The 56,981-nt window shown below is 56.8% G+C and carries 56 protein-coding genes and 1 tRNA gene (1 of these 57 running past the window's edge); 20 read left to right on the top strand and 37 right to left on the bottom strand.

Translation table 11 applies throughout. The features are described 5' to 3' along the window. Positions 1-1,021, top strand: the 3' portion of a protein-coding gene (locus tag GSQ91_RS00280; RefSeq protein WP_158819253.1) for a citrate synthase. 146 nt of this gene lie to the left of the window's left edge; 1,021 of the gene's 1,167 nt are visible here — the last part of the coding sequence; its start codon lies off the left edge, out of view; the stop codon is at positions 1,019-1,021. Between the two features lie 715 nt (positions 1,022-1,736). Beyond that, positions 1,737-2,366 carry a hypothetical protein gene (locus GSQ91_RS00275; protein WP_158819252.1) on the top strand — a complete coding sequence of 210 codons (630 nt, stop codon included), beginning with the start codon at positions 1,737-1,739 and terminating at the stop codon, positions 2,364-2,366. 298 nt (positions 2,367-2,664) lie between these two features. Here GSQ91_RS00275 and GSQ91_RS00270 read toward each other — a convergent pair whose 3' ends face one another. After that, positions 2,665-3,261: a DinB family protein gene (locus tag GSQ91_RS00270; RefSeq protein WP_158819251.1), complete on the bottom strand. Its 597-nt coding sequence runs from the start codon at positions 3,259-3,261 to the stop codon at positions 2,665-2,667. Between the two features lie 123 nt (positions 3,262-3,384). Between GSQ91_RS00270 and GSQ91_RS00265 the strand changes: the two genes are divergently transcribed. Next, entirely contained in the window at positions 3,385-4,548 is a 1,164-nt protein-coding gene (locus GSQ91_RS00265; protein ID WP_158819250.1) for a cysteine desulfurase family protein, read from the top strand. A 204-nt stretch (positions 4,549-4,752) separates the two neighbouring features. Here the strand turns inward: GSQ91_RS00265 and GSQ91_RS00260 are convergent, their stop codons facing one another. Beyond that, positions 4,753-6,633, bottom strand: a complete 1,881-nt coding sequence (locus tag GSQ91_RS00260; protein ID WP_158819249.1) for an APC family permease — start codon at positions 6,631-6,633, stop codon at positions 4,753-4,755. A gap of 166 nt (positions 6,634-6,799) precedes the next feature. Between GSQ91_RS00260 and GSQ91_RS00255 the strand changes: the two genes are divergently transcribed. Next, complete coding sequence (locus tag GSQ91_RS00255) at positions 6,800-7,360, top strand: glutathione peroxidase (protein WP_158819248.1); 561 nt, start codon at positions 6,800-6,802, stop codon at positions 7,358-7,360. A 76-nt stretch (positions 7,361-7,436) separates the two neighbouring features. Next, positions 7,437-9,332, top strand: coding sequence for a M61 family peptidase (locus GSQ91_RS00250; protein WP_158819247.1), 1,896 nt, complete (start codon positions 7,437-7,439; stop codon positions 9,330-9,332). An 18-nt stretch (positions 9,333-9,350) separates the two neighbouring features. On the opposite strand, the gene cobA is transcribed toward GSQ91_RS00250, so the two are convergent. From cobA to GSQ91_RS00215, 7 genes are all read right to left on the bottom strand, one after another. Continuing rightward, the gene (cobA, locus tag GSQ91_RS00245) at positions 9,351-10,139 is read right to left on the bottom strand and encodes a uroporphyrinogen-III C-methyltransferase (protein WP_158819246.1); all 789 of its coding nucleotides are present in this window, start codon (positions 10,137-10,139) and stop codon (positions 9,351-9,353) included. Continuing rightward, complete coding sequence (locus GSQ91_RS00240; RefSeq protein ID WP_158819245.1) at positions 10,136-10,786, bottom strand: bifunctional precorrin-2 dehydrogenase/sirohydrochlorin ferrochelatase; 651 nt, start codon at positions 10,784-10,786, stop codon at positions 10,136-10,138. Before GSQ91_RS00240 ends, cobA begins: the two co-directional genes overlap by 4 nt. Positions 10,787-10,796: 10 nt before the next feature. Next, positions 10,797-12,524: a precorrin-3B synthase gene (cobG, locus tag GSQ91_RS00235; RefSeq protein WP_158819244.1), complete on the bottom strand. Its 1,728-nt coding sequence runs from the start codon at positions 12,522-12,524 to the stop codon at positions 10,797-10,799. A 212-nt stretch (positions 12,525-12,736) separates the two neighbouring features. Then, a complete protein-coding gene (locus GSQ91_RS00230) occupies positions 12,737-13,504 on the bottom strand; it encodes a phenylalanine 4-monooxygenase (RefSeq protein ID WP_158819243.1) in 768 nt (255 codons plus the stop codon). A gap of 90 nt (positions 13,505-13,594) precedes the next feature. Then, positions 13,595-14,857 carry an MFS transporter gene (locus GSQ91_RS00225; protein ID WP_158819242.1) on the bottom strand — a complete coding sequence of 421 codons (1,263 nt, stop codon included), beginning with the start codon at positions 14,855-14,857 and terminating at the stop codon, positions 13,595-13,597. Positions 14,858-15,162: 305 nt separating this feature from the next. Beyond that, entirely contained in the window at positions 15,163-16,830 is a 1,668-nt protein-coding gene (locus GSQ91_RS00220; RefSeq protein ID WP_158819241.1) for an FAD-dependent oxidoreductase, read from the bottom strand. A 160-nt stretch (positions 16,831-16,990) separates the two neighbouring features. Next, on the bottom strand, positions 16,991-19,078 hold the full coding sequence (locus tag GSQ91_RS00215) for a winged helix-turn-helix domain-containing protein (RefSeq protein WP_158819240.1): 2,088 nt from the start codon (positions 19,076-19,078) through the stop codon (positions 16,991-16,993). A 217-nt stretch (positions 19,079-19,295) separates the two neighbouring features. On the opposite strand from GSQ91_RS00215, the gene GSQ91_RS00210 reads away from it, so the two are divergent. Beyond that, on the top strand, positions 19,296-19,634 hold the full coding sequence (locus GSQ91_RS00210; protein ID WP_158819239.1) for a hypothetical protein: 339 nt from the start codon (positions 19,296-19,298) through the stop codon (positions 19,632-19,634). Positions 19,635-19,819: 185 nt separating this feature from the next. Here GSQ91_RS00210 and GSQ91_RS00205 read toward each other — a convergent pair. Both GSQ91_RS00205 and GSQ91_RS00200 read right to left on the bottom strand, forming a co-directional pair. Then, positions 19,820-19,911: transfer RNA gene (locus GSQ91_RS00205), tRNA-Ser, on the bottom strand. A gap of 310 nt (positions 19,912-20,221) precedes the next feature. Next, positions 20,222-20,404 carry a hypothetical protein gene (locus tag GSQ91_RS00200; protein WP_158819238.1) on the bottom strand — a complete coding sequence of 61 codons (183 nt, stop codon included), beginning with the start codon at positions 20,402-20,404 and terminating at the stop codon, positions 20,222-20,224. 165 nt (positions 20,405-20,569) lie between these two features. On the opposite strand from GSQ91_RS00200, the gene GSQ91_RS00195 reads away from it, so the two are divergent. Next, entirely contained in the window at positions 20,570-21,982 is a 1,413-nt protein-coding gene (locus GSQ91_RS00195; protein WP_158819237.1) for a hypothetical protein, read from the top strand. A 145-nt stretch (positions 21,983-22,127) separates the two neighbouring features. Here GSQ91_RS00195 and GSQ91_RS00190 read toward each other — a convergent pair whose 3' ends face one another. Continuing rightward, on the bottom strand, positions 22,128-22,499 hold the full coding sequence (locus GSQ91_RS00190; RefSeq protein ID WP_158819236.1) for a hypothetical protein: 372 nt from the start codon (positions 22,497-22,499) through the stop codon (positions 22,128-22,130). A gap of 109 nt (positions 22,500-22,608) precedes the next feature. After that, positions 22,609-23,127, bottom strand: coding sequence for a hypothetical protein (locus GSQ91_RS00185; protein ID WP_158819235.1), 519 nt, complete (start codon positions 23,125-23,127; stop codon positions 22,609-22,611). A 104-nt stretch (positions 23,128-23,231) separates the two neighbouring features. On the opposite strand from GSQ91_RS00185, the gene GSQ91_RS00180 reads away from it, so the two are divergent. Beyond that, positions 23,232-23,987, top strand: a complete 756-nt coding sequence (locus GSQ91_RS00180; protein ID WP_158819234.1) for a hypothetical protein — start codon at positions 23,232-23,234, stop codon at positions 23,985-23,987. Positions 23,988-24,060: 73 nt separating this feature from the next. On the opposite strand, the gene GSQ91_RS26030 is transcribed toward GSQ91_RS00180, so the two are convergent. After that, positions 24,061-24,186, bottom strand: coding sequence for a hypothetical protein (locus GSQ91_RS26030; protein WP_256370358.1), 126 nt, complete (start codon positions 24,184-24,186; stop codon positions 24,061-24,063). A 634-nt stretch (positions 24,187-24,820) separates the two neighbouring features. On the opposite strand from GSQ91_RS26030, the gene GSQ91_RS00175 reads away from it, so the two are divergent. Beyond that, complete coding sequence (locus GSQ91_RS00175; protein ID WP_158819233.1) at positions 24,821-25,654, top strand: hypothetical protein; 834 nt, start codon at positions 24,821-24,823, stop codon at positions 25,652-25,654. A 381-nt stretch (positions 25,655-26,035) separates the two neighbouring features. On the opposite strand, the gene recA is transcribed toward GSQ91_RS00175, so the two are convergent. Then, entirely contained in the window at positions 26,036-27,109 is a 1,074-nt protein-coding gene (gene recA, locus GSQ91_RS00170; protein WP_158819232.1) for a recombinase RecA, read from the bottom strand. A gap of 122 nt (positions 27,110-27,231) precedes the next feature. Between recA and GSQ91_RS00165 the strand changes: the two genes are divergently transcribed. Then, positions 27,232-27,918, top strand: a complete 687-nt coding sequence (locus GSQ91_RS00165) for a queuosine precursor transporter (RefSeq protein ID WP_158819231.1) — start codon at positions 27,232-27,234, stop codon at positions 27,916-27,918. 136 nt (positions 27,919-28,054) lie between these two features. On the opposite strand, the gene GSQ91_RS00160 is transcribed toward GSQ91_RS00165, so the two are convergent. After that, on the bottom strand, positions 28,055-28,444 hold the full coding sequence (locus tag GSQ91_RS00160; protein ID WP_158819230.1) for a GxxExxY protein: 390 nt from the start codon (positions 28,442-28,444) through the stop codon (positions 28,055-28,057). Positions 28,445-28,451: 7 nt separating this feature from the next. After that, a complete protein-coding gene (locus GSQ91_RS00155; RefSeq protein ID WP_158819229.1) occupies positions 28,452-30,029 on the bottom strand; it encodes an FAD-dependent thymidylate synthase in 1,578 nt (525 codons plus the stop codon). 81 nt (positions 30,030-30,110) lie between these two features. Here GSQ91_RS00155 and fabG point away from each other — a divergent pair, with 81 nt between their 5' ends. Both fabG and GSQ91_RS00145 read left to right on the top strand, forming a co-directional pair. Beyond that, positions 30,111-30,860, top strand: a complete 750-nt coding sequence (gene fabG, locus GSQ91_RS00150; RefSeq protein WP_371417052.1) for a 3-oxoacyl-ACP reductase FabG — start codon at positions 30,111-30,113, stop codon at positions 30,858-30,860. Between the two features lie 189 nt (positions 30,861-31,049). Next, on the top strand, positions 31,050-31,463 hold the full coding sequence (locus GSQ91_RS00145; RefSeq protein WP_158819227.1) for a helix-turn-helix domain-containing protein: 414 nt from the start codon (positions 31,050-31,052) through the stop codon (positions 31,461-31,463). Positions 31,464-31,577: 114 nt separating this feature from the next. Here GSQ91_RS00145 and GSQ91_RS00140 read toward each other — a convergent pair whose 3' ends face one another. From GSQ91_RS00140 to GSQ91_RS00115, 6 genes are all read right to left on the bottom strand, one after another. Then, entirely contained in the window at positions 31,578-32,420 is an 843-nt protein-coding gene (locus GSQ91_RS00140) for a rhomboid family intramembrane serine protease (RefSeq protein WP_254064292.1), read from the bottom strand. Between the two features lie 99 nt (positions 32,421-32,519). Next, a complete protein-coding gene (locus GSQ91_RS00135; RefSeq protein WP_158819226.1) occupies positions 32,520-33,029 on the bottom strand; it encodes a hypothetical protein in 510 nt (169 codons plus the stop codon). 92 nt (positions 33,030-33,121) lie between these two features. Then, complete coding sequence (locus GSQ91_RS00130) at positions 33,122-34,075, bottom strand: MBL fold metallo-hydrolase (RefSeq protein ID WP_158819225.1); 954 nt, start codon at positions 34,073-34,075, stop codon at positions 33,122-33,124. Positions 34,076-34,143: 68 nt separating this feature from the next. After that, positions 34,144-34,605, bottom strand: coding sequence for a GNAT family N-acetyltransferase (locus tag GSQ91_RS00125; protein ID WP_158819224.1), 462 nt, complete (start codon positions 34,603-34,605; stop codon positions 34,144-34,146). Positions 34,606-34,659: 54 nt separating this feature from the next. Then, positions 34,660-35,115, bottom strand: coding sequence for a MaoC family dehydratase (locus GSQ91_RS00120; protein WP_158819223.1), 456 nt, complete (start codon positions 35,113-35,115; stop codon positions 34,660-34,662). A gap of 63 nt (positions 35,116-35,178) precedes the next feature. Next, a complete protein-coding gene (locus GSQ91_RS00115) occupies positions 35,179-36,045 on the bottom strand; it encodes a 3-hydroxybutyryl-CoA dehydrogenase (RefSeq protein WP_158819222.1) in 867 nt (288 codons plus the stop codon). Between the two features lie 202 nt (positions 36,046-36,247). Between GSQ91_RS00115 and GSQ91_RS00110 the strand changes: the two genes are divergently transcribed. Further along, entirely contained in the window at positions 36,248-37,096 is an 849-nt protein-coding gene (locus GSQ91_RS00110) for a site-specific DNA-methyltransferase (RefSeq protein ID WP_158819221.1), read from the top strand. A gap of 19 nt (positions 37,097-37,115) precedes the next feature. Here the strand turns inward: GSQ91_RS00110 and GSQ91_RS00105 are convergent, their stop codons facing one another. The 5 genes from GSQ91_RS00105 to GSQ91_RS00085 form a co-directional block, all read right to left on the bottom strand. Then, on the bottom strand, positions 37,116-37,391 hold the full coding sequence (locus tag GSQ91_RS00105; RefSeq protein WP_216845007.1) for a type II toxin-antitoxin system VapB family antitoxin: 276 nt from the start codon (positions 37,389-37,391) through the stop codon (positions 37,116-37,118). A 260-nt stretch (positions 37,392-37,651) separates the two neighbouring features. Further along, positions 37,652-38,596 (bottom strand): metallophosphoesterase, encoded by a 945-nt coding sequence (locus tag GSQ91_RS00100; RefSeq protein ID WP_158819220.1) that lies wholly within the window; start codon positions 38,594-38,596, stop codon positions 37,652-37,654. A gap of 97 nt (positions 38,597-38,693) precedes the next feature. Further along, positions 38,694-39,029: a cupin domain-containing protein gene (locus GSQ91_RS00095; RefSeq protein ID WP_254064291.1), complete on the bottom strand. Its 336-nt coding sequence runs from the start codon at positions 39,027-39,029 to the stop codon at positions 38,694-38,696. Between the two features lie 56 nt (positions 39,030-39,085). After that, positions 39,086-41,068, bottom strand: coding sequence for an ATP-dependent DNA ligase (locus tag GSQ91_RS00090; RefSeq protein ID WP_158819218.1), 1,983 nt, complete (start codon positions 41,066-41,068; stop codon positions 39,086-39,088). A gap of 115 nt (positions 41,069-41,183) precedes the next feature. Then, positions 41,184-41,873, bottom strand: a complete 690-nt coding sequence (locus tag GSQ91_RS00085) for a TetR/AcrR family transcriptional regulator (protein WP_158819217.1) — start codon at positions 41,871-41,873, stop codon at positions 41,184-41,186. A 138-nt stretch (positions 41,874-42,011) separates the two neighbouring features. Here GSQ91_RS00085 and GSQ91_RS00080 point away from each other — a divergent pair, with 138 nt between their 5' ends. Further along, a complete protein-coding gene (locus tag GSQ91_RS00080) occupies positions 42,012-42,968 on the top strand; it encodes a hypothetical protein (protein ID WP_158819216.1) in 957 nt (318 codons plus the stop codon). Positions 42,969-43,071: 103 nt separating this feature from the next. Here the strand turns inward: GSQ91_RS00080 and GSQ91_RS00075 are convergent, their stop codons facing one another. After that, complete coding sequence (locus GSQ91_RS00075; protein ID WP_158819215.1) at positions 43,072-43,836, bottom strand: polysaccharide lyase family 7 protein; 765 nt, start codon at positions 43,834-43,836, stop codon at positions 43,072-43,074. Between the two features lie 418 nt (positions 43,837-44,254). Here GSQ91_RS00075 and GSQ91_RS00070 point away from each other — a divergent pair, with 418 nt between their 5' ends. From GSQ91_RS00070 to GSQ91_RS00060, 3 genes are all read left to right on the top strand, one after another. After that, the gene (locus tag GSQ91_RS00070; protein ID WP_158819214.1) at positions 44,255-45,055 is read left to right on the top strand and encodes an alpha/beta fold hydrolase; all 801 of its coding nucleotides are present in this window, start codon (positions 44,255-44,257) and stop codon (positions 45,053-45,055) included. 62 nt (positions 45,056-45,117) lie between these two features. Next, positions 45,118-45,408 carry a hypothetical protein gene (locus tag GSQ91_RS00065; RefSeq protein WP_158819213.1) on the top strand — a complete coding sequence of 97 codons (291 nt, stop codon included), beginning with the start codon at positions 45,118-45,120 and terminating at the stop codon, positions 45,406-45,408. A 15-nt stretch (positions 45,409-45,423) separates the two neighbouring features. Continuing rightward, on the top strand, positions 45,424-46,167 hold the full coding sequence (locus tag GSQ91_RS00060) for a CPBP family intramembrane glutamic endopeptidase (protein ID WP_158819212.1): 744 nt from the start codon (positions 45,424-45,426) through the stop codon (positions 46,165-46,167). On the opposite strand, the gene GSQ91_RS00055 is transcribed toward GSQ91_RS00060, so the two are convergent. Further along, positions 46,092-46,967: a CPBP family intramembrane glutamic endopeptidase gene (locus GSQ91_RS00055; protein WP_158819211.1), complete on the bottom strand. Its 876-nt coding sequence runs from the start codon at positions 46,965-46,967 to the stop codon at positions 46,092-46,094. The genes GSQ91_RS00060 and GSQ91_RS00055 overlap by 76 nt on opposite strands. A 125-nt stretch (positions 46,968-47,092) precedes the next feature. On the opposite strand from GSQ91_RS00055, the gene GSQ91_RS00050 reads away from it, so the two are divergent. Next, positions 47,093-48,997 (top strand): M61 family peptidase, encoded by a 1,905-nt coding sequence (locus tag GSQ91_RS00050; protein WP_158819210.1) that lies wholly within the window; start codon positions 47,093-47,095, stop codon positions 48,995-48,997. Between the two features lie 87 nt (positions 48,998-49,084). Here GSQ91_RS00050 and GSQ91_RS00045 read toward each other — a convergent pair whose 3' ends face one another. Beyond that, positions 49,085-49,627 carry a DUF1349 domain-containing protein gene (locus GSQ91_RS00045; protein ID WP_254064313.1) on the bottom strand — a complete coding sequence of 181 codons (543 nt, stop codon included), beginning with the start codon at positions 49,625-49,627 and terminating at the stop codon, positions 49,085-49,087. Positions 49,628-50,053: 426 nt separating this feature from the next. On the opposite strand from GSQ91_RS00045, the gene GSQ91_RS00040 reads away from it, so the two are divergent. Next, positions 50,054-50,701 (top strand): dihydrofolate reductase family protein, encoded by a 648-nt coding sequence (locus GSQ91_RS00040; protein ID WP_158819208.1) that lies wholly within the window; start codon positions 50,054-50,056, stop codon positions 50,699-50,701. A 108-nt stretch (positions 50,702-50,809) separates the two neighbouring features. On the opposite strand, the gene GSQ91_RS00035 is transcribed toward GSQ91_RS00040, so the two are convergent. After that, on the bottom strand, positions 50,810-51,697 hold the full coding sequence (locus tag GSQ91_RS00035; RefSeq protein ID WP_158819207.1) for an SDR family oxidoreductase: 888 nt from the start codon (positions 51,695-51,697) through the stop codon (positions 50,810-50,812). Between the two features lie 197 nt (positions 51,698-51,894). Between GSQ91_RS00035 and GSQ91_RS00030 the strand changes: the two genes are divergently transcribed. After that, positions 51,895-52,302: a helix-turn-helix domain-containing protein gene (locus tag GSQ91_RS00030; RefSeq protein WP_158819206.1), complete on the top strand. Its 408-nt coding sequence runs from the start codon at positions 51,895-51,897 to the stop codon at positions 52,300-52,302. Positions 52,303-52,490: 188 nt separating this feature from the next. On the opposite strand, the gene GSQ91_RS00025 is transcribed toward GSQ91_RS00030, so the two are convergent. From GSQ91_RS00025 to atpC (GSQ91_RS00005), 5 genes are all read right to left on the bottom strand, one after another. Then, positions 52,491-53,210: a TlpA disulfide reductase family protein gene (locus GSQ91_RS00025; protein ID WP_158819205.1), complete on the bottom strand. Its 720-nt coding sequence runs from the start codon at positions 53,208-53,210 to the stop codon at positions 52,491-52,493. A gap of 140 nt (positions 53,211-53,350) precedes the next feature. Next, the gene (locus GSQ91_RS00020; protein ID WP_158819204.1) at positions 53,351-54,019 is read right to left on the bottom strand and encodes an AraC family transcriptional regulator; all 669 of its coding nucleotides are present in this window, start codon (positions 54,017-54,019) and stop codon (positions 53,351-53,353) included. Between the two features lie 255 nt (positions 54,020-54,274). Further along, positions 54,275-54,712 (bottom strand): ATP synthase F1 subunit epsilon, encoded by a 438-nt coding sequence (gene atpC, locus GSQ91_RS00015; RefSeq protein ID WP_158819482.1) that lies wholly within the window; start codon positions 54,710-54,712, stop codon positions 54,275-54,277. Positions 54,713-54,796: 84 nt separating this feature from the next. Beyond that, a complete protein-coding gene (locus tag GSQ91_RS00010; RefSeq protein ID WP_158819203.1) occupies positions 54,797-56,005 on the bottom strand; it encodes a hypothetical protein in 1,209 nt (402 codons plus the stop codon). Positions 56,006-56,434: 429 nt separating this feature from the next. Further along, positions 56,435-56,866 (bottom strand): ATP synthase F1 subunit epsilon, encoded by a 432-nt coding sequence (gene atpC / locus GSQ91_RS00005; RefSeq protein ID WP_158819202.1) that lies wholly within the window; start codon positions 56,864-56,866, stop codon positions 56,435-56,437. Positions 56,867-56,981: the final 115 nt, after the last annotated feature.

Below are 56,981 nucleotides of genomic sequence, written 5' to 3'. Positions count from 1 at the left end.
CTATCTTCTGTGGAACGGCGCTCTCCCCACCGCAGCCGAACTCAACGACTTTTCCCATCAGCTCGCGGCGGCACGGCAGATCCCCGACGACGTGATCGCGTTTCTACGCAGCGTCCCAAAGACCGCCTCGCCCATGGAGGTTCTGCGCACCACAGTGTCGCTGCTCTCCATCTACGATGCCGATGAGAAATCCGTCCTGCACACTGCGAATGTCCGCAAGAGCTTTCGCCTGACCGCGCAGATCGCGATGATCGTGGCTATCTTCGATCGCATCCGCAAGGGCAAGGAGATCATCAAGCCGGACACCTCGCTCTCCCACGCTGCCAACTTCCTGTGGATGCTCACCGGTGAAAAGCCCTCCGAGACAGCCACCAAGGCGCTCGATGTTGCGCTGATTCTGCATGCCGACCACGAGCTCAACGCCAGCACCTTTGCCGCGCGCGTGATTGCAGCAACCTTGTCCGATCTGCATTCGGCCATCACCGGCGCTATCGGCGCCCTCAAGGGGCCGCTGCACGGCGGAGCCAACGAAGCCGTCATGCACCTGCTCTACGACATTGACAAGGCCGGCGAAGATCCCGTCGAGCACGTCCGCAAGATGCTCGAGAACAAGGAGAAGATCTCCGGCTTCGGGCACCGCGTCTACACAACCGAAGACCCGCGCGCCACGCATCTCCGCAAGATGTCGGAAGACCTCGGCAAAGATGCCAATCCCAAGTGGTATGAGATGTCCCGCCAGATTGAGCTCTTCGTAAAAGAGGAGAAGAAGCTCAACGCCAACGTCGATTTCTACTCCGCCAGCACCTATACGACGCTGGGCATCGACATCGATCTCTTCACGCCAATCTTCGCTATCAGCCGCATCTCGGGATGGTGTGCGCACGTGATCGAGCAGCACGACGACAACCGCCTGATCCGTCCGCGCGCCGACTACACCGGCCCCACGTGGCCCGCGCCCTATATCCCGATGGAGAAGCGCACCTCGCAGACTCAGCCGTGGCCGGCCAAGCCCAGCGCTTAAGGCCTGTTCAGGATCTTTTGAGTGGTAGTGCGAGGCGTCTTGTCGCGCGCCGGATCCATGCCCAGGAAACTGCGCGCGACAAGATGGCACGGATCTTCCAGGACGACTTCCTGCTCATAGACAAAAGAAGCCGCTGCTTGGCTTTGAAATCTACAAGTCGCCGTCGGTCTTCGTCGGTGAATCTGGGCAATCAAACAGATCGTCGATATCGCTGGCAGTGAGGATCGAGAGGCGGCGGTCTTACATTCCCACCCCCCTTCATCCACTATCATTGAACAGGTTTTGGCATCGATTCACGCGGCGGCATAAGTCCAGGTCACGGACCAGGTTGTGCAGCCGAAAGGATTTCACGTTGAGCAATAGATCGAATCTGATATATCTACTTCTTGTTCTTGCTTTTTTCTTACTCTTGATCCCAAATGGACTGGCAGCACAGAATGATCGCCCGGCTGTAGATGTGTCTGGTCAGTCTGACGGGAGGAACCGCATTGCGGCAATCGACAGGCTCCAGCTTGCGTTGATTCACGGAGATCTCCCGGCTTATTACAGTCCTCATGGGGCTTCAAGGGCACGCTCCCTTCAGGCCCTACTCTCAGGAGAACTCGCCTTTTATAGCAAGGTATTCGATTACACGTTTGCTCCTGTCACTCTGGCTGTGCTGAACGCGAGACAGTGGCCGACAGTTTCGGGCGATGAGCCATACGGTATGCCGTCGATGAGCGATTCGAAGCCTTGGGTATTCGTCATGCCGCTTGACTGGCACGAAGTAACAGCCCTTCCCATGCCGCAAGAGAGCAACGCAGATTCAGCCATCCAGCAACGTGTGCGGGAACGAGGTGTCTCGTGGAGAACGATTCAGTTTCAAGCTGGCGATGGAATCGGCGCTCACGAAGTCGGACACTCCATAATCAACCAAGTCGGAATCAACGCCCAAGTTAATTGGTTCAATGAGTTCCTGGCAAGCTATATCGGATACGCCTACTTGAAAGAACACCATCCGGATCAACTCCTCGGCAACGAGATATTCTGGAAATCAGGCCTCGCTGCGCCGCATCCCTTCACCTCTTTGCGAGATTTTGAGTCTCGGTACGCTGAGCTTTCATCGAGATACCCACAGAACTATGGCTGGTACGAATTCACGTTTGAAGAGCGCGTAATCGAAGTTTATCGAGAGCAAGGAATCGGCTTTCTCACAAAAGTACGACGAGACTTTCCTGGGGATGGTCCCAAGTTGAGCGGGGATCAGGTCCTCGACAAGCTTGAGACGATGCATCCGGGTTGGAAAGCATGGACTCGCCGTGTAGAAAAAGGAGAAGTATCACCCGCAGACGGAATTGTGGAATAGGAGTGCAAGTGCAAGCTTCTTCCGCGCGATCGGTTTTGACGACGATCTCGCAGCCGGCCTCCCCGTCACGCGACCAAAGTAGCCGGTTTAAGGTGATCACCGAGGGACGAACAAGATCGAACGGCTCACGGTTTACATCGCTTCAGGACATGTTCTTCCTCATGCAGAAAATGTCCTGCCAATCGCACCAACCCGCTAGTAACTACATCATGAACAGGCTCTCAGAACAGAGGATAGAGTGTAGAGAAAAGATCTGCCTTCTCTATCCTCTACACTCTATCCTCTTCACGCTGCTCTGCTACTTGCTTCCAGGCGGCACAATTCCGTTCATCCGCAGGTACTCCACCAGCTGTCCATAGTGGTCGTATCCGTGCGCGACTCCGAAGGCTGCTACCGTTGCGCGGGTCTGCAGTCCGTCCGCGCCTTTGATCGTCACAAACGCATTCTCCGGGGTGATCGTAGCAATCGCCTTGTGGGCGAAGACGAAGGATGCAGCCAGTGCGGCGACGATATCTTCCTTCTTGGTCATCGCATCCAGCGCCTTCCTGTCGACGTCCGGCTTGACGCCGCTCACCGCACCATAGAAGAAGTAGTTTGCTTCCGTCAGATGGATTGCCTGCTGGGCAAACGTCCGCACCGTATCGAACTTTGCTGTCTGTGTGGGAGCGAAGATCGCCGCACTCGGCGCGAAGCTGTACTTCTCCGCCGGCATTGCTTTGACTACGCCCATGACATCCTGTTCAAAGACATTCAGCATGTCGTCCAACGCCTTCGACGGCTCCGTCGTCGCCCCTACAGCGGACTTCGCAGCCGCTGTTCCCATGTTTGCCTGCGCCATTGCTGACAACGTACATATCCCTAAAACGATTCCTGCTACAACTATTCGCAATCGCATTCCGTCTCCTTCGCCGGCTCTATTGTCGTTTTTAGAGCGCCACCATCCTAACAAGGATGCCGCTCTAAGGTCTCCGCGCAGCGAAACTAACGATCGAGCGCGAGACCGCTCTAAAATCAATTCATGCCGCGCATCTACCTCGACGCCAACGCCACCACCCCGCTTCTGCCCGAGGTCATCGAGGCCATGCGTCCGTTCTGGTCGGAGAGCTTCGGCAATCCCAGTTCCGCGCACCAGTCCGGCCAGCGCACGCGCTCGGCGGTAGAGCATGCTCGCGCCTCCGTCGCCAGACTCCTGAATGCACCCCCTAAGGAACTCGTCTTCACCTCCGGCGGCACCGAGAGCGATAACCTCGCGCTCTCCGGCGTTCTGCAACCTTACCTCGACAGGAAAGAACCAGCGCACCTCATCACGACCAGCATCGAGCATCACGCTGTGCTCTACACTGCCGAGTCGCTCGAACGACGCGGCATCGAAGTGACCTATCTCGCCCCGACACGCGAGGGCGTCATCGACCCCGCAGAGCTAGAAGCCGCACTGAAGCCGCATACGAAACTGGTCTCGGTGATGCTTGCGAATAACGAGACTGGCGCGATCCAGTCGGTCGGCAAGCTTGCGCGTATTGCAAAGGCGCATGGTGCACTCGTGCATACCGATGCGGTCCAGGGCGCAGCCAAGCTCACGCTCGATCTCTCCGGCGAGTTCAAGAACGTGGACATGCTCTCGCTCTCCGGCCACAAGATGTATGCGCCGCAAGGTACCGGCGTTCTCTTCGTGCGCAAAGGGGTGCAACTTGCGCCACTCTTCCACGGTGGCCCGCACGAACGTCAGCGACGCGCCGGTACGGAGAACGTCCCCGGCATCGTCGGCCTTGGCCGCGCTGCCGAGTTGGCTCATGAGTGGTTGAACTCGCAACTCGATGCAAGCAGCCTCAAAGCTCTCCGCGACCGCCTGGAACAAGGCTTGATCGCAAGCATCCCTGATGTGGCCCTCAACGCAGGAGAAGCCCCGCGTGTTCCTAACACTACGAACTTGCGCATCACCGGCATCGATGCCGAAGCCCTGCTCATCGCGCTCGATATTCAGGGGGTTGCGGCGAGCTTTGGTGCGGCTTGCCAGTCCGGCGCGACAGAGCCCTCGCACGTGTTGCTGGCAATGGGCCTAAGCCCCGCAGAGGCGCGCTCCAGCCTGCGGCTCTCGCTCTCGCGCTTTACTACTGCTGAAGAGATTGACCGTGCGCTTGAGGTTATTCCTGCGGCGGTTGCACGGTTGCGGTCGCTAAGCTAAGGCATTTGCCTTTGGCTCGAGTAGCGGCAGTGAGAGAGCAGAGGAAAACGGTCGTTTGCTACCGCAAACGATACCCCTGACGCAGAGCGCGATGCGAATGTTTGTGTCTCGCTCTGCAGCGATACCCCACCCTTTCGCAAAAAGCGCGAAAGGATGGGGCACCCGGTTCCGTGGTTTCGATGACTTTTGTGCTTGTTCTGCGACCTACAGATACCAGGGAATATTCACCACCACGATGCGCTGGTTGCCCTTCAGCAGGAGCAGCAGCTTGAGCAGTTGAACGCGCTGATTGTGCAGCAGGTTCTCCCACCAGTGACGCACCACAAGCTCCGGCAGCAGCACTGCAATCTTGCGTCCGGGATTCTCATCTTCCAGTTTCAGTACATAGTCCATCAGCGGCGAGATGATCGTACGATAGCTGCTCTTCACGGTGACCAACTCCGGCTCGGCCATGTTGTGTTCGCGTACCGGCTTGATCACCATGGTGTCCCATACGCAGCCCAGAGCATCGGTATCGTCCGAGTCCACGTGAACCACCTTCACGATGGGGCTCATGAGCATGCCGAAGCGCATCGCCTTCTCGGTGATCTTGTCCCAGCGCGCCATCGGAATGACAACGATGGGCGGCTCCAGGCCGGTCAACCGCAGCGGTGTCGGGTCCTCTGTCTCGCCCTTCACGCGCACGTAGTGGCGCTTCACCATCAACATGAGAACGATCAGGAACGGTACCAGCAGCGCCGTCACCCAGGCACCGTACATGAACTTGGTCACCAGAATGATGAGCAGCGAAATCCCCGTCGCCACCGACCCCAGCCCGTTGACAAACATCTTCACGTGCCGGTGCGGCGCATCCGTTGTCTTGTGCCAGTGCTTTACCATGCCGGCCTGGCTTAACGTAAACGCCAGGAATGCGCCGATAGCGTAGAGCGGAATCAGCCTGTCCGTGACACCGTTGAACAGGATCAGAATCAGAGCCGTAAATCCGGTCAGGGCATAGATGCCATGTGAGAACAGCAGCCTGCGGCCTTTCAGCAGGAATACATGCGGCAGGTAATCTTTCCCCGCGATCGCTCGCGCCATGCGCGGAAAGTCGGCAAATGCCGTATTCGCACTGAACGAGAGCGCCGCTAGCACGCCACCCATCGTCAGGAAGTAGAACCACCCGCGCCCAAATACCGCTGCCACCTCGATCGAGAGCACGCTCTGGAAGTTACTAGCATCCGGATCCATCGCCGTCACACCGTACGCGCGCGCCACATAGGAGAGCCCAAACAGCAGTACGATCAGGATCGCGATGATTACGGTCAGCGTCCGGTTTGCATTGCCCGACCGCGGTTCCTTGAACGCCGTCACACCGTTCGACACAGCCTCAACACCGGTCATCGCCGCGCAGCCGTTGGAGAAGGCTTTCATGAGCAGCCACATCATCAACAGGGGTGTCAGGGTGTGCAGCGGATTGGCAACCGGCGGCGGCGGCGCACTCAGCGCATGTGGATGCCCGCCCGATGTCAGCGCGTGATATACACCCGCGCCGATGGTCGCAAGCAGCGTCCCCACAAACAGGAACGTCGGCGTCATAAAGACGGCGCCTGTCTCCTTAACGCCACGCATGTTGATGATTGCAATGATCGATAGGATCACTAGACAAAGCAATAATTGGTGCGGATGCAGCCGCGGAACAGCACTCACCAGCGCTGTAACACCGGCCGAGATACCCACAGCCGCAGTCAGAATGTAGTCGATCATCAGCGCCGCGGCCGCCAACAGTCCGGCATGATCGCCGAGGTTCTCGCTGGCAACGGTAAATGACCCGCCACCATTGGGATAGGCCTGAATTGTCTGCCGGTAACTAAAATAAAGAATCGTCAGCAGGGTGAGGATGCATCCAAAAATCGGCAGCAAGTAGTGATACACACCCCAGAAGCCCAGGGGGATCAGCAGGGTCATGGCAGCTTCCGGGCCATAGGCCGCGCTGGTAAGACCATCGAGCCCAAAGATCGGGACTCCCGCCGCTACGCCAATGTGCTCATCGTGTTCGGCACTGGTCGCTAACGGTTTTCCAAACAGGACATCAAAAATGCTCATGCCTCGCAAAACCTCGGGCGCCCGCAGGGCGCACCGATAAATATCCTACGTCATGCTGTCAATATTCCTGCAAACTTTTATGACTTCTATAGGTTTCCCGGAGTATTGGCTGACTTTGAAGCCCCTATTTGGGGGCAATGGGCACGTTCGGCGATAATTCTTGTACATGCCGACCCTTTACGATCTTCCGCTGACGACGCTCTCCGGCTCCCCCGCCACACTCGCCGATTACTCCGGCAAGGCCCTGCTCATCGTGAACGTAGCCTCGCGCTGCGGCCTCACGCCGCAGTACACCGATCTCGAAACGCTCTACCAGCAGTTCAAAGACAAGGGTCTTGTCGTGCTCGGCTTCCCTGCGAACGACTTTGCCGGCCAGGAACCAGGCTCCAATCAGGAGATCGCCAAGTTCTGCTCGACGGACTACCCTGTCACCTTCCCCATCTTCTCCAAGATCACCGTCACCGGCCCCGAGCAGCACCCGCTCTATCGCGAGTTGACCTCCGCCGCCCCTGAGCATGTCGTCAACGACGCCGGCTTCCGTGGCAATATCGCGGGCTATCTCAAATCCCAGGGACTGCCCGAACCAGCATCGCTGCCCGCAGTCCTTTGGAACTTCGAAAAGTTCGTCGTCGGCCGCGACGGCACGGTGCTCGCCCGCTTTGCTCCCGACATGCCGCCCAGCGATCCCCGTATTGTCAGCGCCATTGAAGAGGCCCTCGCCAACTAGGCGGAGATCTGCGTCCCAACTGGGTCAAATTACGTATTCTGTCTAACACCGGATCTTAGAGAGGATCACCCGCACGATGCTTAACAGGACCTTGCTCCTTGCGTCCGTCTTCGGCCTGGCGCTGCCCGCGTTCGCCCAGGCACCCATCCGCATCACCGCCGACCTAACGGAGGCGCCACGCAAGCTCTACCACGCAGAGATCGATCTGCCCGTAAAGCCCGGCCCCAATACCTTCACCACTCCCGAGTGGATCCCCGGCAACCATCGCCCCACCGGCCCGGTTGAGGACATTACCGGAGTCGTCTTCACGGCCAACGGGAAGACCCTTCCCTGGCGTCGAGACGACGTTGACCTCTACGAGTTCCACGTCGACGTCCCGAAGGATGTGACCACGCTGCATGCACACCTGGATTGCATCGTCACCTCGCGCGCCGATGACAAGATCGCCGTGCTCGAGTGGGAGAAACTCCTGCTCTATCCCGCGCATATCCCGGTAGCGAAGATCGCTATCCAGCCCAGCGTAGTCGTCCCTGCCGGCTGGGGCATCGGCACCGCTCTGCAGCCCACCGGAAGCTATGATCCCAACGCCAAAACCGGTGGAACCACAGAGTTCCAAGCAACTACGGTAGAACAACTTGAAGATTCGCCTGTAATCGCCGGGGAATACTTCCACGAGTTCGCACTCGCTCCCGAGGTTACGCCGAAGCACTACATCGACGTCGTGTCCGATGAGCCCAACGACTCAAACCTGCGTCCCGAACTCCTCAACGAGATATCCAATTTGGTTCGTGAGGCTGGGGCTGCCTACAACTCTCGCCACTACAACGTCTACCACTTCCTGCTGACGCTCTCCGACATCACTGGCGGAGAAGGGCTCGAGCATGGCCAGTCGTCGGATAACGGCGTAGGGGAGATGGGCTTTGCCAGCCAGCAGCGCCAGCTGGCTGAATCCGATCTGCTGTCGCACGAGTTCACGCACAGCTGGAACGGCAAATATCGCCGCCCGGACAAACTCTACCAGCGGGACTTCGCCACCATGCAGCAGGGCGAGTTGCTCTGGGTCTATGAGGGCATGACGCAGTATCTCGGCAATGTGCTCGCGACGCGTTCCGGCCTCAAGTCTCAGGCGGCCTATCGCGACATGCTCGCCGCCTCCGCCGCACAACTGGATTACCGGTCGGGCCGCGAGTGGCGTCCCACCGACGACACCGCCGTCGCCGCCAGCATCCTGCGCAGCGACGGCCCTGCGTGGTCCAACTGGCGCCGTGGCCAGGACTACTACCAGGAAGGCGAACTGCTGTGGCTCGACGCCGACACCAAGATCCGCGAGCTGACCAACGACCAGAAGTCCCTCACCGACTTCCTGCACATCTTCCTCGGCAAAGGTGGCAACACCGGCCCACTGATCGTGCCCTACAATCGCGTTGAGCTTATCGCCGACCTCAATGAGGTAGTGAAGTACGACTGGGCTGGCTTCCTGCATGAGCGCGTCGACCTTATCAACCCGCATGCGGACCTCGATGGAATCACACGGGGCGGTTACAAGCTGGTCTACCAGGACCACCCGTCAGAGTCGTATGTGGCCATGATGGCCTCGCGGCGTGGCTCGGGCGGCCCCAACCTTTGGTATTCGCTTGGCGTTACGCTTAGCAGCGACGGGATCATCTACGACGTGCGCTGGGGCAGCCCTGCGGACAAGGCCAAACTCGCTCCTGGGCAGAAGCTGGTCGCTGTCAATGGACGCGTTCTAAGCGCGGACGTGCTGCATGAAGTGCTGGCCAACGCCAAGTCGAACACGGAACCGATTCACTTTCTCATGCAATCCGAAAGCTATATCAAACAGGTTGACGTGGACTACCACGATGGCGAACGGTATCCGGTAATGGTGCGTGCCGATGACGCGAAGGACTACCTCGACGAGATCACCGCACCGCTCACCAAACCGCCTGCTCCTGCTGAGGCCGCCAAGTAAGAAAACAGAGAGGAGAGATCAGAGAACAGAGATCAGCCGATGAAGCTGTTCTTGGTTCTCTGATTTCTCCTCTTTCCGTTCCAGCAACGACTCCATCGCGCGGCCGATCAGCAGCAGCAGAGGAGCGGGTCCGCAGGGTAGCTCCCCAAACTCCGACAGCCTGCATGCAGCATGGCTCTGCTGCGAAGTCGCCGCCTGCGAGATGGCACAACAAGGCATGTCCGATGCAACGCCCGCTGAGGCAAGTTCGCCTGCGATGCGAGCTGTATCGCGGCCGGGCATGTAGATGACGAGCGTTGCGTCTTCCGGCACCTGTCCGGCCCAGATCGGCGTGGCGTCTGTCTTATCCGCTGCATGGTGTCCTGTGCAGAAGATCAGCTTGGACGCGCTCTTGCGATCGGTGAGCGGAAGCGACAGGGCCGCACCTGCGGCAAAGGCTGCAGTGACGCCCGGCACAACTTCAAAGGGAATCTGCGCGGAGCGCAACGCGGCAATCTCTTCTCCGGCACGGCCAAAGACCAGCGGATCGCCGCTCTTGAGCCGCACGACGGACTGTCCCACGCGCGCAGAGTCGATCATCAGCGCATGGATTCCAGCCTGCGTAATGCGTGGGCGTCCGCAACGCTTGCCAACGCTTGTAATCAGCGCGTGCCGATGCACAAGGGCCAGCACTTCATCCGGCACAAGATCGTCGTGGAAGACCACATCGGCAGACTCGAGCAGACGCAATGCGCGTAGCGTCAGCAGCTCCGGATCGCCCGGCCCAGCACCGACAAGATAGACAGTTCCCTGCACCGCTTTGGTCATCGCGTAGGCTCCTCTACGGGAAGGAAGCCGTGCTCGCGTGCGTGCTGCCGTGCTCGCATGCGGGATGGGCATTCGTCGTACCCGCAGGCCTCGCGCTGCGCGAGCTCATGCAGTAGCAGCTTGCGCGGCTCGCCGATGGGTTCGACTGCCGTAACCTCGCGACGCAGGCGGCCAAGCTCCTGCAGCCACTCGCCCGTGTCCAGCGGCAACTGTGCGTTGATCTCCTTACGCAGCCGCTGCGCGAGCGCGGGGCTTTCACCTGCTGTCGAGATGGCAATCTGCAACTCGCCGCGCCGAACGACCGAGGGGAAATAAAAATCGCAGAACGGCGGATCGTCGACCGCATTGCAAAGAATATCGGCGGCGTTGGCCTCGGCAAAGACGGCACGATTGACCGCAGGCGTCGCCGTAGCAGCAACAACGAGGAACGATCCCGCCAGATCTCCCGGCGCATACTCGCGTTGGGTCCAGACGATCTCTCCCGACTCAGCCCACTGCTGAACGCGCGGCAACGCCTCGGGGGCTATCACCGTGACGTGCGCCTCAGACTGCAGCAGGCTCTCAATCTTTGACTCTGCGATAGACCCTGCGCCGATAACGACGCAGGGTCTTGCAGTGAGCTTCAGAAAGATGGGAAAGAGACTCATCGTTGTGTCCTTAGCCTACGCTGGCCGGAACACGGCCTGGCGCAGGATCACGCTCCACAGCAGCAACGACCGCGCCATTCAACGACGCGCGTAGATCTTCATCGCTGGTGCGGCGGAAGTAGCTGCGCAGATTCTCACCCTCCGTGCGCGTAGAGAGATATCCGCGCAGCAGACGCTCGATGGCCTCGGGGCAATCTTCAGCCGCAGCGCGATAGCCGATCTGGCGTGCGATCCCCGCATGCTCACCCACAGCACCGCCGACGCAGAAGTAGAAGGCATCGACCAGCTTGCCATCCTTCTTGATCTTCTTGCCCTCCAGGCCGAGATCTGCGATCCAGCTCTGGCCACAGCTATTCGTGCAGCCGGTGACGTGCAACCGCAACTGTTGATCGAACTCGGGCAGGCGCTCTTCCATCTCGCCGACAAGCCACTTCGCAAAGCCCTTGGTCTCGGAGATCGCCAGCTTGCAGAACTCGGTGCCCGTGCAGGCAACCGCTCCGCGATAGAAGACCGTCGGCGCAACCTGCAGGCCAAGCGCCGTGATCTCCGTCACCAGCTCCTGGGTCTTCGCGTTCGGAATGTTGACCAGCACGATGTTCTGGCCAATCGTGGCGCGCAGATGACCGTCGCCATAGGTCTCGCTTAGTGACGCGAGGGCATGCAGCTGTTCCGGGGTCAAACGTCCATTCAGAACGGTTGCGCCAACGTAGCTCAGCCCCTCCTGCCTCTGACGATACACACCGACGTGATCGCGATAGAGGTCATCGGCGATGGGGCCTTCGTCGGCTGGATCGAACTTGAAGCCGAGCTTCTCCTCGACGGCAGCAAGCATCGTCTCCGCGGTCCAGCCATGCTTCATGAAGAGGTACTTGATGCGAGCGCGGGTGCGGTTCTCGCGCAACGCTTCCTGCTCGCGGAAGATCTCGCAGACGGCCTTGACGGCGTCATAGGCCTTGTCCTGCGGGATAAACGCATTCAGGCGCACAGCGAGGTGCGGCTCGGTGGAAAGGCCGCCGCCAACGCGCAGGCTGTAGCCGATCTCTTCCTTGCCGTCTTTCACACGTTTCAAGGCAGTGAGGGCTACGTCGTTGATCTCCGGGTAGCTGCACCAGATGGGGCACCCGGTGACAGAGATCTTGAACTTGCGGGGCAGGTTGTAGAACTCGGGATTCGCCGTCAGCTTCTGCGCGATCTCAACCGCTAGCGGAGAGGCGTCAAGCAGCTCATGACCATCGAGACCGGCGAGCGGGCAGCCTGTGACATTACGCACAACATCACCGCAAGCGCCCTTGGGTGAAAGTCCAATCTTGGTAAGCGCGTCTACGACCTCGGGCAGGGACTCAATCGTGAGCCAGTGCAATTGAATGTTCTGGCGCGTCGTAATGTCGGCGATGCCGCGAGCATACTTCGCGGTGATGTCGGCGATGACATGGAGCTGATGCGCCGTCAGCAGGCCATTCGGAAGGCCGATGCGCATCATGAAGTACTCGCTCGCCTTACCTTCGCCGGCAGCGCCACCGGTTACGCCAAGGCCATCGCCCTGCGTGTAGACGCCCCACCACTTGAAGTAGATCCCAGTCCACTCCGGCAGCACGCTGGCGCGGCCTTCGCGGGCAAACTGCCGCACCTCATCCCAGGCATCCCAGGGGTTCTTCTCGCGCTTCAGGCGTTCGACCTTCTGCGCTTTGGTCTCTTTAGCCGCGGCTACGGGGGTCGCGGTGGGTGCGGCGTCGCTCAAGTTGGTTCTCCAGTTCAGGAATCAAAGCAAAAGGCCCACGAATTGTTTCGTGGGCACTTGGAAATCGTCAGTCTGCGCTCCTCATCGAGCAGCCGTGATCGACGCCCCGGTGCCGGGGCAAAGACAACAGGCAGCGATGCGTGGAAAGCTCACTCCACAAGCGTATCGGGAATGGCCGATGGAAGCAACTTTTGGCAACCAGGTAAAGCCCTCTACCCCAGCCGTGACTCCGCTTCCTTGGTCGCCTCGTATATCTGGTCGAACGACTCAATCGCGTACAACACCTTCTGCATGTTGCCGCTGTCGACCTTCTCCTCCAGCACCTGGTCGAGATTGAAATCACGAATCTCCAGACCTGCGCCACGCTCGATGACATGCGTGCATTCGCCATGCGACGAGATCAGACCACTGCCATAGACCTTGATCTCGCCGCGCTCGCGAATGACGCCGAATTCCACGGTGTACCAGAAGAGCCGCCCCAGACGCTCCAGGACGTCCGGGCTCTTCGACGCCGCACAGATCTTGCCGTAGTGCTCCAGAAAGTCCCCAAAGACAGGGTGTGCATGCATCGGCACGTGGCCGAAGACGTCGTGAAAGATGTCGGGCTCCGGGGTGTACTCCATCGACTCGCGGCTGCGGATCCAGGTGGTCGTCGGAAACATGCGCGCGGCGAGCATCTCGAAGAAGGCATCGGCGGGCAGAAATCCGCTGACCGGAGTAGACTGCCAGCCCGTACGCGGTTGCAGGCGCTTGCTCACCGCAGTGAGATCGGGCAGTTGGTCCGCCTGCAAGCCAATCTGATGGAAGCCCTCGAGGTACTCCGCGCAGGCATGCTGTTCCAGCTGCGGCATGCGGCGCAACACGAGTTCGCGCCAGATGCCATGCTGCTCCGGCGTATAGGCAGCCCAATCCTGCTGGATGAGAAACGGTTCAGCAACCCGAAGCTTTTTGGGAAGACTGGGGATGACGGCAACAGACATGGAACGCTCCCGCGAGATTCAGTCAACTCAGCCGCCCTTAAAGGTGCGCCTGCGCCGACTTAGGCTCGACCCACTATAAGAGCAGATGCATTAGACAGAAGACAAGTCAGCGCCTTTGGCCTCTCGGCCCAGTCCCGTCGTTAAAGCGACAGTCAGGGCAACAAATAGCACGGTCAGAGCCATAATCGGGGTCAGCCGGCCACCGAAAAAACGGGCGGCGAACAGGGCCTGAAAATGGCTGTTCTGGGAAGAAAGAAGATTGCCCAGCTGGTATGCCAAGCCTGGAAAGAGCGCTCGCACCTGCGCCGGAGCAAGCTCATTCAGATGAACGGGGATGACACCCCAGGCTCCCTGCACCATGAACTGCATCGCAAAGCCGCCCAGGGCCAGCATCACCGCCGTGTGGCTCCAGGCCCAGAGCGGAATCACAGGGATGGCGAGCAGCGCCGCGATGATGATGGTGCGACGGCGGCCAAAGCGTTCAGAGAGCGTGCCACAGCAGATGCCTCCCAGCAACGCACCTATGTTGCCGACGATTGCCACGACAGAGGTCGTCTGCGGCGTCAGATGATGATCGTGCTTCAGGAACGTCGGATACAGGTCCTGCGTGCCGTGGCTGAAGGACAAAAGAAACGTCATTAGCAGGGTCAGGAAGAGAAACAACGGCAGATGCGCCACGATCTGACGGAAGGTTGAGCCGAGTGAGTGCGGAGTGGCGCCGAGAGACTTTCGGCGGCTCGCTTCCCAGGCCGGCGACTCTTCCACCCCCGAGCGGATGTAGAAGACCAGCAACGAAGGCAGTGCGCCCAACAGGAACAGCACGCGCCAGTTGGAGAGGTATCCGTGTCCATGCAGATGCGGAAAGACCAAACCATAGACGGCCGCAGCCAGCAGGTTCCCGGTCACATAGCCTTCCTGCAGAATTCCGGAGAAGAAGCCACGATTGTTATTGGGAAGTGTCTCCAGGGCAAGCGCCGCGCCGACGCCCCACTCGCCTCCCATGGCAATTCCGAACAGTGCCCGCGTGATGAGAAAGATGTGGAACGTAGGCGCGAACGCTGAAGCCACTTCAAAGACCGAGAAGCAGATGATGTTGAGCATCAGCGTGGGACGGCGGCCAAACCGTTCCGCCAGCAGGCCGAAGAGCAGCGCACCGACTGGACGCATGCAGAGCGTCCACGTAAGGCTGTAAGCCACCGTCTCAAGATTGACGTGGTACGCCGAGGCGACCGAATCGAGACAGTACGTAAGGATAAAGAAGTCGAAGGCGTCGAGCGTCCAGCCAAGAAAGCACGCCGTAAACGCTCGGCGCTGCATAGAAGTGAGTGAGCGGAATGGCTGCAGCAGCGGCATCGTGCATCCTCAAGAACTTGTATAACAACTTACGATAGTTCCTGCCGTTGCTTCTTAGACCTATCGAAAATTCACATTTATCTCTTGTTTTTCGTTGTCGCGGTTGCTTTTGTTTTTCGGAGTAGCAGCGGCCTTTAGGCCGCGGGAAAAGACTCGGCAAGAAAGGGCTTTAGCCTTGGGCCTCTTGCTTGTGCCAACAAAGAGCCCAGGGCTAAAGCCCAAGAAATATTTACCCTGTTCCCGCGGCCTAAAGGCCGCTGCTACTCCGAAAAGCAACAGACAGAACGCAGTTCGTAAACAGGTTCTTAGACCTGTGCCATCTCTTTCTGTTGCAGAGCCAGATACTGGTGGACGAACGCAATCGCCATACTTCCCTCACCCACACCGCTCGATACGCGCTTGATGGAGTCATGCCTCACGTCGCCAGCACAGAAAAAGCCTGGGAGATTGGTCTCCAGCAGGAATGGCGCGCGCTTGCCGTTCCAATTCGGCAGATCCATCAGATCCCGGCCGGTGCAGATGAACCCGCGCTCGTCGCGCTGCAGATTCCTGGGCAGCCAGTCGGTGTTGGCATCGGCTCCTATCATGACAAAGAGCGCGTCCGCACGGCGTGCTTGAGGTTCGGCCCCACGGGTGCTGGTGCAGATCGTCTCCAGATGATCTTCGCCGCCAACGGACATGACTTGCGTGAACGGCTCCACGGTAATGTTCTTCTTGCTCGCAAGCTGTTCGATGAGGTACTGCGACATGCTGAGTTCGAGCCCAGCTCCGCGTACCAGGATTGTTACCGAGTTGGCATAGTTGGAGAAGAACATCGCCGCCTGTCCTGCGGAGTTGCCACCACCAACAATGAAGATGTCTTTGCCGATCACAGTCGGTGACTCGGTGCGCGCCGCACCGTAGAGCACGCCGCGGCCCAGCAGGCGGTCGATACCCTCTGCCTCCAACCTGCGCCAGTCAACGCCGGTCGCCAGGATCACGGTCTTCGTCATCACGCGGTCGCCGCCATCCATCTCCACACAATAGCCACCCGTCATCGGCTCGACGTTCTGCACATCACGAGTCAGCACCATCTCCGCGCCAAAGCGTCCTGCCTGCCGCAGCGCACGCTCGCTCAAGTCATCACCCGAGATGCCGTTCGGAAATCCGAGATAGTTCTCGATACGCGAGGAGGTACCAGCCTGTCCGCCTGCGGCATTGCGTTCGATGAGCAGAACACACAAGCCTTCAGAGGCGCCGTACACCGCAGCCGCCAGACCAGCCGGACCGCCGCCAACCACAACGACTTCGTAGTCCTCTCGCGTAGGTCTCGTGCGGATACCCAGGGCATCCGCTACCTTGCGCACCGTTGGCGACTGGCCTACGCAGAACGCCTTATCGATCACCACCGCCGGGCCGTTCAGATCTGCCGGTATGCACACAGGAACCCGCTCAGGCTCGCTTTCGCGGTCTACCCACTCATACGGAATGCGGTTCATCGAAAGAAACGTACGAATGTCGCGGCAGTCGGTATCGAACTGCGAACCCACGATGAACACGCGTGAGGAGGGCGTATCCTTGACCCACTGTTGCACATTGGCCAGACGCTGATTCATGGTCTGGAGAATGATGGCGCTGCATGCCGCCGAATCGCGAATCAACTCCTGCAACTGTTGGCGGTCAAATCGCGCAATACGACACCAGGACTTTGCCTGGACGGACACAAAGGCGGGAGCGCCCATCAGAATCGGAACCTCTCCGAAGAACTCTCCAGCCTGATATTTATGAAATTCGCGCGACTGTCCCAGAACGTCCTTCACCAGAACAAGTTCACCCTCGAGAAGGACATAGAAATAGGGTACGTCTCCTTCGCGAATGAGCCATTCTCCAGACTTCAGGTGCACATCGGCAGCTTTATTGGCGAACCTCTGCCGCTCAGCCTCGTCCAAACACGCAAAGATTGGGATTTGGTTCAACTCATCGGGCGTAATCATGTCCCTATTCTCCCACCATCTCTGTCGCTACGTCTTGCACACCCGCAGCAACTACGGAACAACGGACGCGCCGCTTGTAGCGGCATCCTGTCTTGTCAGACAACTATCGCAAGCAAGCGAAGAATCGCAGCTACAAATATTCCAGATGATTTAACTGTATTTATTTCAGCCCATTGACCAGGTAAAGATCGGAGAGCAGCCGCGAGTATCCGTAGATGTAGCTCCGGCCATCCGCACTTAGATAAAGATGAGAGAAATCGCAAACTCCCACCTCATCCTTCGTCATCTCCCGAAACAACTGCCGTTGTCCGTTCTCAACATTCAACCGATAAAGCTTCATCGGTAATTGATTAGGTTGATAGACATAGAGGAAGTGAGGATCAGAGGTCCAGGCATAGCTTTCTCCTGCTAACAGGCCCGGAATAGGACGAGAGGCTCCGCCATCGATTGGATACAGCGCAGCCTCGTTCCCATCAGGATCACTGCCAACAATGAGTTTGCCGTCAGCGGAAACGGTACAGGAACTGATGCCTTCCGGCGTGAGCGGACGGTCTTTGTCATCCCCGATATTCTGAAGAAAGCATCGAGCTTCGTGGTCAGCCTGGTTTCCAGAGAATACGATTTGCTTGCCGTCAGGCATCCAGTGAACGGAATGTCCGTATTGCTGAATATCGCCGCGTTCGATTCTCTGGGCAGTTCCCGGTCCAGTCGGCAAGAGCATCAGTTGGGTATAGGAAACAATCGATACCGCCCATTTTCCGTCGGGCGATAGATCGCCAGCCATACCCTCCCCAAGGGCGATGGGGGCCGATCCCTTAAGATCGCGCGTAGCGACGGTATAGGTCGATCCGGTCTGCTGTCCCTGCTCGTCAAATAAGAGAAGATTGCCGTCAGCCGAGAGCGCCACCGGAATCGACCAATCCAGCCAGGAGAGATCTCGCTCCCGGGTGGCCCCCGGAGCCAGTCCCATAATGCCGGAGCGCTGTTCATCATGGGTAAGGAGAACCCTGCCGTCAGGAGCGATGTCCTGTAAGGTGACCCCACCCAGTGCGTGAAAGGCCTGGCGCAGCTTTCCGGAGAGACTGACAGCATAAACACGGCGCTGCAGTCCGGACTGAGTCGCCGTGAACCAGACTTCCTTCCCATCTGGCGCCCACGCCAATCCTTCCTCACTCTCCCATCCTGTAGAAAGCACCTTCCTGTTCCCTGCCAGGTCAACCATCGAAACGACGCCCTCATCGTCGTGATAGCGCGGATGGTCGAGAAACGCAATCTGATCGCCTTTGGGAGAAACCCGCACATGGGTTATCCAGCCAACGGTCTCATAGAGCACATGTCCCACAGGAAATTCGAGGCGCTGTTTGCCGGCCATATTGCGGACAATGGCGATCGATTTTCCATCTGGAGCCCAGTCGGCCCATTCAACATTCTCCGCAATCTGACGAGGCGCTCCACCGGCAAGGGGCATCTGGCCGAGCGTGCCACGAACGGCCCATAAAAAGCGAGGTTTAGCCGACTGAAGGACTGCCATCTGTCCAGACGAAGAGACCGCCAACAGATCCGTGGCAGAAAAGCCAAGGCTGCGAACTCCGTTTGAGTTCAGGTCGGTCGAATACATCTCGATGGGCGCGCCATCCCAGGAGGCCGAGTAAATCACGCTGTGCCCATCAGGGGCGAACCTTGCGGCGTAGACAGTACCGTGCCGAGATGTCAGGCGTTGAAAATCAGGCGGTTGGGATCGACCTCCCCCGCTTCCAAGCAAGACACCGACGCCAACCAGGCTGCCCACAACAATAACGGCAAGAAGTACCAGGAGCACCTTGTTTGGTCTGAAGGGAGTGCCAGCCGCTGAGACATCGGTCTTCGCGAGTAACGGGTCTTCAGGGGAATCCTCGACCTCCGCGATAAAGCGGTATCCGCGGCGAGGAACTGTCTCAATAAACGAGGGATTCTCGGCCGAGTCTCCCAGAGCCGTGCGAAGTTTTGCGACCGCAACATTCACTGCATGATCGAAGTCGCCGAAGTTTTCCTCCGGCCAGATTTGAGACTGCAGCTCTTCACGGGTGACTAGCGTACCGGGGCGCTGCAGCAGAACCTGCAACACCCTGAAGGGCTGATCCTGAAGCTTGACTCGGCTTCCTGACTTCCATAGCTGCCCCGTTTGGAGCTCAGCCTCGAACTCTCCAAATCGAATCGTCTTCGCGCCGTGAAGTCCGGTTGATTCCTCGGTTCTGGGAAAGTCAAGCATCTCTTTATAATCCAGTCTCTGTTGATGCCACAGATGCCACAAGCATTCTTACGTTTCAACTATTTTACCCGGAGATGAACCTCTCCTGACCTCTCCCGCACCTCTCCTGCAAGATAAGTCACTGTTGATGAGGAAGATAGACCCGGTGAATTGAGGTGTTCAGCAGCCTCGTCGAGGATGGCGTTAGCAGTGAAATCTTGCAGTACTGGGAGTTGTTATGAAGATTCGTAATGTTCTGGCAGTGTCTATCGCCCTCGTAAGCCTTACGTCGTCGTCCAAAGTCTATGCTGCGCCGGCAGGTGTTAATGTGCCGGTTCACGCGATCTTCGCAAAGGCCCAAACGGTCAAGTTCAGCGTCCGCAACGATTCGAAGGCGGCCATAGAGTTGAAGGTGGGTGAGCAGGTAATGACACTCGCTCCAGGGAAGTCGCTTGAATTGAAGGTTGCTATCGGAACAACCGTCCTCGCCAACACGTCAGTCGGAAACTACCACGCCGGCGATGTGCTGGCACAGGCCTCGAAAGAGATGGACGACACCGTTCTCGCGCTCCGGTAACCCACCTCCATACTGCGAGCCGGCTGTCAGCCTTCCGGGCTGTGGCCAGCTCGCATCTTCACAAAAATAAAAGCCCGCGATTGCGGGCTTTTGTTTTGTCTTTGTGAAGATATGGATATCGCGATAACAAATTAACTGCGAATGGGTACCCGAACCCCAGAGGCAAAACACGATATAGAAATTTATGGCGGAGAGTGAGGGATTCGAACCCCCGATAGCCTTGCGACTATGTCTGATTTCGAGTCAGGTGCATTCAACCGGGCTCTGCCAACTCTCCGCATGGTGCTCGAGCAACTCATCCACAATGCGGATGTCTATCGGGCTTTCCCTAGTCTACCGGCGAAGGTGTGTCTATTGCAATGCCACGTATAGCCTTTGATCTTGGCATCAATGAGAACAGAGTTGATCCAACCTCTAGCGCTCACCTCATTACGTGCACTCGGGAAGACCCGCCCCCCTCTGATTCTCCCTTGAGCATCGCACGTGGTTTATCGAACCGGATTGTCACGGGTAGTTCTTCTGGAAACGTCCAGTCGATCATCACGACCGAGAGCACTAGCGTTACATCGGGGCCCTACGACTCTGGGCTATGAGGATTTCGTTGGTTTGTATGCCAAGCTCGATCCTGCATATGTGCAGTCGGCATCCTTCGTCATGAACTCAACAACTCGTGGCATCATCTTGCGTGGGGCGAGTTTTGGATTCTGTTCGATCTCTGCTAATTTTGCCTCGCCTGCTGCTAGGTCAGACAGAAGCGACAGTTTAGCCATTTCGTTCACCTCCTCCAAATCCTCAGTTTCAAGGTGAGCAAACCTATCGCCTAGACACGACAAAAGCCCCACCCTCAAAAACATCCAGGGTGGGGCTTTTGTCGTTTAACGATATAGTCATCCCGTATACCCAACCGATCACAATGAGTTGAGAAGGCGGTCTCTATGAATCAATGGGATCAAAGAATCAAAGAACATCAAATCTGGGCCGAATTGCAGGCTCTTGGTCCGCTCGTTGACCGTGCACTTGGCATTGAGGACTCGCTAGAAGAATCCCGACCTGGTATCGAACGTCTACGAACGATGCTCTCATACTGTGGGAAGCGGCTCGCGGCTGCCGACCCCAGCATTACGACTCCAGCACCCCTTGATGAGATGGCGACAGCGCTGTTGGCAGTGCGTAACGAAATAGAAGCCTACATTTCTGACAAAGTTGGCGGTCACATAATCAATGCAAACGCAACTGCCGACAGAGTTCTCGCTGCAAGCAATCAACTTCCTGGGGCTTACAGTCCGGAGGAGCTTGGAGCACTCATCTCGATATCGACGGAGCAACGGGCATTAGCAGAAGAAAGTCTTTCTGCCGCGCGTACAGCCAACAACAAGCTCCATTCAGAGATAACAGGGTTGCAATCGCGCTTGAACGAGCTTGCTACTTTGATTGACGCCGAAAAGCAAAAACTTGTACAAGTGACAACTGATTATCAAGGTCAGTTTTCAGCTTCTCAGGATACGCGAAGCAAAGAGTTTACGGATACGTTGCGTACTGGCCAGCAGGATCTAACGAAGCTGGTAGCCGATTATCAGGGGCAATTTTCGACAGGTCAAGATGCTCGAAGTAAGGAATTTGCAGAGGCACAAGGTGTACGTCAAACAAAGTATGGTGAGGTCATTGCTGCTTATGAGAAGAGTCTTTCAGCACAAGACACAGAATTCACCAAGCAACGTAACGAAACGGTTCAGGCGAATACTGAGAGTCTCAAGCTCCTGAATGCGTCATTCGGAGAAGAGGCCGAGAGCATTCTGAAGAGCATCAGAGAGAAAGAAGAGAACGTAGAAAAGCTCGTGGGAGTTATCGGCAACTTAGGCGTGACCTCTGGCTATCTTCTTACTGCCAACCGGGCTCAAAAAGGGATGTGGATCTGGCAGGGACTTACTGTGCTGTCACTGAGTACGCTTACCGTGCTCGCATATAGAACGCTTCCGCTCCTTGAAGATGCTTCTGGCCACTTCAACTGGGGCGGGTTCGCGGGTAGAGTTTTGCTCTTGGTTTCACTGGGAGTCATCGCTGGATACAGTGGCAGTCAAGCGGACAAATTGTTCTTAAACGAAAAGCGCAACCGCAAGCTCGCTCTCGAACTAGAAGCTATTGGACCGTACCTAGCCCCGCTCCCAATTGAAGATCAAAACAAATTTAGAATCAATATTGGTGATCGCTCTTTCGGGCAAGAAATCGAAGCAACCTTGCAAGCGCATCACAAAAGCCCGGCTTCGATCCTAGATCTCTTATTAAAATCAAAGCAAGGCAAGGAACTCCTCGAGTTGATTGTTGAACTGGCAAAGAAAACGAAAGGTTGAGTGATTTGATTGCTGCTCCCCCCTTCCTCTTGTTAGTTTGCTTGGAGGTGAGCAAGACTACCACCTGAACTCGACAAAAAGCCCCACACCTGCGCATACTCTGCACGGTGTGGGACTTCTTTCTCGCTAAGCTGCCTTCAGTCCTCTAAGATTGATCTTTCTCTGGGAAGTCCTTTTCATCTTGAATCCGGTTGATCTCGTCGATTTCAAATCTCAGGCTGTGAACAATGTCAGTAAGCAGCAGCAAGCGCGCCTGCTGGCTCGTGGTGAGGTTGTCTGTCCCCATTAGCTCCCGCTCTGCCTGTAGCTGTCCAAACTCGATTGCCCCCGCGCGGAGCTGAACGCGTAGAGCCTGAATTGTTGGATCGTCATCAACGCAGGAGCAGCCGTATTTGGGACAGTATTCGCAGATGAATTCCCCGCACTCGCGGCACTGGCTAAGGTCTTCAGCGGGGAAAACCTGTGGGCAGATGGAGCAGGAGATAGACGGTTCAGAGGAAAGGGCATCTTGAGTCATCGGTATTGCCTCTCAGCTCAGGTTGTGATGCTTGTCTGAATTGACAGTAGAGGGCGACGTTCCCAAAGGCTAGAGAGTGTTTTTAATACTTGTGGATAACCAAACGAGGCTAGCGCTTTCTTGAAAGATTCTCAAAGCTTACTGAAACCTGATTCGCGTCCATGAGACGAAACGTACTCCGCAGTGATTCCCCGGCTATCGACTCATATTCGACGATGAAGCCCTTCTTGGAGCGCATATTATCCGTGAAGAGTCTACCTTCTTGTGTCGTCGTATCGCAGATAACAGACTCCGTACCCTGCATAATTGAAAGCCTCTGCTTGGGGATGGGATCGTCAAATAGATAATGCTTGACATTGATTGCCGGGCCAAAGCCCTGATTCTCAAGTTGCCATTCATCACAAGTGAGGTATAGTCCCTGTTTCAGCGTAACTAGATTCAGGGCAAGGAAGGGCAGCACATTGTCTTTTGCTTGGAAAGCTGTCGCATTCGCGATTGTTCGCGTATCCCAGGCATACTTGCAGAGGACCGCAAGCCCCGCCACTCCGACGAATGACGCTACCAGAGCGGCAATCGCCTGAATCCCTGCGGAGTTGTTCGTTGCCCACTGAAGAACATGATTAGTCATTTGTGCGTAGATTATCAGTAGTCCTGCACTTGAAGCGGGAGGACTCAGGTTTGGCGAAGACCCCGGATCTACGTCGAATAGACGGGAAGGAATTGCTGCTTGTCATGAAGACCTATTTTGATGGGAGTTGGGGAAACGACGACAACGGAGATAACTGGATAACGCTGGCTGGGATTGCAGGGACTGACGAGGTTTGGGCATCATTCGATCAAGAGTGGAAGACTATGCTGGCAAACCGCTATCCTGTTGCCCCCTACATACACATGATCGAGTTGCTAGGAAACGATGATCCGTTTGAATCTGAAGCGGGGTGGGATTTCGACAAGAAGCAGTGTTTGATACAAGATGCCATCGTTCTTTTGAGTCAGGTGAACAAAGAAGAATTTAGGATGGCGCGGTGTTCAATCAACGAGTCCGCAAGACATCGCTTGTCGTTAAAGGGAATTGCCGTCGTACCAGACCCTTTGAAGGAGTGTGCCGGTGGTTGCCTTACGTTAACCGCTGGAGTCTACTCGGAAAATGTCCCCGAGACGCACAAAGAACCACTGTACGTTTTTTATGACAGAGGTGAGAGGTTCCTGAGCAAGTTTAAACAGGGCTGGCTAGAGAAACGAACTCGTCCTGGCAAGACCAAGAACCCCAACAACTGGTGGGACCAATTTGCAGATGTTCAGGACTTGGAATTGCCATTCCACTCCCCCTTACAAGTAGCTGACATGATTGCTTGGTCCCACACGCGCAAACTTTCTGAAAAGGAACGACCCTTTTCGTACTTGAAAGAGTGGCTTCTAAAGGTTATTCCGTCTTCTACTATCGACATAGACGAAAAATTCATGCGGGCTAACGCACACAGTTTGTAAGCCTCGTGATGGCAGGTAGGGGGAAGCGTGTAGGAAGCCGCTCACGCTGCAAATGCTGATAGCTGCCCGTCTTTCACTTCAGCTTGATGTACTGCTCGCCTGTGACATCTAGCAGGAGTTCTCCTGCACCAGCCTCCAGCGACTTCTCAAACAGGGCCTTCTTTGGACCTCCAAGCGCCGTATGCGTCCTTGCGATCATTGTCCGGATCATGTCAGCCGTCTGGAATCTCCGCTGTCGTCCTATGGGCATCTTCGACTGCGGGTCAAGGAAATCGCAGTACCAGACGCAACGGTCGTATCTGAATCTCAAGAGGACCTGGCGCGAGCTTAGGCGGTAGTCACACAGACGCGGTCCACCTTTCCAGAAACCAATGTCCATCGTTCGTAGGCAGTTCGCACACATGCGGCCTTCTTCACGCATCTCAGCCGTTGCTCGGCGCTCACAGCCCATGCTTAGTCCTTATTCTGGAGTTTGACTGGCACCTTCCTAAAGACGCGATGGAAGATTTCGTGTGCGAGTTCTACCGACTCATCAATTACTGCGATGGTTGGCACCACCCGGACGCTCACCTGTCTTTCCCTAGCGAGTCGTATGCCTGCAATGAGACAGGCCCCGAGATAGACCATCGCTCGATTAACACGGGGCACGTGTGCATCAGGATTGAACATGGTACGATTTCAGTCGAATATAAAGCGAATACGAGCAGATCAGATTTCTGCTTTACGTAAGGCAAAGAGAAGCGGACAATCCGAAAATGCGAAACTTTGCGCCCAGGTTGGCTTCGGTCTGGAACCATAGTGCCTTCGTGGCCTGGGCATTGGTGCTCGTGGCTATGGGCCTGTCGCTGTGGTTTATACTGCATCCCCAATCTCCTGGCGTGTGCATTGGCCTGCTCGCCCTAGTGGCGGGGATTATGAGTGTGCGCCCCGACCACATGCATATCTATGAAAAGGTGGCATGGATCGTTTTACTCATTTCGTTTACTGTTCTGGAGGTTCGTGCAATTGGCAGAAGCGACAAAGACAATCAGGAAGCACGTCAACGACAAAATGAACAATTTCAAAGGATTGCAAACGGCTTGTCTGACTCGATCCGAACGGGAAATGAGCAGTTCAAGGCGACAACGAGCGGCATAAGCACGACCCTAGAAGCAGCTAACAAGACGATAGAGCAGACCCGGCCCTATGCTGCGATACGATTTGATCGATTTGAATTTGCGGGTGCGGCTCCACAAGAAATTAAAGCGGATACGCCTTATGCCTTTAACTATTACTTCGTCAACATGGGCGCAGCTACGGCAACAAACATTTCGGTAATGGCTAAAATCTATCCGGGAAAGCCTGATGATAAAGACGATCAAATAAGAATCGTTCGACGATTTGAAAATGATTGGAGTGGAGGTGGAAAGTTGGCGTCTGGTTCTGTCCTTGTTCCCTCCTATCCTTCCTGGAACACTATCCATGGAACCTTTTCCCAAGAGGAATGGAACGAAAGATCAACAATTTATTTCTTGCTCAGGTTTGAGTATTCGGACCTGAACGGAACATGGCGAACTGACTCTTGTAGTTCGTTCCAAAAAGTTCTTCTTGAGCCTATTGCAGTGAACATACTTCATCCATGCAAGGTTTTTCAGAGATTTCACTATCAAATCAAACCACCTGCGTGAGGGTTCTTATACCGCGTGGTTGATGCTTAATTGAGTTTCATCAAGGTGTTGCGAAACAGAAACGACGCTCCCCACAACTCTATTTTTTGTGTCATTTGTTGTGCCAGTTGCTAAGGGAATTCATGACAAGCTAGTGCGTGTCTATGCGACCTGGACCAAAATGCAAACTATTGATTTATAGGGTCTTATCGTGCCAATGCAACTGATTGTAGAAGGCTACGAAATGGCTAAAAACACATTTCGAGTCAGGTGCATTCAACCGGGCGCTCCCAACTCTCCGCATGGTGCTCGAACAACTCATCCACACCGCTTCAGACCGCAATTTAAAAGCAAAAGCCACGACGATCTTCTGTCATGGCTTTTGCTCGGTTGCAGGCAAACTTATCCGCGGCGTGGCTTTACGACCTCAACCGCCTGAGCAGCTCCATTGGCCGGAGCTTCAGGGACCTCAACGTCATCCGACGCCTTGATGCCAAGCTTCTTGCGCAGTTCGCTGTCGATGCGCCCGAAGACTTCCCTGTTTTCCTTCAAGAATCCACGCACATTCTCGCGGCCCTGTCCGATGCGCTCGCCCTGGTAGCTGTACCACGCGCCCGACTTGTCGACGATGTTGTGCAATACCGCAAGGTCCAGTGAATCGCCTTCGCGCGAGATGCCTTCCCCGAAGAGAATGTCGAACTCAGCGTCGCGGAACGGTGCCGCCACTTTGTTCTTCACGATCTTGACCTTCGTGCGGTTGCCGACAACGACGTCGCCTTCCTTTACCGCGCCGATGCGGCGGATGTCGATACGCACCGAGGAGTAGAACTTCAGAGCGCGTCCGCCGGTCGTGGTCTCGGGATTGCCGAACATGACGCCAATCTTCTCGCGGACCTGGTTGATGAAGATCAGGCTCGTGCGCGACTTGGACACCGTCCCGGTCAGCTTACGCAGCGCCTGCGACATCAGCCTGGCCTGCAAGCCCATGTGCGAGTCGCCCATCTCTCCATCGAGTTCGGCCTTCGGAACCAGAGCGGCCACGGAGTCCACCACCAGCACGTCGATCGCACCCGACCGGACCAGCGCTTCGACGATCTCCAACGCCTGTTCGCCATAATCCGGCTGGCTCACCAGCAGGTTATCGGTATCGACCCCCAGCTTCTTCGCATAGGCCGGATCGAGTGCGTGTTCCGCGTCGACGAACGCCGCCAGGCCGCCGTTCTTCTGCGCCTCGGCGATGATCTGCAGCGTAATGGTGGTCTTACCCGAACTCTCCGGTCCAAAGATCTCGATCACGCGCCCACGAGGCACGCCACCCACGCCCAATGCCGCGTCAAAAGAGATCGAACCCGTGGAGATCACCGAAATTGGCCCAATGGCCTCTTTCGCGCCGAGCCGCATCACCGACCCTTTGCCAAATTGCTTTTCAAGCTGAGAAAGTGCGGTTTCTATGGCTTTGCTGCGATCATCTGCCACGATGTGTGTCTCCTTAATGGGGTAGAGCGAAGGTGAAATGTCAAAGCCGAGTCTAGCATCAAACCCCAGGCCATGGCAAAAGAAAAGCGAAAGTCGCCGACAACCTGCGATACTCTCAATCCATGCACCGCTTTCGCTACCTCGACGCGCTGACAACCGCCTTCGTCGTAATCCTTCTGGTGTCGAACCTGCTCGCCCAGAAGGTCATTCGCATCGGACCGTTCTCCACCAGCGGTGCCATGGTGCTCTTCCCCATCACGTACATCTTCGGGGATGTTTTTACCGAGATCTATGGCTACACCGCCTCCCGGAGGGCTATCTGGCTGGGGTTCTTCGGCACGGCGCTGCTCTATGCCGTCTCGGCCCTGGTCATTGCCCTGCCCGCCGATCCGGAGTGGCATAATCAGGCGGCGTTCATCACGGTCTTCGGCTTCCTGCCGCGCATTCTTATTGCCAGCCTTATCGCCTTCTGGGCAGGCGAGTTTGCGAACTCGTACACGATGGCCAAGTTGAAACTCATCACCAAAGGGCGCATGCTTTGGACGCGGACGGTGGGGTCGACCGTAGTCGGCCAGGCTGTGGATACGACGCTGGTCATCGTGATCACCTTCGCCGGTACGTTCTCCCCACACAAGCTGCTGGTGATTATCGTGACGGGGTATCTGCTGAAGGTTGCCTATGAAGTGCTGGCGACGCCGATGACCTATCTCGTGATCGGCTGGCTCAAGCGTGCCGAGCACGTGGACACCTTCGACACCCACACCAACTTCAATCCCTTTCGACTTGGCGGACAGCCGGAAAAGCCTTGACGCAACGGGCGCGGCGGTTCGCAACGGCACGCGACGGCATTTGTGTTTAGGGGAAGTGTTTTCCATAAGCACTACAACCGTCGCGTATCGTTGCGAACCGTCGCGCCCGTTGCGTCAGAGCTTTTTCTAACTTGATCTAAAACCCATTCACACGCCGATAAATCCCATCCTTCAAGCGCTCTACATTGAAGTTCAATAACAATCCGAGCCGTCGATTCGATAGCTTGAGATAAGACACCAATTGCGACAGATGCACAGGGGCGATAGCCTCCAGCGACTTGACCTCAATCACTAACTCGTTCCCCACTAAAATATCGATTCTGTATCCAACATCAGAGAGCTTTACATCTTCATACACAATCGGTACAGGCACTTCTGTCTTCACATCCAGTCCCATGCGATGCAATTCAAATACCAGGCACGCGGTATAGGCACTCTCCAAAAGTCCAGGACCAAAGGTAGAGTGAATACGATATGCGGCATCCAGCGTTCGTTCCGCAAGGGCATTAAGTTCTTCTCGGGTCAAAAAACGATCACCTCTTCAGCAGGTCCATCGGAACATTCACATCCTCAATCCGGAACAGCCCCGCTAAAGCCGGATGCCTTACAGCAATCGATCGATACATCTCCCACGCCACACGCCGGTAGCTGAAGTGCCCAGCAATCCCCGAGCGCAACTCCGCAATATAGAGCGCTTCGGCGAAGTCCATCTTGAACAGGCTGCGGCAGCGAATGCCCAGCGGCAGCAGGTACTGCGCGCTCTGGTGCGCCTCGGGTTCGTCGCTGTCGCGAACCGTGCGATACGCTGCCAGCGCAGCGTCCATGGCCTCACGGTACTGCTCTTCCAGGCCAGCCTCCGCAAGTGTCGGCTGTCCGGGGCAGACAGGCTCATCGTAGCCGTGAACGTCCGAGAACTCCTGGATCAACTGCACGCAGCGACGGTGGCGATGCATATCGCGGAAGCCGCCAATATCCATGAGGATGTCGAAGCGAAACCCATGTCCCGCGTTGAAGGCCCGTACCAGTTCGTCGTGACGTCCGCGATGCACCGCACCCAGCTTCAGCAGTTCATTGCGCCGTGTCTCGCTCAGCGCAGCCACCGCTCCGCGCAACTGGCGGTACGAGTAATGACAGTGCGGGTAGACCAGCGAGGTCGCGATCTCTACCTCCAGATCCTCGTCGTCGTCCAGCAGGTCGACGATCGGCGCAGGATAGATCGGCGCATCGCCCATCAACTCTCGTGCGGCCTGGGCCAGCTCTGTGCGGCTCTTGCACTGGTACTCGTTCTTCTCCGCGTACTTCACCAGCGTAGGCGCGGTGCGTACTGGGGGCATCAGGTCGTTGAGGATCTCGGACGTCGCATTGGCATCGACCGTTCCCTCACCCGCAAGCTGTTCCAGCTTGTCGCGCTGCACATTCCATGCCGGCTCGCTGGCTGCGGTTCGCAACTTGCCTCCCAGATCGCGAATCTCCGCGAACTGGCTCGAGAGCAGACGCGAGACCTGCGTCTCCAATGTACGAGCATTCACAATCTGGCCGAGCGAGGTATTCGTCGCCAGCGGCAGCAGATAGCGCGCCGCGTCGAAGGCACGAGCCTTCAGCGTGCGCTCGTAGCTGTCGGACTTCATCGACTCCGGCTGCGGGATCGCATGCTTGAGCGCGGAGAGCATCCCTGCACTCAGCGAGTCGTAGGACTTGAAGAGATCGCCAATCGCGTGGGTGTACAGCTTGCGCTGCTTCGTCCCTAGGTGCGGCGTAAACCATCCGCTGCGGCGGAAGTCCTGGTAGCGCGTGGAGCGCTCCTGCCCGTCCCAGCGCGTCTCGTCCACCAGACAGATCGCCGCCAGCAGCGAAAGCTTCTCCACCGCGAACGGAATGTGCGCGAGATCGGCAATAGAGCGATGGCCATACTGGAAGTAGAACGTGTTGAGAAACTGCTCAGCACGCTGCGAGCTGATCTCTGCCAGCGATTCGCGCATGGTCAGGGCCGAGCGCGAGTACTTGGCCATCGCATAGGCAAGGACCTCCGGCTCCGCGCCGTGGATGGCGTAGACTTCGGTGGTATTTTCGGGATGTTGGGGTTCGGGGTGCGGTGTGGGACGATCTGACATGACTCGCACAAGAATATCGTGCCTGCGATGCTTTAATAGTGGAGAACTCTAACTGATTTACCGACAACAGAAATGAGGAGCATTGTGAGCGGATTGACAGGAAGAATTGCGTTGGTAACCGGCGCGTCGCAGGGTATCGGACGGGCATGCGCCCTTGAACTCGCCAAAGCCGGAGCAACCGTCGCCCTGGCGGCGCGGAGTGCGGAAAAGCTCGAATCCGTCGCCGCCGAGATCGCAGCAGCCGGCGGCCATGCCAAGACCTTTGCCCTCGACGTGTCGAACGAAGAGTCGATCAAGGCCTGCGCCAAAGCCGTCATCGCCGAGTTCGGGAAGGTCGAGATTCTCGTCAACAACGCCGGCATCACCAAGGATGGCCTCACGCTGCGCATGAAGCGCCAGGACTGGGACGATGTAATTAACACGAACCTCACCGGAGCGTTTCTGCTGACCCAGGCTTGCTCCTCCTCCATGCTCAAGGCACGCTGGGGACGCATTATCAACATCACCTCCATCGTGGGAGAGGTCGGGCAAGCCGGACAGGTCAACTATGCGGCCTCCAAGGCTGGAATGATCGGCATGACCAAGGCACTGGCCCGCGAGCTCGCAAGCCGCGGCATCACCGTCAACGCCGTCGCTCCGGGCTACATCGAGACAGCCATGACAGCCATCCTGCCCGATGAGCATAAGGCAGCCATGATCACGCAGATTCCACTGGGACGCGTCGGCACCGAGCACGAAGCCGCCGCTGCTGTCGCCTTCCTGGCCTCTGAAGGTGCCGGGTACATCACAGGGCACACGCTCGACGTCAACGGCGGAATGTACATGGGGTAAAGCAGAAGAGTGTAGAGGATAGACCGTAGAAAGGAGCCTTTTGGCTCTCCCGTCTATCCTCTACACTCCATCCTCTACACTCTGTCTCACCAGTGCCGCCGGATGCACGAATCTTTCATGGTTCGTAAACATAACGATTCTTGAACTTAGTTCTTGCTACCTTCGTTCGAGATCGTTACTTTACGGCTAATGGAACATATGCAAACAGCCTTGCCATCGGCGATGGCAGCGTCACCAGGACCAGCGCCAATCAATATTGGGACGACGATTCGCGACTTTCGTCTGCAGCGGGGGATGTCCCAGGGGGACATCGAAAAGCGCACCGGTCTGCTGCGTTGCTACCTCTCACGCGTCGAGAATGGCCACACGGTGCCTTCGCTGGAGACCTTGCAGAAGATCGCCTCAGCGCTCGACCTGCCGCTGAGTCAGTTCTTCGCCGAGGATTCCGTCAAGGAAGTTCCGGGCATGAGCCTCAATGAGGACGAGATTCGATTCCTCACCCAGGTTCAGCGCTACTCCGCTCACCTGGGCGAAACCGACCGCCGCCTGCTGCTGGCCATGGTGCGAAAGTTCGCAGCAACCGCAACGCTCTCGATCAGTTAATTTCGGACAAGAAAAAGCCCCCGGCCACCCGGGGGCTTTTTCCTTTGGCGGAAGTATAGCGCTCACCGCCCTGAGCGTGCCTGTGGAGATATTGCCCCGTATGTGGATTTCCGGTCAGAATGACTGCGCCAGACCATAGCCAAACAGACAGAGCAGCAGCGCCGCAACAGCAAACACCAACCCCTGCCGGGCGCGATAACTCGACTTCCCTGAGGTCATACGCGGAAATAGCGGGAAACCCAGCGCCAGACCGCTCAGAAAGCCTCCGAGATGTGCCGTATTGTCGATGCGCGGCAGCGAGTCGGGAGCTAGATGCACCTTCGCCAGCTGGGCGGGCGAAAACGCCGGCAGAAACTGCGGCAGAATACCAATCGCGAGATTGAGGGCGGCGAACCAGATCACCGAGCGGCGCAGGCTGCGCAGCTCCCTCCACGGCGCGGCAAGTTTGCGGTTGGAGAGCAGCACAATCAGGATTCCCGCTACGCCAAAGACTGCCCCCGAAGCGCCTGCGACCAGGGTGTCCTGCCGGCTGACGACACTCCAGGTGAGCGAGAGCATCATGCCTGCCGTGCCTGTCAGTAGATACACCGCGACCAAGCCAGGACGGCCCAGCAGGGGCTCTCCGAAGAGACCCAGGTTCCACAGGCACCACATATTCAGGGCAAGATGCAGGATCGTGACATGGACGAACGTAGCGGTAATCAGACGCCACCACTCGTTCTGCTGGAGAATGAGCGCTGAATCGCTGCCGCCAAAGTGGAGCAGCGTACTCACGTCGAACGGCGCTGTAAGGATTCCCCAGCCTGCGTGCTCCCGGATCAATGGAACCGCGGGGCTATACCGGAACATGACCGCGAAGACCAGAAGGTTGATGCCAATCAACAGATACGTCGCCGGATAGCCGAGCAGCGAGGGAGGTTTGTCGTTATCGCTAGCCGCTGACTTCCTTGATTCCAAGGGAGCCAGCTCCACTGGCAGGAGATGCTCCGTGGAGGAAGAGACGATGGAAGATGAGGTAGGGTCGCTCAAAATGGGATGCCGGGCTTGCAGCGTGGCTCAGGCAGCCTGCTTGCGCAGACGATCGCGCTCTTCCGGCGAAATACGCTCACGGAACATCGTGGATAGCATGCCTGGAATCGGCGTCGCGATGGCCACCAGAACCCAGAGCAGCAGCGAAACGAAGACGCCCGTGCAGGCAACGGTCTCCAGGCTAATGGCAATGCTGTCGGGAATGCGCGCCAGAACCGCTCTGCCCTCACCGTGCAAATGCACGTGGACATTGCCGCTGATGTGGCTGTAAGCCTCAATCTTATGCATGACCAACGCTGCTAGAAGGAACGCCACAAAGGAGAGGGTGGTTGCCGCCAGAAGCAGGATATCCACAGTCCGGTGGAGACGCTGGCGGCGGCGGCAGTACGTGCAGCCACGAAGGTGCGCCTCATAGTCGCCGCGAAGGTCCTTGGGAATGCCCGAGATGTCATAGCGCCAGCCGGAAAGAATGGCTCCGATGACCTGATCGTTGCAGGCCTCGTGGCGATGGGCGCGATGATATGTTTCGTTCGGCATTCTTGCGGTCCTTTCAGTTTAGATGAATTCGACCGATAGCAGGAAGCACCTTTTCTTCGGCACCGGGAATCCGTCCAGATCAACGGCCAAAGCTAAAGGCAGATAGGGTCGAGTGGCGCATCCTGCGCGGCCAGCACCACGCGGTTGCCGAGCAGCGTCATCCGGTTGCTGATCGCCTGTTCGGCAGCCAGTCGGGCCAACTCCGGTAGATTATTGCTCTCGGAAAGATGGCCGAGAACGATGGTATGCGCGCTGCCATCGTAGTCGCGCAGCAGAAACTCGGCTGCGGCATGATTCGAAAGATGGCCGACCCGCGAAAGCACGCGCTGCTTCACCGACCACGGATAGGGGCCGTCCTTGAGCATCTCAAGATCGTGGTTCGATTCCAGCAGCAGTACATCGACATTCCGCAGGGCCAGCTTCACGTTCGGAGGGATGTACCCAAGATCGGTGGCGATAGCCATGCGGATGGACTCCTGCCGCGCATGGAAGACGAAGCCACAGGGATCGGCTGCATCATGAGGAATCGTAAAGGGGTTAACGTCAATATCGCCGATGCAGAAGTTCTGTCCGGCACGGAAGTATTCCACAGCCGGAAGGAACGCCGGATCGGCCTTCGCTGCGGGACGCACCTCTTCTGCTGGAGACAGCTCATCCACCGGTAGCTTTTCTTCCACCAAAGTGTCGGTTTCAACCTGAGCAGCCACGAGAGCAGCGCGAGCCTCTTTCTCCTGCTGCATCTTGTCCATCCATTTGGCATAGGACATGGTCTTTCGAGGCGTAAGCATCCGCACCCACGCGCGATGCGTCTGCTCCGTAAAGAAGACCGGAATACGCAGCTTCCGAGCCAGCACGGCAAGACCCGCTATATGGTCGACGTGTTCATGGGTAATCAGGATGGCATTCAGCTCTGCGGCATCTTCTCCGGCAAGAGCCATGCGGCGCAGTATCTCGCGGCACGACAGCCCCGCATCCACCAGGATGCGCGTCGAACCTGAGGCAACCACAGTAGAGTTGCCTTTCGAGCCCGAAGCTAACACCGTCATCCGCACAACGTACAGAATACGCCCGCTTTCAGTGCAAATCGGGAACCAAACTGGCTACGTGGCGCATGTCAGAGCATCTTGCGATAGACGACAAAACCGGAGTGTTCCGCCATCTTGTCGTAGAGTTGCATAGCGGTCCGATTCGTCTCCTGGGTATGCCAGTAAACACGAGGCGCACCCGCAAGCCTCGCTTGCTCATAGACTTCGCTGATCAAGGCTCTGCCGACGCCTTTTCCCCGTGCCGCCTCACTGGTAAACAGGTCCTGCATGTAGCAGGTTGGCGCAATCGATATGGTGTTGCGATGAAAGAGGTAATGCGCCAGGCCAAGCAATTGGCCCTCGCGCTCGGCGACCAGGCCATGCACCGGCTCATAGGCATCGAAGAAACGGGCCCAGGTCATGAGAGTAACGTCAGGCGAAAGCGCGGTTTCGCCCGACCGTCCGTAGAAAGCGTTATAGCCCTCCCACAACGGCAACCATTGATCGTAATCCTGCCGGCTTACAGCGCGGACGGAGACATCACGAATCATCCTTGATCTTCCTTCACCGGCAAAGGCGCCTTCAAACGGAGGCACTGGCCGTAGTTACGGCTTAGTCCGCAGCGGCGCCAGAAAGTTCACCACCGAACGCATAATGACCTCGTCGCGTTGATTGAAGACCACCGTCCGCGAGCGCACCACACCGAACGCGGGCCGCGAGGCTGAGTGCCGCACGCTGAGGATCTCCGCCTCCGTGCGCAACGAGTCTCCGGGACGCACCGGCTGCGTCCAGCGAATCTCCTCGACACCCGCGCCGATCATTCCGCCCGCAATATGAATGGACTCCACGCGCAGCCGCATTACGATGGCCGCCGTCAACCAACCCGACGCCGCCAGCCCTTTGAAAAACGAACTCTCGCCCGCCGCTTCATCGAGATGAAACGGCTGCGGATCGTAGCGTTCGGCGAACTCTTTGATCTCTTCCGCGGTGACCTTATAGCTGCGGCTGGAGTTGAACTTCAGCCCTGGATGCAAATCTTCAAAATACAATTCGTTCGGCAAAGCGCTTCTCCCTGCAACCGTCTGCTCATGAGATGTAATTAAGTGTAGTTCAGGTTCGTTCGATCAAACTTTCGCGGGATAGGTATAGAACCCCCGCCCCGATTTGCGGCCGAGCCACCCGGCATCGACCATGCGGATGAGCAGCGGACAGGGGCGATACTTGGGATCGCCCAACCCCTCCTCCAGGACCCGCATAATATCCAGGCAGACGTCGAGCCCGATGAAGTCGGCCAGAGTAAGCGGGCCCATCGGATGCGCCATACCCAGCCGGAAGATCTCGTCGACTGCCTCGGCCGTCGCCACGCCTTCCATGACCGCAAAGATCGCCTCATTGATCAACGGCATCAGTACGCGGTTGGAGACGAACCCGGCTGCATCGTTCACCTCAACCGGCGACTTCCCTGCCGCCAGCGACAATAATCGCACCGTCTCGTACGTCGCATCGGAGGTCTGCAGGCCGCGAATCACCTCGACAAGCGACATCACCGGCACTGGATTGAAGAAGTGCATACCGATCACGCGATCAGGTCGCGTCGTGCCTCCAGCCAGCTTGGTAATGGAGATAGACGAAGTATTTGTCGCAAGAATAGCTTGGGGGGCGAGCAAGGCATCGAGTTCATGAAAGATCTGCTGCTTGATCACAAGACGCTCGGTCGCAGCCTCCACCACAAGCGTGCAGTCGCGCAGATCGTTGAGGATAAGGGTTGGCCGTAGCCGCGCATAGATCGCAGGCACTTCCGCCGGATCGATCTTGCCCTTGGCGGCCTCGCGGTCGAGATTGGTGCGAACCATCGCCAGGCCACGATCGAGCGCCTGCTGGTTTACCTCATAGAGCGAAACCTCAAAGCCAGACCGCGCAAAGACATGCGCGATGCCGTTGCCCATCGTGCCAGCCCCAACGACTCCCAGGCGATGTTGTGTTGTATCCATACACTCGTTCCCCACAAAGATGAGAGTGTAGCAGGATGAGCACTGCACATGCCGTTGCTGTTGTCTCTCGTCGTCATCCTGAGCCGTAGGCGAAGGACCCCCGCATTGGTGCCGCCAATGCGGGGGTCCTTCAGCTTCGCTTCAGGATGACGACGAAAAACATATGCTGGCGAATAGATAATAGACTCACTCAGAGGCCCCATTGAATCGCATCCTCCACAGCGAAAACCTAGCAGCACTGCGTTCCCTTCCGGACGCCAGTGTGCAGCTGATCTACGTCGATCCGCCCTTCAATACCGGGACGACCCAGCAGCGCACCCGCATGAAGACCGTCCGCGACGATACCGGCGACCGTACCGGCTTTGGCGGCAATCGCTATCGCACCGAAAAACTCGCGGCTACCCCCATCTACACCGACCGCTTCGACGACTACATCGGCTTCCTGCGCCCGCGCATGATCGAAGCGCACCGCGTCCTGTCGCCTACGGGTTCTCTCTTCCTGCACATCGACCCGCGCGAAGTTCACTACTGCAAAGTCATGCTGGACGAGGTCTTTTCCGCTCATGGCGTTGCGGGCCGCGCCTGCTTCCAGAACGAGATCATCTGGGCCTACGACTACGGCGCGCGCTCCACCAAACGCTGGCCCGCCAAACACGACAACATCCTCTGGTACACCAAAGACCCCAAGCACTACACCTTCAATCTCGAGGCCAGCGATCGTATTCCCTACATGGCGCCAGGATTAGTCGGCGCAGAGAAAGCAGCGCGCGGCAAAACGCCAACCGACGTCTGGTGGCACACTATCGTCTCCCCCACCGGCAAGGAGAAGACCGGCTATCCCACCCAGAAGCCGCTAGGCATTCTGGAGCGCATCGTCCGCGTCCACTCTAATCCCGGAGACACAGTGCTGGACTTCTTCGCGGGCAGCGGAACGACTGGCGAAGCCGCCGCACGCAACGACCGCAACTACATTCTTATCGACCAGAACCCTGATGCCTGTACTTTGATGAAGACAAGATTGAAGGGGTCTAGGGGTAATGAACGCAACTGACTAGGTTATCGGTCAAAAATCATTTCGTCGCACGTCGTCGGGGAACGGAAATCAAATTCGGCTCGTTGCCGCCAAACATCACGAGTCGCCGCGCACTCTCCCGCTCGATGATTGCCTTTAGCCCCTCATGAATCAATGAGGACTTTTCATGAAGTCCGGTCAATGCGCTTGCTTTCGCAAGCAAAGCATCGTCCAGTGAAACTGTAATTCGCATGAAATCCCTTAATTTCTTTGGCTCTGCCCTATTAAAGCAGAGCACGAATGGTGTGAGGTGGTTCTTTTCGATCCCACTCATCCCCTGTCATCTCGACCGGAGGCGGCGCTTTTTGCCGCCGTAGCGGAGAGACCTGCAGGTCGCCTGTACGAACACTATCGCCTGCGCAGGCAGCCTGCAGGTCTCTCCACTCCGCATGATGATAAAACCATCATGCTACGGTCGAGATGACAGTTCTTGGGTGGTTCATTCCGACATCACACTATTCGTGAGGCTCTAGCATCAAATAGTTCACAGGCCTGATGCATTCCAATGCCCCTATCCGCTCTGTTACACACATCCTACGTATTATGCGGATCGACGCTCTTGAACCCATAAGTCTCATACCGCGTGGTGAGCTTGCCTCCACGCAGTGACACTACGGTAAAGCCCTCCGGCGCCCCCATGTGAGTTCCCTTCCACCAGTTGCCACTCACTGCGCCGCTGGTGATGTACGGCACGCCATGCCACTCGACGCGCTCATTGATATGCCAATGGCCCTGCAGAACGCCAAGCACGTTGTGGCCCTCGAAGAGCTTGATGACCTCAGAGGAGTTCGTAACCGTGCTGCCATTATGCGCGGGCGGATTCGCGGGTGGCGGGTTGTAGCACGCAACCGCACTCACCAGAGGAATATGAACGCTGACGACGATCGGCGTACCCGCAGGCTGCACCTTCAGATCGTCGGCGAGCCACTGGAACTGCGCCGCATCGATGCGCCCTTCGTAAGCGCGGTCTGCCGTAATGCCGATGGAGTCCAGCACGATGAAGTGCGTGCCCTTGTGGTCGAAGCTGTAGTACAGCTTGCTGATGTGCTCCTCGTAGTACTTCTTGCCGTAGAGCGGATCAGTCGGCTCCACACCGCTCTGAGCATAGATGCCAAGGCAATCGTGGTTGCCGATGGTGTGATAGACCTTCAGGCTCAGGTCCTGCTGGGTTTTGTCATAGAGATCGAAGAGACTGATCGAACGATCTTTGGGCACAGCCAGTCCGTCGAAGATATGGTCGCCGCCCTGGATCGCGAAGTCAGCCTTGAGCGTCCGCATCTTCTTGAAGGCCATGTCACAGCCCTTAGCGGCATCCAGTTCGGGCTGCAGATGCGTGTCCGTCATAAAGATGAAGTCGAAGTCCTGCGGCGCGGGAGCAGGCACCAACTCGGCATGAGCGAACGACGCGTTGCCAAGTGTAGCTGCTGTTCCAGCAGCCCCGAGAAGCGAAAGAAAGTGGCGACGATCCATAGATGACATAATTTCAGCCTATTCAAGTGAATATTTCATTGGCATAAATCTTACGTCGTTTCAAACAACAATCTAGCTTTCTATCCATTTGCGTCATTCCGATCCGTCAGGCGGCAACGGTTTCAGACTGTGCCAATTCGAAGGTAATGTTCACGGATCGCGCACCAACCGGGCGTGTCCGATGGCGGACTCCGCGAGGAATCGTAAGCATCTGGCCAGGATCAAGTTCGCGCGATCCGCTCTCAAACTCGATCAAAAGCCGCCCTTCAATCACCAGAAATGTCTCGTCAGAGTTTGGATGAAAGTGCCAGTGATAGGGTTCAGTCATCGTGGCAATCCGAACGACATGATCATTGATAGCGGTAATCGGATGATTGTCGTATCCAAGATGTGTCGAAGACTCTGCCTTCAGCGTGATGACTTCGGGAAGGTGTTCCTTCATGCTCAATCCTCGCATTCCAAATCTTGGCCTATGTTAATTCTTTAGTCCTCCGGCCGCTATTCTGCAGACTCTTCATCCGGCCGATCAGGCTGCGTCTGATACACCGCTTCCACCTGCTCCAGCGTATCGATCTCGCTTACCGGCTTGTCGCGACGGATATGCAGGATACGTGGAAACCGCAGCGCAAAGCCGGACGCATGACGCGTTGACCGCATGATGTTGTTGAACGCAACCTCCAGCACAATCTGCGGCTCGACGGTTCGAAAGTATCCCTGGTCTTCAAGCGTATGGGCCTTGAGCCACTCCGTCATCTCCAGGATCTCCGCATCGGTTAAACCGGAGTACGCCTTGCCAACGTTCAGCAGTTGGCCAGCCTTACCTCGCACCGCAAAGGTGTAATCGGAGAGCAGACCTGCACGCTTCCCGTGCCCAAATTCAGCGCCCGTAATGACCACATCCAACGTCGCCAGCTCGCGCTTCAGCTTCACCCATGCCAGCCCACGCCGCCCCGGCAGATACGCTGAGTCGGCGCGCTTCAACATTACCCCTTCATTCGCGCGTGCGCGAGCATCGCAATACGCTTGATCGATAGCAGCAGCATCCGTCACAGGCTGAGAGGGAGAAAGTATGAATCGTGCCTTTTGCTCAGCCTTCGGAGTCGTCTCCACAAACAGGCTGCCCTGTGCCGTCTTGCGTGCGGAGTCCGTTGTAAGTGGCGAAACCACACGCTCTCTCCACCTCTCCACAACCCTTTCCAGAAGCGCACGTCTCTTGGTGAGTGGAAGCGGCAATAAAAGCTCATCCTGCGCAAAGAGCAGATCGAAGGCCATGAAGACAACCGGGATCTGCAGTCGCACCTCATTGCTCACGACCTTGCGACCGATCCTCTGTCCCATCACCGCGAACGGCAGCGCCTGCATCTTCCCATAGTCCCAGCCAAGAATCTCTCCATCCAGAATCAAAGGCTCATCGACAGCCGCAAAGGCTTCGGCAAGATCCGGAAAACTCTGTGTAATGTCCTCACGGTTTCGCGAATAGATCGCAACGCGCCCCGGCTGCGATGGATCGCCGCAATGCACCTGCGCCCGCATACCGTCGTACTTGTCTTCCAGGAAGGCAAGCGGAGACGACTCCATTTTCTTCTCGACAACACTCGAGGCTTCGATCTCCGCATCTTCCGCGAGCCCTTCTTCCGCAGCTTCCTTTGCGACCACCTCCTGCACAAGTCCAAGATCGACGAAGTCCTCGCCAGTACCCTTCCTGCGGGCTTTCTTCGGCTTCACAACCTTTGTGGGCTTCTCCTTCACAGGGGCTTCTGTAAACCGCTCCACCGCAGCCTCCGCGGTCTCCACCGGCGACGCCAGCATGAACCCCAGCGGATGAAACAAGCTCATGCGTGCCTCCGCCAGCGTTCCAGCAAAGGCTCGCCCCACGGCATGCACAAGGTCCGCCTCCAGCATGACGGCGTGGCGCACCGCGGCGACATCCGTACCGGACGCCACAGCGATCGCCTCCTCTATCAACGATTGCTTCACGCCGATCCTCATATCGCCGAGCATCAGCTTCAACAGATACTTGGCCTCGAGCGCCGTAGCGCGCGACAGCAACCCTTCCACCAGCGACGACCGCGAAGCCGTCGTACGCGCCACAGCCATCGCGGCAAAGACCTCTGTCACATCGTCGAGTGTCAGCCCAGCTACTGGCTGTGCTTTACCAGGACGAGCCACAAACAAATCATGCGCGGCAGCGCCCAGATCTCCATGCAGCCGATAGGCCGTCGTGAGCCCAGCCTGACTAGCTCCCGAAATCGTCAGCACCGCGCGGCTAAGCAACGCACCACCCGCATTCAGCTTGTGCGCATCGTTTTCCGCAAACGGCTGTCCCGCCAGATACAGCGCGAACCGGCCAGCATCGTCACTTTCCGGAGCAGCCGTATGCAAAGACGCAATCGCCTCGGCAATCGCCGCACGCTTCTTCAGGCGACTGCTCTCCTGAGCAAGCTTCTCCGCCAAGGTCGCAAGTTCTACAAAGAAAGCCATCGAACCTTCAGGTCCTCGTCTTTCTATAGGATGCGACAAGTGGCCCTACTTGTAGCGGGTTCATCGATAGGGTGATGCAGGAATAAACTACCCCAGATGAATTACCCCAGAATTGTCATCTCGACCGGAGTCTGCTTTCGATCTTCCGTACAGGGCTCTTCTTTGTGGACTTTTTCAAAACTGCCCCTTTAGAGACATCCTCTGTACCAGCATCTGGAAATAGGACAACTCCCTCCCTCAGCAGCCGCATAAACTGCGCTGCAGTCCCCCGTGAAGAGACTTTCCCCTTGCTGTCGCGCCAGATATCGGCAGCTGCCATGAGAACTTCGAGCGCTATCCGGGCCGTCAGATTAATACTCAGGTCATCTGGCTTCTTTCCCAGACATTCCGCGAGTTGCCGGGTCAGTTGAAACTGCAGTTCCCCCAGATAGTCCCACAGGCGAGCCCGCGCTACGGGCGATTGGCTAAGAATCGAGCGAACCATCAAAGCATGTTTCGGCTCTGCGTCTTCGACCGCGAGCACGGCGAAGATCGCCTCGGCTAAGGCGCGCTCCACCGGTAATTCTTTAACGCGTTGTGCGAACACCTCAGAGAATTTGGCAGTGTTCCTCATCAAGCTGGCCAGAACAATCGAATCCTTGGTCGGAAAGTAGCGATAGAGCGTGGATGGACTGATATCCGCCGCCTCGGCAATCACTTCCATCGTCGTCGATTCGTAGCCAATACCGCTACCGCCAAAAAGCGCCATTGCTTCAGCAATGATGCGGTCGCGGTTTCGTTGAGCTTTCTTCTCTCTTAGACCCATGGAAAGCATTGTAGCCTAAAAAGGAAGCAACTAGTAAATGACAGTGACTACCAAAAAGATGATACATTCAAAATATTGAAGTTCGGGAAGGGACCACCCATGCTGTATCGATTCAGAAATATCGTAGGATGTTCAACCTTGCAGGCCGCCGCGCTCATTCTTTTCACTGGCACTTCGCTGCAGGCTCAAACGAAAGGCATCGCCGCTCTCGACCAACCACCGCCCAGAAAAATCACGTCAGTAAAAGCTCTCATCGGTTTACCCGGGATAGAGCCTAACTCCGTGGGAACGCTTTCTTTCAACGGACGGAATCTGCGTTTCACCACGGAGCAAGGGTTCGCCGAGATCCCGCATCAACGCATCATCGAAGCCTCAAGTGGTGACGAACGCGTTGAAACTGGAGGCACGGCAGGCCAGATCGCGCGCATGCTCATTCCCTACGGCGGCGGTTTGGCCCTTGGTGCCGTTACCCATAAGAAGGTTGGTCTGCTGACCCTCGAATTCCTGGATAATTCAGGCGAATATCATGGCGCCGTCTTTGTACTCGACTCCGAAGACATCGCCACAGCCTTGGACGAACTCGATGTTCTTCCCGCCACCACCCACGTCTCCGCCATTTCGGCACCCGCTGTTTGCCCAACATGGAAGGTGCAGGAAAATACCGTCCGAGTGGAAGAGATTGAGACAGGCCTTCAATCTGAGTTTCCACCGGAGGACCGTGTCCTTCTCTATGAGCGTCTCGTGCAACAGCTGAAGTCCGAGAAGACCATCCTGAATGTTTACCGCGCCGGAGACCGAAGTTCAGAAGGAAACTGCGCGGAGTTCCGCATCAAAGTGCGGGCCATAGCCTTCAACAAGGGCGATCAGGCAGTCCGCGCGTCTGTGGGACCATTGGGACACTTCGTGGGGACGACAAAGCTTACCTTCCACCTGACGGTGTCCACACAAGACGGAACGCCTATCTTCGATGAAGACATGAAGAAGTCCGAGGGCTCCGACAGCGACAGCCTGAATGTGACGAAGGTCATCAGCAAGGCTGTGGTGAAGAGCCTCAAAAAATCCAGGAAGCACCTGCGCAAGACGCAGTTGGCCTAACCCAGCCTCTTGTCATCATCACAAACGACGCCCCACCCTGTGCGAGAACTCGCTCAAGGGTGGGGTGCCCGAGTGGTGGCTTACGCTTATTGCCCTGCTGTCTTTAGTGGACGATCGAGAGGGAGAGGAAGTGAACGTCGGAGGGGCCGCTCTGGGAGTCGGTGCTCTGGTTGTAGTTGCCGGCCTTGAAATAACTGAGCGGGGCGTCGAGGGAGTAGGTGTCGAGGGTCCACCAGGTGCCGTTGATATTGACTACGAGCGTGTTGCTCTCATACTTGAGCTCGTAGGAGAAGGTGGTGCCTACGGGGACGTTGGTGAGAGGTGTAAAGACCTCGTCATCGCCTGAGGTCGTTTGTTCTACGCCGATTGTGATGTCACCGTTCTGGTTGTAATACAGCTCGCAAACTGGCTTGGTGGAGACGCTGGCGTCTATATGGATCTGGCCGATGACGGTGCCATAATTGGTCGGGTCGGCTTCGGTGACGTAGAGAGTCGCGTACATCCGATTGGGCTCGTTGTTGGGACTCCAGCTGGAGGTTTCAGCCAACTCGGTGCGGCAGTGGGTGGAGTTGGGGGTGGTAACACAGCCGGTGTCATCGGGGCTGCCAGGAACCTTCATGACCATGGCGCCGTCGCCGCTTTCAGTAAAGAAATAGGAGTAGTTCTCATAGCCGCTGTCACCCACCAACTGGGAGCTGTAGATGGTGTTGGGGTCGCCGGCAGAACCGGTGGGGAGCTGGAGATTCCAGTAGCTCAGATCGAAGTTGCCGCCGGGAGGGACATCAGGGTTGAGTTGGGCCTTGGCGGAGATATTAGCGAAGAAAATTGCGCCGAGGGCAAGGCCAATGCGGATGACGATGCGGTTCATGTTGGTTCCTCCTGTGTTGAAGCCGGTTTGACGTGCGTTTTGGATACGGGACCATAGAGGCAGCCCGACGACAGGGCGGCGCTTCTAGCGGGTCACGTTCACCCGGATGAATAGTAGGTACTTGAGCTTTTTCAGGCTATTTATTTCTCTGTTTCGTGAAGCCGCACAACCCTACTCCAACAAGGCCGACCCTTGCAAGCAGAAATTACGTTTTATCCTCTAGAAAACCGCTTGTCTGAGTAGAATCAGTCGCGGTCAGACTAATGAAAGCTTCCAGAATCCCTGTACGCAACATACCGCGCGCCTTGGTCTCGAGTTAGTCCCCTGCCCTGGAGAAACTACCACTGCCCATTCAAAGCGCATTTAGCATGAGCTATGCTGAAGCGGTCGTAACTGATCGAGGAAAATCAAAACAGACATGTACGATGACGAACTCAAGAAGTTCGAGACGGACGGCGCAGCTCCCTTGCCGGTCGCAGAGAATCAAGGCTACCTCGAACACGCGGGAGCTCGGATCTGGTACAGCACCTACGGTTCTGGCTTACCCGTGTTCCTGCTGCATGGAGGCCTCGGCCACAGCGGCAATTGGGGCTACCAGGTTCCAGCATTGATACACAGCGGCTATCGTGTCGTTTTGATCGATAGCCGTGGCCATGGCCGCAGCACTCGCGACACACAACCGTTCTCGTATGAGCTAATGGCGTCCGACGTTCTGGCAGTGATGGACGCCTTGCATCTTGAAAGAGTCAGCCTGGTGGGGTGGAGCGACGGTGCCTGTACCGCTCTGGTCCTGGCTGCAAAAGTCCCCTCACGCGTCGCAGGCGTGTTCTTCTTTGCCTGCAACATGGACCCAAGCGGCGTAAAGCCCTTTGCAGCCACTCCAACGCTGGACCGGTGTTTCGCTCGACACGTAAAAGACTATGCCCAGCTATCGGCTACGCCAGAGCGCTTCCAGGACTTCGTCGCTGATGTCACGCTGATGCAGCAGACGCAACCCAACTACTCCACACACGACCTCGCGAAGATCAGCGTGCCTGTCGCAATCGTACAAAGCGAGCACGATGAATTCATCAAACGCGAACACGCGGAGTATCTTGCTCAAAGCCTTCCAAACGCGCACTTGATCACCCTAGACAACGTAAGCCACTTCGCCCCACTGCAGAGGCCTGAACTCTTCAACGCCGCCATACTCGCGTTCCTCCGCAACACTCTGCGTTAAAGATTTTCCTCCTGCTTGCCCGGCGGTATGATTGAGCCGTTCGTCGCACAGAAGGATCGCAAATGAACTCCGAACAATTCACAAAGTCGCTCGCAGACGAAGCCCCCAGGCGCGGCCTGTCCGTTCCACTTACGGCTCTATGGTGGGATGCAAAGGGAGATTGGGCAAAGGCCCATGCTCTGGTCGATGAACTGGAAACCAAAGAGGGCATGGCTGTCCACGCTTACCTTCATCGCAAGGAAGGTTCTGCCTGGAACGCAGATTATTGGTACCAGCGCTCGAGTAATTACCGTCAAACAACTCTAGAGGCAGAGTGGAAGGCTTTGGTAGAGGCGTTTCTGGCTGAGACTTAGAACGGGTGAACCTGCATGACAGACGAAGTGTCCACTACGGCGACCGCAGAACGCAGACGTCTCGATCTCATGGAGCTCTGTGTTGGATACGTGCTCATCCTGCTGGTCATCTGGACGCCCCGCCCTTGGCAGAGAGCGCTTTACTGGTTGCCCGTTCTCTGGATCCTGGTGGTAAGTTGGCTGTCGTTCGACGGCTGGAAAAAGATGGGCCTGCATACGGCCAACCTGCTCCGGCCCCTTTGGATCGTGGGCATAGCCCTGCTGATGGCAGCCGTCGCTGTGGTTATCTCATGGCAGCTCGGAACGCTGCACGTGCCGGATACTCCCTGGCTGTTTTTCAAAACCTACATCGGCTACGCGATATGGTCCTTTGTACAACAGCTACTGCTGCTTGTTTTTTCCCTGCAACGGCTCTTGCGGCTTCTGCCCGGAAAACTCGCGGCGGTACTGGCGACCGCAACGATCTTCGCTCTCGCGCACCTGCCGAACCCCATTCTGACGCCGGCAACGCTGCTTTGGGGGCTTGCGTCCTGCCTGCTCTTTCTGCACTACCGTAACCTCTATCCCCTGGCCCTGACGCACGCCATCCTGGGCATCTGCATTGCGACGACCGTACCTGGGCAGGTGACCCACAATATGCGCGTGGGCCTCGGATATCTGCGCTATCATCCCCATCGCTACCATCAGCGCAACCAGGTCGACCATATGGCATCGACGCCCGCATGCGTAATAGCTGATGCGCCAACACGCCGCTCTTGACGCCAGGCTCGGCCATAGAAGATTCCGGCCAGCGCTGCCAGCAGCACGTATCGCCAGTTGAAGTGGAGAGCACGCTTGTTGAAATGGGAAAGCCCAAAGAGGACTGAGGTCAGAAACAGAGCAGGATACCGTCCAACACGCCGCTCCATGAGGTTTTGCATCCACCCGCGAAAGAAGAGCTCCTCGGGAACAGCAATAAAGAAGAAAGTGAAGAACAAGGTGAGCGGCAGCTTCAACATCGCTGCCACGGATAGATGCAGATGCAGAAAACCGAGGCGCAGTCCAAGCAGGGCTGCCAGCGGCGCATAGATCGCCAGTTCTCTTAGGCCAACGCCAAAATCGCTGCGGCGCAGGCGAAGATCGAAACCAACGCCATCCAGTTGTCGCACGACGAGGAAGCCCCAGATGCCGGCATTCAGAAGAAGCATCTTACTGAAGACGGCAAGATGAGCCGGCCACGCGTGTTCCAGCCAGCGCAGATCGACAGCAAGCCCCAGGCTGAAGAGAACCACATAGTCTCTCCAGTTGCCTCTTCGACCAGGATCGTGGCGGCGGCCCTCATATAGCAGCCACGAGACCGCAACCGGAATCAAAACATACACCGCGAACCAACCCCACCGGAAGACTCGAGCGGACCATGCGACCAGCACATACGAAAGAGACAGCCCAGCGGGCGCGACGAGTTGCAGCCACGTCGGGAGCGCCTTCATCTTAGCCGTCAGCTTGCCTGAAAAGAAGGCCGCCGCCAGAAAAGGCACCAGCGTAAAAACAGCCGCAATCACAATTGCCGGGGTAACCATGCGCACCCTTAAGTGTAGCGCTCACTTGCAACTCAACGTGTAGTTGCTGTACTCCGCAGCTTGCGGGACACGATGCTACACTTGCGGGGAACCGCCAGAACACACTTCTCCACAGAGGTCGTCACATGGTGCGGAGCCTTCTGTTTTTCCTGACTCTTCTTCTCAGTTCTGTTTCAGCCTTCTCCCAACAAGCACCGATTCAGATCACAGCTGATCTTACCGATGCTCCCCGCAAGCTGTTCCATGCGGAGATCGATCTGCCCGTGCATGCAGGTCCGCTCGTGGTGACCGAGGCGAAGTGGATTCCGGGTCATCACGCGCCAAAGAACGTCGACAATGACATCACGGGCATCGTGTTCACGGCGAATGGGCAGACGATCGAGTGGCAGCGCGACGAGGTGGATCTGTACCAGTTTCACCTGACCGTGCCGGCCGGCGTGACAACGCTGCACGCCCATCTGGACTTTATCGCGAATATCAAGTCGACGAATGAACTGGCAATGCTGGAATGGGAGGACCTGATGTTGTATCCGGCAGGCGTGCCGGTGCGGCAGATTGCGATCCAGCCGTCAGTGACTGTGCCTGCGGGATGGGGGGTTGGCACCTCACTCAAGCCAATCTCTCCGTACGACCCCAAACACCCAACGGGTGGAACCATGCACTTTGCGGCAACCACAGTGGAAACGCTGGAGGACTCGCCAGTTATGACCGGTATCAACTTTCATGAGTACGCGCTGAACCCCGAAGCAGCGAACTCGGGGGCGGCGAAACCCGTGTTTCTTGATGTGGCTGGCGATACGCCGGAAGACGTGGAGCTGCGGCCGAGCGTGGTGGCGGATCTGAAACATCTGGTGACAGAAGCTAGAGCAATGTACAGTTCGACGCACTATGAGAGCTACCATTTCCTGCTGACACTGACTAAGAATCAACCTTACGGGGGGCTGGAGCATCATGAGTCGTCGGACGATTCGCTGCCGAACGGAGCGCTCAAGACGGACCAAGCTCTGGAGAGCGGCGGCCCGGTGCTGTCGCACGAGTACACGCACTCATGGAACGGAAAGTATCGACGGCCAGCAGGGCTGGCGACCGCGGACTACGCGACGCCCATGAAAGGCGAACTGCTATGGGTGTACGAAGGGCTGACAGATTATCTCGGAAATGTGCTGGGAGCACGTTGCGGATTCTTGACCCCGGAGCAGTATCGAGACTATCTGGCCTCGATTGCGGCGATGCAGGATTCTATGTCGGGACGGGTCTGGCGTAGCACGGAGGATACAGCGGTTGGGATCTCTGGCTTGCAGGGTGGTTCAGCGTGGTCGAGTTGGCGGCGCGGCGCGGATTACTACGAGGAGGGAGACCTGATTTGGCTGGATGTGGACACAACGATTCGCAAGCTGACGAACGACCAGAAGAACCTGCACGATTTTCTGGCCATCTTCCTGGCTGGCAAAGGCAGCACACCGCCGCAAATTGTTCCGTATGAACTCGAAGAGTTAGTGAACGATCTGAATCAGGTTGCGCCCTACGACTGGGCGAAGTTCCTTCGGGAGCGCGTGTATCGGGTGCAGCCGCATGTCAATGTGGAGGGGATCGAGCAGGGCGGATACAAGCTGGTCTACACGGAGAAGCTGAACGAGTACTATGAGACCGCAATGTCGCTGTGGTCCGGGTCGGCAGGAGTGAATGTCTGGTATTCGCTGGGGCTTCAGCTGGATGCCCAAGGTGGGATCACCGACGTGCGAGTAGGCGCCCCTGGGGACAAGGCGCGGCTGGCTCCGGGTGAGAAGATCCTGGCGGTCAATGGGTTGCTTTATTCGGGCGATGTACTACGGGCGGCGGTGCGGAAGAGCAAGACAGCGGCGGGACCAATGGAGCTGATCGTGCAGAACGACACGCATGTGATAACAGTGCCTATCGATTATCACGACGGGGAGCGATATCCCTCGTTAGTGCGGGTGGGTGGTACGCCCGATTATCTGGATGAGATCGCGAAACCACTGACGCCGGCCCCAGAAGAGGCAGGACACTAACCCCGGAGGGCGGCACGATCCCCGCCAACAACCGTTCGACTCATTCGTCGATTTCCATGTCCGCTTCATTCCCTTCGGTCAGACATTCTATTTCGAGGCGGTTTCCAGCTTCAAATCCTTGAAAGTAGCGTCAAATCCCGTACCGCTGGGAGCCGCACACATGATCCCCACCTCTACCGGCCGATTCGGCGGGAAATATCCCATACGAACAGAGGTGAAGGTATCGCCCTTCAGCGAGCAGAGCGTCTCAATGGAATTTGCCTTGCGAATCACCCGCCACCAGATAGGTTCTGTCTCAGACAGATCCGGCAACGTCGACCCGTCTGAATAAGTGCGTGTAAACACAACGCTCGCAAACCGCTTTCCATCGATGAACTCAGTACCGCACCTCATCCAGTTTTCGCTATCCAGCCTGACCATCAGTCCAGCCTGATCGTACTGGGTCGCATACTTGCCATTGATGCAGCCTGTGAACGTGAACTCGCCGGGCACAGAAAGGTGATCGAAGTGCCCACTATCGGCAACATAGCCATCGAACGTCTTTTGCCAGAAGTCCGTCTTGGCACGGCTGCGAACCAGAATCTGTCCGCCGGTAATCTTTGTAGAAGCAGGTTCGTTGAGCCACGTCATGCGCGACAACAAGCTCTCTTGAGAAGTTGGTACAGCTTGCGCGCTGGACGCACGCTCGAGTAACACCGCACTTGCAGTAAGGGCCAAGGAGCCTTCGATGAATCTCCGCCTGTTGATCACGATTCCGTCTATCCTTTTCCTGGATTTTCACGCCAACAACTCAATACTGTTTTGGGACCAGCCCAGCGTAACACGGACTTTATCGTGTCATAACTCGGTCGAGAATTGCATAGCCCCGGAGCATATCCCCAGGTGAGGGTTTGAAATATGGCCGTGGAGATACGACCGGCCGCAGATTTAAATGAAATGATGAGGGAGATCGCGCTGCGAGGGGGAAAACAGATCCCCCAATAGATGCAGCTCCGGCCAGATTCAGCACCGGCCCGGAGCAAAAGTCAGCACAAGAATCAGGGAGGAAATAGCCAGATGTCAAAAGTTCGTGTCGCAGGATTTGGTGTTTCGTTGGATGGTTTCAGCGCTGGTATCGAGCAGAGTCTGCAGGATCCACTCGGCAAGCGAGGGACGGAACTCTTTCAGTGGTTCTTTCATACGAAGACCTTCTGCTCCATGCATGGGATAGAGGGAGGAACTGTCGGGGACATGGACGACGAATTTGCTCATCGGGCGATGGACAACTTTGGTGCCTTCATCCTTGGCCGCAACATGTTCGGCCCCGTGCGTGGCGCATGGCCGGACGATTCATGGAAGGGCTGGTGGGGCGACGATCCGCCGTATCATGCGCCGACGTTCGTACTCACGCACTTTGAGCGTGAGCCACTGGTCATGAAAGGTGGAACCACCTTCTACTTCGTTACCGGCGGAATTGAAGACGCACTGGAACGCGCGAAGAAGGCCGCCGGAAGTAAAGATATTAAGATCGGCGGCGGTGTATCGACGGTGCGGCAGTATCTGAGGGCCGGACTGATAGATGCCCTTAACATCGCATCGGTGCCTGTTCTCCTCGGCCAGGGTGAGTCTCTGTTTCATAATTTGGACATGAAAGCACTTGGATTTTCCGTGACCGATCGCAAGACGTCCGAACACGCAACGCATCTTGTGCTGGAGAAAGTTTAAGGACAGAGTTCTCTGCCTCTCCTTCCTCTCCGTCACACAATCAAATAGCCGAGTTCTCTTTGGCACCTCGCACCAGCGACGGAAAGTCGCCGCTGGTGCGCAGTCCATTTAGCCCTCAAAGTAGCGCATGTTGTTGAGATCTTCGATCAGTCCAGGCCCGGTCGGGTGCCATCCGAGCCGTTGCTGTGTGATCGCGCTGGAAGCCGAAAGGTCAACGCCAGCGAACCTGCCGACAAAGCCAAAGTGGGCGACTGCCTCCTCCGGAGCAATGGAGACCACAGGCACCTGAAGCCCCCGGCCGATGGCTTCAGCGATGTCGCGGAGCGATACACCCTCTTCAGCGACCGCGTGATATCGTGCCCCTGCCTCGTGCTTCTCGAGGGCAAGCCTGTAGAGGCGGGCAACGTCGAGGACATGCGCCGCGGGCCAGCGGTTGAGTCCTTCCGCCACGTATGCGGAGACGCCTTTCTCACGGGCTACAGCGACTAAAAGGGTGATGAGCCCTTGCTTCACGGTGTTATGGACCTGGGGAAGGCGTACTACCGTCGCGTTTACGCCTTGCGATGTCAACGCGCGAGCAACCTGTTCCGGCACGCGGGGATACGGTAAGACGGCCGGTTCATCCACCTCTTCCGTCACGGGGCGCGTTGGCGAAGGAAGAGCGAGACCGGTACTGACAATCAAAGGGCGATCAGACCCTGCAAGCGCGGCACCCAGGGCTTCGATGGCGTGCTTCTCGATCTCGGAGTTTTCTTTGAATTTGGAGAAGTCATGGCCGAAGGCGGTATGAATAACGCCATCCGACTGCGCCGCCCCACTGCGAAGGCTCTCCACGTCTTCAAGGTTCCCTCGATGCACCTCGGCCCTAGCCGCGATGAGCGATTGGGCTGCCGCATCCGTTCGCGCCAACCCGAGCACCTGATGGCCAGCGTTGATGAGCTCCGGAACAATAGCTGAACCGATAAGACCGGTAGCGCCGGTTAGAAAGACACGCATTAGATCTCCTTTACTTCGTGAAACTGGACGCATTTGCGTCCACTGGCAGCCGGATCAGCATGAGGGCGATGCAAATCCGTGAGCGATCTTTGACCATGCGCGCTCCATGGTTACGTTCCAATACCTACATAATGAAGTGAGAGCTACTAAAAAAGAAGACGGCACATTTACCTTAGGAACTGAGGTCGAAGTAACCCATGAAAAAAACCAGCAAAAGGAACACCATCGAACCGATAGCTCTGATGTGTAAGAGCGACGAGATGAAGGCGGTTCGCGAGTTCATGACAAAAGTCGGGGACAAATGGAGCATCCTCCTGGTCGTCATGCTGGCCAGGACACCCAAGCATCGTGCCCGCTTCTCTGAATTGCAGAGGATGGTGGACGGGATCTCTCAGCGAATGCTCACCACCACACTGCGCAACCTGGAGCGAGACGGCTTCCTCTCCCGCGAAGTGTTCCCTGAAGTACCACCACGAGTGGAATATGAATTAACCGTCCTGGGACTCAGTCTGCTAGCCCCGATGCAACATTTGGTCCAATGGATTGGGGGCAACTGGGACTCGATTAAAAAAGCGAGAGATAGTTTTGATAAGCGGGTGCGATAAGAGCGGGTGGCCCTCACGTATTCTGGACCACTTGGAGCCCCATTCATGACGGATTCATTGTCATGAATGGGATGGCGACGGATGCGTGGCCTGCCCACTCATAGGCAAAGAGCGCGCATGAATGGGGCGCCTAGGTAATCGCGCAAAGTTGAGATGAGTCAACGCACTGGCTGGAATTTAGGGCCTAATCACTTCTCTGTAATGAAGTCACTGATCTGTTTCTCTAATGGAGACGGGGCCTCATAGCCCCCCTGAACATATGCGACCGTACCGTCCGGACGGACCAGAACACTAAATGGCACTGTAGCCGACCCCATGCCGCTATTGACGCCGTAGGAGAAGGCGACCTCACTCTTTAGGTCCCCAGACTCAAGGACCGTATAGGCAGGTTTCATTCGAGCAGCGAAGTCCTCTAACTTCTTATGCTCATCTTGCACTGCAATAGCGAATACTTGAAGTTGCTGAGGGTAAGCCAGGGCCAATTTGCTCAAGACCGGTGATTCTTCCTGGCATGGCAAGCACCAGGTGGCCCAAAAATTCAGAAGCACCCATTTGCCTCGATGGTCTTTCAAAGAGACCATCTGCCCCTGTAGGGATGGCAGGTCCCATTCGGGTGCCTCCGCACCGCTGGCAACAGAGCTCTTCTTTCCGAGCGTCTTTGGCGCTGGAACTTTCCCATCAGATGTGTACAGGACCAGCTCTCTTCGGCGCCCGCCACGGACCACGATAATCGGAAATGCTCGAACAGACGCATTGTCCATGAATGCGGCCATCACCAGCGGGCCGAAGGTAGAGGCATCATTGCGATCGACGCTGACCAGAAGATCGCCGGAAAGCAGACCATATTTGCTGGTGCCATGGTCCAGCAACTCGACCTGCCAACCGTTCTTCTTCTGGGTCAGCAACACCGTATTGAATTCGATCTTTGTTCCTTGTTGGGCCGCAGCAGTCCAACCCCCAATCAGAAGGAGCGCACACACAACAAGCACACGTTGAACACAGCGAGTCAAACGCTCACATACCATGCAACTGTTGTACCGGTCATAGTTCAATTCGTCTTGAATCTATTTGCGGCCGCCCGCCATGCCTGCGGGCCCACTCCTGTCATCCGCTTCACACTACGGGTCATATGAGGTTGGTCGGAAAAACCAAGATCAGTTGCGATCTGTACCAGCGGCGCTTCGCTCGACGCAATGGCCTTCCACGCCTGGCGTGAACGCGCTCTTGCTCTAAATGCTGACGGAGAGAGACCAAACACCTGCATAAAACCCCGCGATATCGCCCACGGTGTGAGTCCGTTCATCTCGCCCCAACGAGACAAACTAAGAGATGGGTATTGAATTAAGGACGCAGCTAACTCATCCGGCCAGTCCGCATATACCGCCTTCCGCGCTGTAGCCGTCGAGAGCAGTAAACCTGCTGCCTGCGCTTGGTCCGTTTCCGCAGTTTGAATAATGGAGTCGAGGTCCGGAACATTCGCCACGCCTGGCAAAAACGAGCGCCCTACAGGCAAAGGCAAATTAAACACGACTGCTCCTGAATCCGAGAACCGGTTTATGTGGGCCTCAAAGCGTTCGTGTAAGACAATATCGCCGGCCTCTACCCGAAACCGCCCTTGATCTCCAGCCTCTTCATAGCCGCCAGAGAGAACAATTGCCGCATAAGCGTGCTGATGGCTGTGGCGACTGAAGATGGAAGAGCGGATTGTCTGCCACATGCGCATAGGTATTCCCTCGAATACAGTATGCCTTGTGCTTCCACTGCGTTCACAGCTCAACAAGTGTCAGGTCGGCAATCCGAAAGTGCGAGTGAACGACTAGCAACCATATAGGGAATTTGCCAGTTGAACTCCGCCAACAGGGAGACTTGCCGCGTCTAATTTAAATCCACGCCCTGCACAAACAAAAAGCCACCCTGTTTGCGATTTCATCGCAAACAGGGTGGCTTATATATTCCCTACTCTTAGTTAGTGCTAGCCCTGCGCGCTCGCGACCTTCTCTTCGGCCACGCGTGCAACAGCATTGGCCTCGTCGTACTTCTCCTGATCGTCGCCAGCCTCGTTCCAAAGCTCTTGCGAGTGCTTCAGATCCGCTTCCGCTTCGGACAGGTCGATCTCGTTCGGATGCAGCGCCGTCTCGGCGAGAATCGTCACGCGCTCCGGGAGCACCTCGACGAAGCCCCAGGCCACGAAGAAGATCTGCTCGCCGGCCGTTCCGCCATGCAGGCGAACTTCACCCGCACCCAGTTCCGCCAGCAGCGGAGCCGCACCGTAGAGCGCCTCCAGATAACCCGACATCGAGGGCAGTTCAACCGCCGTCGCCGTCGCGTCGAGCAGCACGCGATCCGGCGTCACCAGCCTAACCGTCAGCAGCCCCGAGTTGTTCGTAGTATCAGTAAGGGATCGAACGATAAATCAAGGGCTGAAAGCCCGGCATATCTCGTCTCCGCCGGCATGACCTCATTGGGTGCCTATAGAACTTCCTGCAAAAACCGCTTACGGTCGGCCGGGAATTGCATAGACGCGAAGTGCTTCCCCAGACTCCAGAGTCACGACATAATCGCGACCATCCCCTTGCGTGATCGCTTCCAAAGTTTCGTGATGGGCTTTCGTAGGAAGGTCGATAAAGCCTGCCACGGAAAGATCATCTGTGTGAAGAACGGAGAGCCATTCACGCCGCACCATGCCATCATAGTCGCCATTCTGTGTGCGACAGTGGGCAAGAAGATCGTTCTCCAATTCAGAAGCATCGACGACGCGGCATCCGCAGGCCGCCCCCCTTTTCTCCAGCAAGGAATCGCCGCATAGAAGATGATGGACGGTTTGCGTTTTCAGTCTGCGTCCCTCAGCATCGAAGATCGCCAGATCATAGAAATCGTGCTCCTGCGAACCATAGAGCCCGTACCATCGATGCGAGGAAGATTCAAATGGCGGGTTCTCGTAATAAAACAGGTAGTAAGGAAAGCTGCCCCAGTCCCGGAAATAATCATCCTCTGTATCTTGCAAATCGTGACTGCTTTGCTGCACTCCCTCCGGCAGGACATCCTGCCCACGATCGATAAGTGTCTCCAGAGCAGCGACGGAGGAGACCCCTGTAGGGTGAAGAATATTCTGGCAAACTGCATCGTTGTGTCGTTCAGCAGGCGCTGCATTCACCGCGTTCAAGGATAGAAAGGGAGAGCCGCGAAACGGCCTATCCGACACACACTCTGGCCCGTGATGTAGATCTGGAATTGAGATTAACTTGCTGTCATACCGATACAAGAGATGCCCAACTGGAGACCTACCAAGGGAGAAGTCCAACACGATCCACTTATCGTTCACCACTCGTACACCGCTGATTTGCCCATCCGCCGTGGCTACTGTGTGAACACTATTAACGATCTTCCACTTCTCCAGATCGATGACGGTAACTATTGTGTCTGGCTTGCGTGCGACATATCCCATCGGGGCAAAGAGGAGAAAGTCGGATTTCCCCATCCAGACCGCCCCAGCAAAAGCGACCGCATAACGGCCATCCGGCGTAATCTGCACGTCCACGTGGATACGATCCAAGTGTTTCGCATTGACTCCGCTCCAGCCCGGAACATCAAGCACATCGGTAACTGGAGCATCCGTCCACCACTTTTGGAGTCGCACAAGAGGCCACTTGCCGCTCGTGTCTGAGTCGAGAACCAGAAGACTTTGATCGGGAGCGACTCGCATAGAAAAATGCTGCCGCGAATCCATATCTAACGTTGAGAATAGCGCATACGATCCCCGCGAGGATGGTACCGGGAGATGAATCTGCTGCGCGGGCTTGAGCTCAATCTGAGCCAATGCGCAAACAGATGCACTGCCCCAGATCATCGCGGTGGTCAGTAGACGCCAATTGCTGATTCCGGACATGAAGCCCATCATAAGGTGTGAGGAATGGATAGGTGTGCAATTAGGACACTCTTTGAAGTGTCCTAATTCGACTCCACCTCTACGTACTTTGCAAACATTCTGCTGTAGCTAGAACCAGAAGGGTATGGCTTCAGCAGTGTGTTGAAACGGTAGGCCGCCGGAAATTTGATCCCCCTGCCTAAACGAAAAGCCACCCTGTCTGCGACTTTCGTCGCAGACAGGGTGGCTTATCTATTTTCCCTACCTTTAGTGCTTGCCCTGCGCGCTAGCGACCTTCTCTTCGGCCACACGAGCAACGGCATTGGCTTCGTCGTACTTCTCCTGATCGTCGCCGGCCTCGTTCCAAAGCTCTTGCGAGTGCTTCAGATCCGCTTCTGCTTCGGACAGGTCGATCTCGTTCGGATGCAGCGCCGTCTCGGCGAGAATCGTCACGCGCTCCGGCAGCACCTCGACGAAGCCCCAGGCCACGAAGAAGATCTGCTCGCCGGCCGTTCCGCCATGCAAACGAACCTCGCCCGCACCCAGTTCCGCCAGCAGTGGAGCCGCGCCGTAGAGCGCCTCCAGATAACCCGACATCGAAGGCAGCTCAACCGCCGTCGCCGTCGCGTCGAGCAGCACGCGATCCGGCGTCACCAGCCGTACCGTCAGCAGCCCCGAGTTGTTCGTAACGTCCGCCATACTTCGCTGTTTCCTACTTCCTGTTTGCTGTTTCCTGCCCTTAAGCCGTTGCCTTCATCTTCTCGGCGGCGGCGAGAACATCCTCAATGCCACCCTTCAGATAGAACGCCTGCTC

Origin of the sequence: Granulicella sp. S156, from assembly GCF_009766105.1 — a bacterium.
In the GTDB taxonomy this organism is placed as follows: Bacteria; Acidobacteriota; Terriglobia; order Terriglobales; family Acidobacteriaceae; genus Granulicella.
The sequence above is the reverse complement of the archived record's forward strand: the minus strand, read 5'-3'. Positions and strand labels throughout refer to the sequence as shown.

Excerpts from the sequence above, each read along its gene's own strand:
- GSQ91_RS00275 (WP_158819252.1), top strand. The coding sequence starts at position 1,737 with ATGAGCGATTCGAAGCCTTGGGTATTCGTCATGCCGCTTGACTGGCAC.
- GSQ91_RS00270 (WP_158819251.1), bottom strand. The coding sequence starts at position 3,261 with ATGCGATTGCGAATAGTTGTAGCAGGAATCGTTTTAGGGATATGTACG.
- GSQ91_RS00265 (WP_158819250.1), top strand. The coding sequence starts at position 3,385 with ATGCCGCGCATCTACCTCGACGCCAACGCCACCACCCCGCTTCTGCCC.
- GSQ91_RS00260 (WP_158819249.1), bottom strand. The coding sequence starts at position 6,633 with ATGAGCATTTTTGATGTCCTGTTTGGAAAACCGTTAGCGACCAGTGCC.
- GSQ91_RS00255 (WP_158819248.1), top strand. The coding sequence starts at position 6,800 with ATGCCGACCCTTTACGATCTTCCGCTGACGACGCTCTCCGGCTCCCCC.
- GSQ91_RS00250 (WP_158819247.1), top strand. The coding sequence starts at position 7,437 with ATGCTTAACAGGACCTTGCTCCTTGCGTCCGTCTTCGGCCTGGCGCTG.
- cobA (WP_158819246.1), bottom strand. The coding sequence starts at position 10,139 with ATGACCAAAGCGGTGCAGGGAACTGTCTATCTTGTCGGTGCTGGGCCG.
- GSQ91_RS00240 (WP_158819245.1), bottom strand. The coding sequence starts at position 10,786 with ATGAGTCTCTTTCCCATCTTTCTGAAGCTCACTGCAAGACCCTGCGTC.
- GSQ91_RS00230 (WP_158819243.1), bottom strand. The coding sequence starts at position 13,504 with ATGTCTGTTGCCGTCATCCCCAGTCTTCCCAAAAAGCTTCGGGTTGCT.
- GSQ91_RS00225 (WP_158819242.1), bottom strand. The coding sequence starts at position 14,857 with ATGCCGCTGCTGCAGCCATTCCGCTCACTCACTTCTATGCAGCGCCGA.
- GSQ91_RS00220 (WP_158819241.1), bottom strand. The coding sequence starts at position 16,830 with ATGATTACGCCCGATGAGTTGAACCAAATCCCAATCTTTGCGTGTTTG.
- GSQ91_RS00215 (WP_158819240.1), bottom strand. The coding sequence starts at position 19,078 with ATGCTTGACTTTCCCAGAACCGAGGAATCAACCGGACTTCACGGCGCG.
- GSQ91_RS00210 (WP_158819239.1), top strand. The coding sequence starts at position 19,296 with ATGAAGATTCGTAATGTTCTGGCAGTGTCTATCGCCCTCGTAAGCCTT.
- GSQ91_RS00200 (WP_158819238.1), bottom strand. The coding sequence starts at position 20,404 with ATGGCTAAACTGTCGCTTCTGTCTGACCTAGCAGCAGGCGAGGCAAAA.
- GSQ91_RS00195 (WP_158819237.1), top strand. The coding sequence starts at position 20,570 with ATGAATCAATGGGATCAAAGAATCAAAGAACATCAAATCTGGGCCGAA.
- GSQ91_RS00190 (WP_158819236.1), bottom strand. The coding sequence starts at position 22,499 with ATGACTCAAGATGCCCTTTCCTCTGAACCGTCTATCTCCTGCTCCATC.
- GSQ91_RS00185 (WP_158819235.1), bottom strand. The coding sequence starts at position 23,127 with ATGACTAATCATGTTCTTCAGTGGGCAACGAACAACTCCGCAGGGATT.
- GSQ91_RS00180 (WP_158819234.1), top strand. The coding sequence starts at position 23,232 with ATGAAGACCTATTTTGATGGGAGTTGGGGAAACGACGACAACGGAGAT.
- GSQ91_RS26030 (WP_256370358.1), bottom strand. The coding sequence starts at position 24,186 with ATGATCGCAAGGACGCATACGGCGCTTGGAGGTCCAAAGAAGGCCCTG.
- GSQ91_RS00175 (WP_158819233.1), top strand. The coding sequence starts at position 24,821 with ATGGGCCTGTCGCTGTGGTTTATACTGCATCCCCAATCTCCTGGCGTG.
- GSQ91_RS00165 (WP_158819231.1), top strand. The coding sequence starts at position 27,232 with ATGCACCGCTTTCGCTACCTCGACGCGCTGACAACCGCCTTCGTCGTA.
- GSQ91_RS00155 (WP_158819229.1), bottom strand. The coding sequence starts at position 30,029 with ATGTCAGATCGTCCCACACCGCACCCCGAACCCCAACATCCCGAAAAT.
- GSQ91_RS00145 (WP_158819227.1), top strand. The coding sequence starts at position 31,050 with ATGGAACATATGCAAACAGCCTTGCCATCGGCGATGGCAGCGTCACCA.
- GSQ91_RS00135 (WP_158819226.1), bottom strand. The coding sequence starts at position 33,029 with ATGCCGAACGAAACATATCATCGCGCCCATCGCCACGAGGCCTGCAAC.
- GSQ91_RS00130 (WP_158819225.1), bottom strand. The coding sequence starts at position 34,075 with ATGACGGTGTTAGCTTCGGGCTCGAAAGGCAACTCTACTGTGGTTGCC.
- GSQ91_RS00125 (WP_158819224.1), bottom strand. The coding sequence starts at position 34,605 with ATGATTCGTGATGTCTCCGTCCGCGCTGTAAGCCGGCAGGATTACGAT.
- GSQ91_RS00115 (WP_158819222.1), bottom strand. The coding sequence starts at position 36,045 with ATGGATACAACACAACATCGCCTGGGAGTCGTTGGGGCTGGCACGATG.
- GSQ91_RS00105 (WP_216845007.1), bottom strand. The coding sequence starts at position 37,391 with ATGAGTGGGATCGAAAAGAACCACCTCACACCATTCGTGCTCTGCTTT.
- GSQ91_RS00100 (WP_158819220.1), bottom strand. The coding sequence starts at position 38,596 with ATGTCATCTATGGATCGTCGCCACTTTCTTTCGCTTCTCGGGGCTGCT.
- GSQ91_RS00095 (WP_254064291.1), bottom strand. The coding sequence starts at position 39,029 with ATGAAGGAACACCTTCCCGAAGTCATCACGCTGAAGGCAGAGTCTTCG.
- GSQ91_RS00090 (WP_158819218.1), bottom strand. The coding sequence starts at position 41,068 with ATGGCTTTCTTTGTAGAACTTGCGACCTTGGCGGAGAAGCTTGCTCAG.
- GSQ91_RS00085 (WP_158819217.1), bottom strand. The coding sequence starts at position 41,873 with ATGGGTCTAAGAGAGAAGAAAGCTCAACGAAACCGCGACCGCATCATT.
- GSQ91_RS00075 (WP_158819215.1), bottom strand. The coding sequence starts at position 43,836 with ATGAACCGCATCGTCATCCGCATTGGCCTTGCCCTCGGCGCAATTTTC.
- GSQ91_RS00070 (WP_158819214.1), top strand. The coding sequence starts at position 44,255 with ATGTACGATGACGAACTCAAGAAGTTCGAGACGGACGGCGCAGCTCCC.
- GSQ91_RS00065 (WP_158819213.1), top strand. The coding sequence starts at position 45,118 with ATGAACTCCGAACAATTCACAAAGTCGCTCGCAGACGAAGCCCCCAGG.
- GSQ91_RS00060 (WP_158819212.1), top strand. The coding sequence starts at position 45,424 with ATGACAGACGAAGTGTCCACTACGGCGACCGCAGAACGCAGACGTCTC.
- GSQ91_RS00055 (WP_158819211.1), bottom strand. The coding sequence starts at position 46,967 with ATGGTTACCCCGGCAATTGTGATTGCGGCTGTTTTTACGCTGGTGCCT.
- GSQ91_RS00050 (WP_158819210.1), top strand. The coding sequence starts at position 47,093 with ATGGTGCGGAGCCTTCTGTTTTTCCTGACTCTTCTTCTCAGTTCTGTT.
- GSQ91_RS00045 (WP_254064313.1), bottom strand. The coding sequence starts at position 49,627 with ATGACGTGGCTCAACGAACCTGCTTCTACAAAGATTACCGGCGGACAG.
- GSQ91_RS00040 (WP_158819208.1), top strand. The coding sequence starts at position 50,054 with ATGTCAAAAGTTCGTGTCGCAGGATTTGGTGTTTCGTTGGATGGTTTC.
- GSQ91_RS00035 (WP_158819207.1), bottom strand. The coding sequence starts at position 51,697 with ATGCGTGTCTTTCTAACCGGCGCTACCGGTCTTATCGGTTCAGCTATT.
- GSQ91_RS00030 (WP_158819206.1), top strand. The coding sequence starts at position 51,895 with ATGAAAAAAACCAGCAAAAGGAACACCATCGAACCGATAGCTCTGATG.
- GSQ91_RS00020 (WP_158819204.1), bottom strand. The coding sequence starts at position 54,019 with ATGTGGCAGACAATCCGCTCTTCCATCTTCAGTCGCCACAGCCATCAG.
- GSQ91_RS00010 (WP_158819203.1), bottom strand. The coding sequence starts at position 56,005 with ATGCGAGTCGCTCCCGATCAAAGTCTTCTGGTTCTCGACTCAGACACG.
- atpC (WP_158819202.1), bottom strand. The coding sequence starts at position 56,866 with ATGGCGGACGTTACGAACAACTCGGGGCTGCTGACGGTACGGCTGGTG.